At 65.1% G+C, this 50,890-nt stretch carries 47 protein-coding genes and 1 riboswitch (1 of these 48 only partly in view); of the genes, 22 read left to right on the top strand and 25 right to left on the bottom strand.

The window, feature by feature from the left end; genetic code table 11:
• The first annotated feature begins 405 nt into the window (after window positions 1-405).
• A complete protein-coding gene (locus B6V72_RS16560) occupies window positions 406-1,635 on the top strand; it encodes an ROK family transcriptional regulator (protein ID WP_088736052.1) in 1,230 nt (409 codons plus the stop codon).
• A 218-nt stretch (window positions 1,636-1,853) separates the two neighbouring features.
• Window positions 1,854-2,948 carry an HPP family protein gene (locus tag B6V72_RS16555; protein ID WP_088736051.1) on the top strand — a complete coding sequence of 365 codons (1,095 nt, stop codon included), beginning with the start codon at window positions 1,854-1,856 and terminating at the stop codon, window positions 2,946-2,948.
• 67 nt (window positions 2,949-3,015) lie between these two features.
• Here the strand turns inward: B6V72_RS16555 and B6V72_RS16550 are convergent, their stop codons facing one another.
• On the bottom strand, window positions 3,016-3,390 hold the full coding sequence (locus B6V72_RS16550) for a group 1 truncated hemoglobin (RefSeq protein WP_088723054.1): 375 nt from the start codon (window positions 3,388-3,390) through the stop codon (window positions 3,016-3,018).
• 66 nt (window positions 3,391-3,456) lie between these two features.
• A complete protein-coding gene (locus B6V72_RS16545; RefSeq protein WP_088736050.1) occupies window positions 3,457-4,902 on the bottom strand; it encodes an FAD-binding oxidoreductase in 1,446 nt (481 codons plus the stop codon).
• A gap of 221 nt (window positions 4,903-5,123) precedes the next feature.
• Between B6V72_RS16545 and B6V72_RS16540 the strand changes: the two genes are divergently transcribed.
• On the top strand, window positions 5,124-5,813 hold the full coding sequence (locus tag B6V72_RS16540; RefSeq protein ID WP_088723052.1) for a helix-turn-helix domain-containing protein: 690 nt from the start codon (window positions 5,124-5,126) through the stop codon (window positions 5,811-5,813).
• A 200-nt stretch (window positions 5,814-6,013) separates the two neighbouring features.
• Window positions 6,014-6,529 carry a plastocyanin/azurin family copper-binding protein gene (locus B6V72_RS16535; protein WP_077701104.1) on the top strand — a complete coding sequence of 172 codons (516 nt, stop codon included), beginning with the start codon at window positions 6,014-6,016 and terminating at the stop codon, window positions 6,527-6,529.
• Between the two features lie 88 nt (window positions 6,530-6,617).
• On the opposite strand, the gene queF is transcribed toward B6V72_RS16535, so the two are convergent.
• Genes queF through queC form a run of 4 tightly spaced genes read right to left on the bottom strand, consistent with a single transcriptional unit; the run spans window position 6,618 to window position 8,860 of the window.
• Window positions 6,618-7,082, bottom strand: a complete 465-nt coding sequence (gene queF, locus B6V72_RS16530) for a preQ(1) synthase (protein WP_075777284.1) — start codon at window positions 7,080-7,082, stop codon at window positions 6,618-6,620.
• 16 nt (window positions 7,083-7,098) lie between these two features.
• Window positions 7,099-7,809 (bottom strand): 7-carboxy-7-deazaguanine synthase QueE, encoded by a 711-nt coding sequence (gene queE / locus B6V72_RS16525; protein WP_088720572.1) that lies wholly within the window; start codon window positions 7,807-7,809, stop codon window positions 7,099-7,101.
• A complete protein-coding gene (gene queD / locus B6V72_RS16520; protein WP_075777282.1) occupies window positions 7,806-8,159 on the bottom strand; it encodes a 6-carboxytetrahydropterin synthase QueD in 354 nt (117 codons plus the stop codon). The genes queE and queD overlap by 4 nt, the downstream gene beginning before the upstream one ends.
• On the bottom strand, window positions 8,159-8,860 hold the full coding sequence (gene queC / locus B6V72_RS16515; protein WP_088736049.1) for a 7-cyano-7-deazaguanine synthase QueC: 702 nt from the start codon (window positions 8,858-8,860) through the stop codon (window positions 8,159-8,161). Before queC ends, queD begins: the two co-directional genes overlap by 1 nt.
• Window positions 8,861-9,267: 407 nt before the next feature.
• Between queC and B6V72_RS16510 the strand changes: the two genes are divergently transcribed.
• The 8 genes from B6V72_RS16510 to B6V72_RS16475 all read left to right on the top strand — a co-directional run bounded on the left by B6V72_RS16510 (window position 9,268) and on the right by B6V72_RS16475 (window position 15,977).
• A complete protein-coding gene (locus B6V72_RS16510) occupies window positions 9,268-9,744 on the top strand; it encodes a GNAT family N-acetyltransferase (protein ID WP_240497746.1) in 477 nt (158 codons plus the stop codon).
• Window positions 9,745-10,057: 313 nt separating this feature from the next.
• A complete protein-coding gene (gene bioB, locus B6V72_RS16505) occupies window positions 10,058-11,005 on the top strand; it encodes a biotin synthase BioB (protein ID WP_088736047.1) in 948 nt (315 codons plus the stop codon).
• Complete coding sequence (locus B6V72_RS16500) at window positions 11,002-12,135, top strand: 8-amino-7-oxononanoate synthase (protein WP_088736046.1); 1,134 nt, start codon at window positions 11,002-11,004, stop codon at window positions 12,133-12,135. Before bioB ends, B6V72_RS16500 begins: the two co-directional genes overlap by 4 nt.
• Window positions 12,132-12,749 carry a dethiobiotin synthase gene (gene bioD / locus B6V72_RS16495; RefSeq protein WP_088736045.1) on the top strand — a complete coding sequence of 206 codons (618 nt, stop codon included), beginning with the start codon at window positions 12,132-12,134 and terminating at the stop codon, window positions 12,747-12,749. Before B6V72_RS16500 ends, bioD begins: the two co-directional genes overlap by 4 nt.
• The gene (gene bioA, locus B6V72_RS16490; RefSeq protein WP_088736044.1) at window positions 12,749-14,017 is read left to right on the top strand and encodes an adenosylmethionine--8-amino-7-oxononanoate transaminase; all 1,269 of its coding nucleotides are present in this window, start codon (window positions 12,749-12,751) and stop codon (window positions 14,015-14,017) included. Before bioD ends, bioA begins: the two co-directional genes overlap by 1 nt.
• The gene (locus B6V72_RS16485) at window positions 14,017-14,613 is read left to right on the top strand and encodes a pimeloyl-ACP methyl esterase BioG family protein (RefSeq protein ID WP_088736043.1); all 597 of its coding nucleotides are present in this window, start codon (window positions 14,017-14,019) and stop codon (window positions 14,611-14,613) included. Before bioA ends, B6V72_RS16485 begins: the two co-directional genes overlap by 1 nt.
• Window positions 14,610-15,338 (top strand): methyltransferase domain-containing protein, encoded by a 729-nt coding sequence (locus B6V72_RS16480; RefSeq protein ID WP_088736042.1) that lies wholly within the window; start codon window positions 14,610-14,612, stop codon window positions 15,336-15,338. Before B6V72_RS16485 ends, B6V72_RS16480 begins: the two co-directional genes overlap by 4 nt.
• A 36-nt stretch (window positions 15,339-15,374) precedes the next feature.
• Window positions 15,375-15,977: a GntR family transcriptional regulator gene (locus B6V72_RS16475; RefSeq protein WP_088723040.1), complete on the top strand. Its 603-nt coding sequence runs from the start codon at window positions 15,375-15,377 to the stop codon at window positions 15,975-15,977.
• A gap of 48 nt (window positions 15,978-16,025) precedes the next feature.
• Here the strand turns inward: B6V72_RS16475 and B6V72_RS16470 are convergent, their stop codons facing one another.
• The 7 genes from B6V72_RS16470 to B6V72_RS16440 all read right to left on the bottom strand — a co-directional run bounded on the left by B6V72_RS16470 (window position 16,026) and on the right by B6V72_RS16440 (window position 23,965).
• Complete coding sequence (locus B6V72_RS16470; RefSeq protein ID WP_088736041.1) at window positions 16,026-16,994, bottom strand: HesA/MoeB/ThiF family protein; 969 nt, start codon at window positions 16,992-16,994, stop codon at window positions 16,026-16,028.
• Window positions 16,991-17,584 carry a thiamine phosphate synthase gene (locus tag B6V72_RS16465; RefSeq protein WP_088736040.1) on the bottom strand — a complete coding sequence of 198 codons (594 nt, stop codon included), beginning with the start codon at window positions 17,582-17,584 and terminating at the stop codon, window positions 16,991-16,993. The genes B6V72_RS16470 and B6V72_RS16465 overlap by 4 nt, the downstream gene beginning before the upstream one ends.
• On the bottom strand, window positions 17,584-18,351 hold the full coding sequence (locus tag B6V72_RS16460) for a thiazole synthase (RefSeq protein ID WP_088736039.1): 768 nt from the start codon (window positions 18,349-18,351) through the stop codon (window positions 17,584-17,586). The genes B6V72_RS16465 and B6V72_RS16460 overlap by 1 nt, the downstream gene beginning before the upstream one ends.
• A gap of 1 nt (window position 18,352) precedes the next feature.
• A complete protein-coding gene (gene thiS / locus B6V72_RS16455) occupies window positions 18,353-18,550 on the bottom strand; it encodes a sulfur carrier protein ThiS (protein WP_088736038.1) in 198 nt (65 codons plus the stop codon).
• Window positions 18,519-19,487 (bottom strand): FAD-dependent oxidoreductase, encoded by a 969-nt coding sequence (locus B6V72_RS16450; RefSeq protein WP_088736037.1) that lies wholly within the window; start codon window positions 19,485-19,487, stop codon window positions 18,519-18,521. Before B6V72_RS16450 ends, thiS begins: the two co-directional genes overlap by 32 nt.
• Window positions 19,484-21,280: a phosphomethylpyrimidine synthase ThiC gene (gene thiC / locus B6V72_RS16445; protein WP_088736036.1), complete on the bottom strand. Its 1,797-nt coding sequence runs from the start codon at window positions 21,278-21,280 to the stop codon at window positions 19,484-19,486. Before thiC ends, B6V72_RS16450 begins: the two co-directional genes overlap by 4 nt.
• Window positions 21,281-21,394: 114 nt before the next feature.
• Window positions 21,395-21,515: riboswitch (TPP riboswitch) on the bottom strand.
• Between the two features lie 83 nt (window positions 21,516-21,598).
• The gene (locus tag B6V72_RS16440) at window positions 21,599-23,965 is read right to left on the bottom strand and encodes a S8 family peptidase (RefSeq protein ID WP_168173065.1); all 2,367 of its coding nucleotides are present in this window, start codon (window positions 23,963-23,965) and stop codon (window positions 21,599-21,601) included.
• 433 nt (window positions 23,966-24,398) lie between these two features.
• Here B6V72_RS16440 and B6V72_RS16435 point away from each other — a divergent pair, with 433 nt between their 5' ends.
• From B6V72_RS16435 to B6V72_RS16420, 4 genes are all read left to right on the top strand, one after another.
• Entirely contained in the window at window positions 24,399-25,046 is a 648-nt protein-coding gene (locus B6V72_RS16435; RefSeq protein WP_088736034.1) for a 5-formyltetrahydrofolate cyclo-ligase, read from the top strand.
• A 177-nt stretch (window positions 25,047-25,223) separates the two neighbouring features.
• On the top strand, window positions 25,224-25,649 hold the full coding sequence (locus B6V72_RS16430; protein WP_157771545.1) for a BLUF domain-containing protein: 426 nt from the start codon (window positions 25,224-25,226) through the stop codon (window positions 25,647-25,649).
• A 334-nt stretch (window positions 25,650-25,983) separates the two neighbouring features.
• Complete coding sequence (gene yghU, locus B6V72_RS16425) at window positions 25,984-26,847, top strand: glutathione-dependent disulfide-bond oxidoreductase (RefSeq protein ID WP_088736033.1); 864 nt, start codon at window positions 25,984-25,986, stop codon at window positions 26,845-26,847.
• Between the two features lie 241 nt (window positions 26,848-27,088).
• The gene (locus tag B6V72_RS16420; RefSeq protein WP_240497745.1) at window positions 27,089-27,643 is read left to right on the top strand and encodes an exopolysaccharide biosynthesis protein; all 555 of its coding nucleotides are present in this window, start codon (window positions 27,089-27,091) and stop codon (window positions 27,641-27,643) included.
• Window positions 27,644-27,705: 62 nt separating this feature from the next.
• Here the strand turns inward: B6V72_RS16420 and B6V72_RS16415 are convergent, their stop codons facing one another.
• The 3 genes from B6V72_RS16415 to B6V72_RS16405 all read right to left on the bottom strand — a co-directional run bounded on the left by B6V72_RS16415 (window position 27,706) and on the right by B6V72_RS16405 (window position 32,719).
• Window positions 27,706-28,644 carry a cation diffusion facilitator family transporter gene (locus B6V72_RS16415; RefSeq protein ID WP_088736031.1) on the bottom strand — a complete coding sequence of 313 codons (939 nt, stop codon included), beginning with the start codon at window positions 28,642-28,644 and terminating at the stop codon, window positions 27,706-27,708.
• A 287-nt stretch (window positions 28,645-28,931) separates the two neighbouring features.
• Window positions 28,932-31,298: a Tex family protein gene (locus tag B6V72_RS16410; RefSeq protein WP_088736030.1), complete on the bottom strand. Its 2,367-nt coding sequence runs from the start codon at window positions 31,296-31,298 to the stop codon at window positions 28,932-28,934.
• Between the two features lie 200 nt (window positions 31,299-31,498).
• A complete protein-coding gene (locus tag B6V72_RS16405; RefSeq protein WP_088736029.1) occupies window positions 31,499-32,719 on the bottom strand; it encodes a M20 family metallo-hydrolase in 1,221 nt (406 codons plus the stop codon).
• 96 nt (window positions 32,720-32,815) lie between these two features.
• Between B6V72_RS16405 and B6V72_RS16400 the strand changes: the two genes are divergently transcribed.
• A complete protein-coding gene (locus tag B6V72_RS16400; protein ID WP_088736028.1) occupies window positions 32,816-33,571 on the top strand; it encodes an FCD domain-containing protein in 756 nt (251 codons plus the stop codon).
• A gap of 190 nt (window positions 33,572-33,761) precedes the next feature.
• On the opposite strand, the gene B6V72_RS16395 is transcribed toward B6V72_RS16400, so the two are convergent.
• Window positions 33,762-34,523 (bottom strand): DUF1028 domain-containing protein, encoded by a 762-nt coding sequence (locus B6V72_RS16395; protein ID WP_276206177.1) that lies wholly within the window; start codon window positions 34,521-34,523, stop codon window positions 33,762-33,764.
• 47 nt (window positions 34,524-34,570) lie between these two features.
• Between B6V72_RS16395 and B6V72_RS16390 the strand changes: the two genes are divergently transcribed.
• The 4 genes from B6V72_RS16390 (at window position 34,571) to B6V72_RS16375 (ending at window position 40,037) form a co-directional block, all read left to right on the top strand.
• A complete protein-coding gene (locus B6V72_RS16390) occupies window positions 34,571-36,160 on the top strand; it encodes an ABC transporter substrate-binding protein (RefSeq protein WP_088736026.1) in 1,590 nt (529 codons plus the stop codon).
• Window positions 36,161-36,238: 78 nt separating this feature from the next.
• On the top strand, window positions 36,239-37,186 hold the full coding sequence (locus tag B6V72_RS16385; RefSeq protein WP_075777258.1) for an ABC transporter permease: 948 nt from the start codon (window positions 36,239-36,241) through the stop codon (window positions 37,184-37,186).
• Window positions 37,183-39,069, top strand: a complete 1,887-nt coding sequence (locus tag B6V72_RS16380; protein WP_088736025.1) for a dipeptide/oligopeptide/nickel ABC transporter permease/ATP-binding protein — start codon at window positions 37,183-37,185, stop codon at window positions 39,067-39,069. Before B6V72_RS16385 ends, B6V72_RS16380 begins: the two co-directional genes overlap by 4 nt.
• Complete coding sequence (locus tag B6V72_RS16375; RefSeq protein ID WP_088736024.1) at window positions 39,066-40,037, top strand: oligopeptide/dipeptide ABC transporter ATP-binding protein; 972 nt, start codon at window positions 39,066-39,068, stop codon at window positions 40,035-40,037. Before B6V72_RS16380 ends, B6V72_RS16375 begins: the two co-directional genes overlap by 4 nt.
• 2 nt (window positions 40,038-40,039) lie before the next feature.
• On the opposite strand, the gene B6V72_RS16370 is transcribed toward B6V72_RS16375, so the two are convergent.
• The 4 genes from B6V72_RS16370 to B6V72_RS16355 form a co-directional block, all read right to left on the bottom strand.
• Window positions 40,040-41,128: a cellulase family glycosylhydrolase gene (locus B6V72_RS16370; protein WP_088736023.1), complete on the bottom strand. Its 1,089-nt coding sequence runs from the start codon at window positions 41,126-41,128 to the stop codon at window positions 40,040-40,042.
• Between the two features lie 75 nt (window positions 41,129-41,203).
• Window positions 41,204-42,490 carry an extracellular solute-binding protein gene (locus B6V72_RS16365; protein ID WP_088736022.1) on the bottom strand — a complete coding sequence of 429 codons (1,287 nt, stop codon included), beginning with the start codon at window positions 42,488-42,490 and terminating at the stop codon, window positions 41,204-41,206.
• A 37-nt stretch (window positions 42,491-42,527) separates the two neighbouring features.
• Window positions 42,528-43,367, bottom strand: coding sequence for a carbohydrate ABC transporter permease (locus tag B6V72_RS16360; protein ID WP_088736021.1), 840 nt, complete (start codon window positions 43,365-43,367; stop codon window positions 42,528-42,530).
• Window positions 43,364-44,467, bottom strand: coding sequence for a sugar ABC transporter permease (locus B6V72_RS16355; RefSeq protein ID WP_088736020.1), 1,104 nt, complete (start codon window positions 44,465-44,467; stop codon window positions 43,364-43,366). Before B6V72_RS16355 ends, B6V72_RS16360 begins: the two co-directional genes overlap by 4 nt.
• A gap of 152 nt (window positions 44,468-44,619) precedes the next feature.
• On the opposite strand from B6V72_RS16355, the gene B6V72_RS16350 reads away from it, so the two are divergent.
• Window positions 44,620-45,621 (top strand): LacI family DNA-binding transcriptional regulator, encoded by a 1,002-nt coding sequence (locus B6V72_RS16350; RefSeq protein WP_168173064.1) that lies wholly within the window; start codon window positions 44,620-44,622, stop codon window positions 45,619-45,621.
• Window positions 45,622-45,763: 142 nt separating this feature from the next.
• Here B6V72_RS16350 and B6V72_RS19535 read toward each other — a convergent pair whose 3' ends face one another.
• The 4 genes in view from B6V72_RS19535 to B6V72_RS16330 are tightly spaced (at most 45 nt apart) and all read right to left on the bottom strand, a layout consistent with a single transcriptional unit that may run on beyond the window.
• Window positions 45,764-46,114 carry a formate dehydrogenase subunit delta gene (locus tag B6V72_RS19535; RefSeq protein WP_346394480.1) on the bottom strand — a complete coding sequence of 117 codons (351 nt, stop codon included), beginning with the start codon at window positions 46,112-46,114 and terminating at the stop codon, window positions 45,764-45,766.
• Between the two features lie 45 nt (window positions 46,115-46,159).
• Complete coding sequence (gene fdhF / locus B6V72_RS16340; protein WP_088736018.1) at window positions 46,160-49,054, bottom strand: formate dehydrogenase subunit alpha; 2,895 nt, start codon at window positions 49,052-49,054, stop codon at window positions 46,160-46,162.
• On the bottom strand, window positions 49,051-50,559 hold the full coding sequence (locus B6V72_RS16335) for a formate dehydrogenase beta subunit (RefSeq protein ID WP_088736017.1): 1,509 nt from the start codon (window positions 50,557-50,559) through the stop codon (window positions 49,051-49,053). The genes fdhF and B6V72_RS16335 overlap by 4 nt, the downstream gene beginning before the upstream one ends.
• Window positions 50,556-50,890 carry the 3' portion of a formate dehydrogenase subunit gamma gene (locus tag B6V72_RS16330; RefSeq protein ID WP_088736016.1) on the bottom strand. 142 nt of this gene lie beyond the right edge of the window, so 335 of the gene's 477 nt are visible here — the last part of the coding sequence; the start codon falls outside the window, past its right edge; the stop codon is at window positions 50,556-50,558. The genes B6V72_RS16335 and B6V72_RS16330 overlap by 4 nt, the downstream gene beginning before the upstream one ends.

Genomic DNA, 50,890 nt, shown 5'->3' with positions numbered 1-50,890 from the left:
TGATCAGGCAGGCGGTCGTCTCCGCCCAGGCCCCGGTCGCCATCAGACCAAGCGCCGTCGCTCCCAGAATCGCGGTTGTCTTCTTCATGTCAGGTCTCCTCCCTTGCTGAGATGCATTCAGTGCATCCATTGAAACTTCATGGAAAAGTTTTCTCGCGTCCGATCGGGATGCGCGTCGCACCCGCATTCACGATGCCGCGGCACCGCCGGCGAAGCCTCCTCCCTTCCCCGAAGTCACCAAGAGCTAGCGCCCGGAGCTCCCATCTGTCAATAAAAACTTCCGGATGAATTTTTATTTAGGTCAAATTTTCGATGTCGCTTGCGCCCCTCCGGGCCGCCGCGTAGCATCCGATCACCCACGAACCACGCAGGACTAAGCCGCGTGACCTTCCCCGCCGGTGAGAGATGACGACAGCACGCCCCGACAAAACCCTGAATGCCGTGCCGCTCATGGGCACCAACCAACTCACGGTAAGAGATCTTAACGAGCGTCTCGTGCTCCATCTGATCCGCCGCCACGGCACGCTGACGAAAGCCGAGGCGACCCGCGCGACCGGGCTGTCCGCCAACGCGGTCTCAGAGATATTCAAGGCGCTCGAGCAGGACGACCTGTTGCTGCGCGGCGATCCGGTGCGGGGCCGCGTGGGCCAGCCCTCCGTGCCGATGCGCCTCAACCCAGAAGCGAAACACTATCTCGGCCTGAAGATCGGCCGAAGCAGCTTCGACATGGTCGTGGTCGACTTTACCGGCGCCGTCTTGGCCCGCCGCTCGGCGCGCCACGGCTTCCCGACCCGGACGGCGTTGGTCTCCTTCATCAAGGACAATCTCCGCCCGCTGCTGCGCTCGGCAAAACTGAAGCGCGAGGACGTGGATGCCAGCGGAATCGCGATCCCCTCCGAGCTGTGGCACTGGGCCGAGGACTTCGACGCGCCGACCGACGAGCTGGAGAAATGGCGCAGTTTCGACGCCCGCACCGAGCTCGCATCGCTGCTTCCCGGGCCGATCTCCGTCGAGAATGACGGCACCGCGGCCTGCCGTGGAGAGCTGGTTTTCGGACCGCCCACCGACAAGCAGGACTACGTCTATTTCTTCGTCGGCACCTTCATCGGGGGCGGCGTCGTTCTCAATGGCAGCGTGTTTTCCGGGCGGTCGGGAAACTCCGGCGGCTTCGGGCCGCTGCGAATTCCCGACGAGCCCGGCGGCCACCGCCTGATCGACCATGCCTCGCTCTCTGTGCTCGAGCGCCTTCTGGCGGAACGGCAGACCGACCCCGAACGGATTCAGGACGACCGTGCCGACTGGTCGCCTCTCGAGCCTGCGCTCTCGCTCTGGATCACGCGCGCGGCGAGAAGCCTCGCCCATGCGATCGTCTCCGCCCAGGCTGTGATCGATTTCGAAGCCGTCATCATCGACGGCGCGTTTCCGCAAGATATCCGCGACAGGCTGGTGGCGGAGGTCGACCGGCATTTCTCGCGCCTCGATCTGCAAGGAGTCTATCACCCAGAAATCCACGCAGGGCATTTCGGCTCGGTCATCCGCGCCATGGGCGCCGCGGCTTACGCAATTTCCACCGAATTCATGATCGACCAGAATACCTTGCTCCGGAAAGCGCCTCCCGGGCAGTTGGCGCGGTAAACCCCCATCGCATGACGCGGTCACCCGCGAGCCGGCACGAGCGGCCCCGGGCAAACATTGTTTGCCGCCGCAGACGCCACGCGGAACCGGCATCCCGAATTCTGCGTGGCGCGCGGATCAGCGTCCTTTTCCGCGGGCGCGCCCGTTCCCTTCCCGTCCATTTCTGACGCATACAAACGCGATTCGACTGATTTTCGGCCAGCTGGAAGGGCTTTCCCATGCGGGCATGGCATCATCTCGCTCCGGCGCTGCCGGCATTCCACGGGCGCGAACAGATCCGGGCGGGCCTCGGGGCGCTGCTCGGCATCAGCCTCTGCGCCCTCGTGGTGAGCCTCGGCGCACGGTTTGGGCTTTCCTCGCTCTATCTCGTGGCGCCTCTCGGGGCGACGGCGGTGCTGGTGTTCGGCGTTCCGAACTCGCCCCTTGCGCAGCCGTGGTCGGCGATCGTCGGCAACGTCACCTCGGCCTTGGTCGCGCTGCTCGTGGTCCGCAGCCTGCCCGGCTCATGGTCGGTGGGGATTGCCGTCGGCGCCGCGATCACCGCTATGATGTTCGTGCGCGCGCTGCACCCGCCGGGCGGTGCCGTCGCCTTGCTGACCGCGCTCGATCCGACACATGCGCTCGAGATCGGACCGCTCTTTGCGTTGGTGCCAGTCGGACTGACGACCGCCACGCTGGTCCTTGCCGCGATCGTCTATAACCGGGCCAGCGGGCGGGTCTACCCGTTCCGCCAGCCCGAGACGGAGCCGGCGGCGGATGCGCCGCCGCGGCTGGGACTATCGAGCGCGCAGCTGGGCGAACTGCTCGACCGGTTCAATCAGACGGCCAATCTCGGGGTGGCGGATCTCGGGCGGCTGCTGGCCGCCGCAGAGGCCGAGGCGGCGCAGCACCGCTTCGACGGCACGACCTGCGCCGACATCATGACCACCGATCTCATCACGGTGCGCCCTGACACACCGCTGCCGGAGGCCGCGCGCCTGTTTCGCGCCCATGCCATCAAGAGCCTTCCTGTCATCGACGCCGAGACCCGGCTCTGCGGCCTCGTGCTTCAGGCGGATCTTCTCGACGAAGTCGCCGCTCGGCCACGCGCCCTGCCGCGGCGGGACCGGCCCCGCACCGTCTCGGAGGTGATGCGTTCGCCCGACCGCGCGGTCGCCCATGACCTGCCCGTCGGCACCCTTCTCAACCGTCTCGCGGCGCAGGGAACCGAGGTCGTGCCGGTGACGCGGGAGGGCCGTCTCGCAGGTATCCTAACCCGCTCCGATATCATCCGTCTGCTGCTGGACGGGGCCGACGACCGCGCGGCGGCGTAGGCGCGCTTCAAAAGGCAGCGCGCGATCGCGCGGGAGCGGCGGAGATCCCCCCGCCCGTCCGACACGTTCATTGGTTCGTAATATCGCCCTTGAGCGAATAGCCGATCATCAGCACGTCCTTGCGGGTCATCTCGTCGACCTCATGCGCCGCAAGGACCGACATGATGTCGTCGATCGCGGCCATGTATTCGCTCGTGCTGATATTCATGCCGCGATGCGCCGTCACCATGTCGCGTCCGCTATATGGCTCGGGGCCGCCGCTGCCCGCGCCGAAGAACGCACAGAGTTGCGCCTTGGCGTCGTTCAGGTCGTCCGGCCTTTCGCGGTATGGCAGGAAACGGGCGCTGATTGCGGGGTTTACCATATGCGCCTCGAGGACATCGTCGACGAGCGCCTTGATCCCGGGCTTTCCACCGAGCCGTTCGTAGAGAGTCTGTTCCATCGTTCTAGCTCCTTGCTGTCTGGAGGCCGTGGCCCCGGGGCGCATTCGCGTCCGGGGAGCGACGGCTCATTGCGCGGCCTGCCGCACCTGCTGCGGCTGGATGTTGTGATTGACTCGGAAGAGGTTCGTCGGGTCGTAGCGCGCCTTGATCTCCTGCAACCGGTTCAGGTTTCCGCCATAGGCCTCGGCGAGGCGACCCGCGTCATCCGCGGGCAGGAAGTTCACGTAGACGCTCGGCGCCGCATCCGCCGCCGTGGCGTCGAACAGGTCGCGCGCCCAGCCGATGCAGTCCGCATCCTTCGCCGGGTCGTCCCAGCGGGTGTGGACGTTCATGGTGAAGTGGCTGTCGCGCTGCGGATAGGCGGTCGCGTCGGAGGGGACGCGGGCCATTGCGCCGCCGACATGGGCGATGAAGATCTCGCATTGCGGATCGGGAAGCTCCTCAACCGCGCCGAGTATCGCCTCGATCGTGCCGCGGCCGAGCTTCAGGAAGTCCCGGCTCTTCCAGTAATTGCGCGCGCCGGGCGTCAGCAGCGGATCGAAGGCCGCCTGCCATCCGGTAAAGGGATGCGGGCCGATCACGTCGACGATGGGCGTGCCGAGGGCGCGCAGCTCCCGCATCGCCTCTTCGCCCTTGGCCATATCACCCACGTAACAGGCCGCGAAGATCAGCACCTCGCGCCCGTGCCAGTCCTCCGGCAGGAACGGCAGCGGCGGCGCCTTGCGCAGGACCGACCAGACCGTCAGCTCGTCCGGCGCCTTGTCGCATATCTCCTGGAACTTCGGCAGCAGAGTGGCGGCCGCCGCGAAGGGATGAATCACGAGCCCGGACAGAACCTCGGTGCCGATGGCGTGACCCTGGAATTCGAAGGAGGACACCACCCCGAAATTCCCGCCCCCGCCGCACAGCGCCCAGAAGAGGTCCGGATGCTCCGTCTTCGAGGCCCGGATGCAGCGCCCGTCGGCGAGCACCACATCAGCCGACAACAAATTGTCCACGGTCATCCCGTATTTCCGGGTGATCCAGCCGAAGCCACCGCCAAGCGTCAGCCCCGCGATCCCGGTGGTCGAATTCACGCCGACGGGCACGGCAAGCCCATGCACCTGCGACTCGCGATCGACGTCGCCCAGCGTCGCGCCCGGCTCGGCCCGGACGGTCCCGGCTTCGGGATCGACGTGAACCGAGCGCATGCCCGACAGGTCCAGCATCAGCGATCCCTCTTCGACCGCGAGACCGGCGATCTGGTGGCCGCCGGACCGCACGGCCATCCGAAGTCCCTTTTCCTTGGCAAAGGCGACCGCGCTCTGGATGTCGCTGGCCCCCATCGCGTGCACGACCAACCCCGGCTTGCGGTCGATCATCCCGTTCCAGATCGACCGCGCGGCGTCATAGCCTGCGTCTCCCTCGATCAGGGTTTCGCCGCGCAAGGCGGCGGCAAGGGCCTCCCGGTCCGCGCCGGTGATTTTCTTGCGCGTGCCGTCCAGCCCGTTCATTTCAATGATATCCGACATGTCTTCCTCCCTCTGAGACCATGGCGCACGGCGACGCGCTCTACCCCTTGCGCGTCTGCCGCGTTTCGCTTGCTTGCGGTTCTGAAAGGATGAGCGCGCGGCGAGCCTCAAACCAGTGGCGAAACTGGACCGGCCTGCCCGAGCGGAGAGCATGGGCACGAAGCCGACTAAAGGAATCGCAATTCGTGCTATGCTGGAAATAGCCATGGAGGAGATCTCCGATGTCCAACGCCAGCTACTTCCAGTTTTGCCCCGTCGCGATGGCGGCCGAAATCCTTTGCACGCGATGGACGATCGTCCTCGTGCGCGAGCTCGTGGCGGGATCGACGCGCTTCAACGATATCAGGCGCGGCGTTCCGCGGATGTCGCGCACCCTGCTCGCACAGCGCCTGCGGGAACTGGAAGCGGCCGGGATCGTCGAACGGCATCCTGTCGAAGGCTCTCAGGCTGTCGACTATCTCCTGACCGACGCAGGAAAGGACCTTCTGCCGGTTGTCGAGGCCTTCGGGATCTGGGGGCAGAAATGGGTGGAATCCGAGCCGTCTCTGGAACGGCTCGACGTGTCTTTGCTGATGTGGGACATGCGCCGCAATCTCGATCCGGCGCCGCTTCCGCCGGGGCGAACCGTCCTCAATTTCCGGTTCCCCGAGCTCGCGGCGTCGAAATCCTCATGGTGGCTGATCGTGGAGGCGAGCGGCGATGTCGATCTGTGTCAGGTCGATCCGGGCTTCGACGTGGATCTTTTCGTCACGACGGATCTGCGCACGATGACAGAGATCTGGATGGGCCTCACCACCGTGTCGAAAGCCGCCCGGAAACTCGATCTCGACGGGTCTCGAGACGTTGTGGCCTCGATGCAGAGCTGGCTGGGCCTCAGCCCCTTCGCGACCGAGCGAAAACTGGCCTCCTGAGCCGCGTCGCCCTGCGCGGGCATGCCCAGGGCGCGCGGCGCACCCTCGCCTGAGGGAAGCCCTCTTCACAGCGTTCCTCCGTTTTCGGCCCGGCCGTCACAGTGGCGTGAGACGTGATCTGGGTCAAAACGGACCCTCCGCCAAACACGTTATCCCTCTTCTCGAAGGTCGAAACCTCAACACCGAGAAGGGAATAGAAGATGAAACTCACAAGACGCACCACCCTCGCACTCGCCCTCGCCGCTTTGCCGACGCTGACGATCACGCCCGCAATGGCCGCCGATCCCGCCACCGTGCAGGTCTCGCTCTGGGACAAGGGCGACAACGCGATGGACGATCTGGGACAATTGCCGCCCATGGGCTTCAACATGGCTGGCGCCGGCGAGCGGGTCTCGAAGGCGACGATGGGCGTCACCGCGACACCGGCGGTCGTGCCTGCGGGCAAGGTTACCTTCGAGGTCAAGAACGACTCTAAGGGCACCGTGCACGAGATGATCGTGGCCCCGGTCAAGAGCGCGACCGAGGAACTGCCCTATAACAAGGACGAAATGCGGGTCGACGAAGAGAAGGCCGGCCATCTCGGCGAGGTCTCCGAGCTCGATCCCGGTCAGAGCGGTTCGCTCACGGTGACGCTGAAACCGGGCGAATACATCCTCTACTGCAACATCCCCGGCCACTACGTCATGGGGATGTGGACGCTGGTCCGTGTAGAATAACTTCGACAGGTCCGGCGAGCGTCATGCAAAGGCACGGCCCCGGGGCGAGGCTCTAAGAATAAACCCCGAGGCCGGGACGCGGCGAAGGTCAGCCGCGCCCGCGATAGGGCGGAACACCCTGATCGGGAATCCAGACTCCCTCGGGCATTGCCCCGGTTTGCCAGAATACGTCGATCGGGATACCGCCGCGCGGATACCAGTAGCCACCGATGCGCAGCCATTGCGGCTCGAGGAAATCCGCCAGCCGCCGCGCGATGGAGATCGTGCAATCCTCGTGGAACGCGCCGTGATTTCGGAACGACGTCAGATAGAGCTTCAGCGATTTCGACTCCACCAGCCACTGTCCGGGCACGTAGTCGATCACCAGATGCGCGAAGTCGGGCTGCCCCGTCATCGGGCAGAGCGAGGTGAACTCCGGCGCCGTGAAGCGGACGTTGTAGCTGATATCGGCCTGCGGGTTGCTCACCCGTTCGAGCTCGGCCTCCTCGGGGCTTGCCGGGATGCGGGTCGCGCCGCCGAGTTGCTTGAGATCGCTGTAGATCGAGTTGGTCATTTGGGTCTCCGATGGATCAGACGCCGCGCTTGTTGCCCCAGATCAGGACATGCAGCTGCGGCAAAATACGGGGGGCGAACCAGCGGTCCGCCATGGCGGTTTCCGTCAGCCAACCCAGCCGGTCGGCAAGCGCCTGCGGATCGACCGGGACGTCCGGATCGACCTCGGGATTGCCCGGCTGAAGATAGAGCGGCAGATCGGGGTGACGGGCATGGGCGTCCTTGGCCCAATCATAATCCGCACGGTCGAAGATCACGATCTTCATTACGGTGCTGCCGGCAGAGCGTCCGGCCGACACGCAATCGGCGAAGACGTCCCAATCGACCTGCTCCCCGCTCGAGGGCGGCTTCGGCGACAGCACCAGCGTATCCAGATCGCCGAGCCACGGCCGCGTGACAGAGCCCTGCGTCTCGCAGGCGAAGCGGTAGCCGGCGGCTCGCCCAAGCGCGATCAGCGGTCCGAAATCCTGAATGGCCGGGTTCCCGCCGCTGAGCGAGATCGTCAGCGGGCGGTCGCCCGACAGGCGGCGCAGCTCTGCCCAGACTTCCTCGGAACTCATCGGAGCCCATGTATGGCGATAGGCGCTCTCGACCGCGTGGAGGCTGTCGCACCACGAACAGCGGTAGTCGCAGCCGCCCGCGCGCACGAAGAGTGTGGGCGCGCCAATCAGCGCGCCTTCGCCCTGAATGGTCGGGCCGAAAATCTCGGCGATGCGCAGCGTCGTCATGGACGGTATTCCGCCCAGGTCTTGGGCGTCTCGCTGACCAGCGCCGCGCTGGTCTCGGGCCAGCGCGCCTTGCACCAGTCGTAGAAATGCTTGGCCATGTTCTCGGCGGTCGAAGGCACCTCCATCACATCGTTGAGATGCCGATGATCGAAACTCTCGTCGATATAGGTCTTGAGCGGTTTCAGATCGTGATAGTCGCGCACGAACCCGTTCGCATCGAGCGTCGCGGCAGCCAGCTCGACGACGACGATATAATTATGCCCATGCAGCCGCGCGCATTGGTGATCGTCGGGCAAATGGGCAAGCTGGTGCGAGGCGGAGAAGTGGAATTCCTTGCGGATGCGAAACATCAGCGCGCCTCCTTGTCGGCGACGGCCTTGGCCCAGAAATCGGGATCGGCATAGACGGTCGGGTCTTCGACGCCCGCCAGATGGAACGCCTCTCGCCGCTCGACACAGGTGCCGCAGCGCCCGCAATGCACCTCGCCTCCCTTGTAGCAAGACCAAGTCTCGGCAAAGGGCGTGCCGTGTCTGGCGCCCTCCGCCACGATGTCGGCCTTGGAGCGATGCACGAAAGGCGTATCCAGCCGCACATCGGCATAACCGTCGAGCGCCATGCGCTGCATCGCATCGAAAGCCTCGGTGAAGGCAGGCCGGCAATCGGGGTAGATGAAGTGATCGCCTCCATGGACCGCGGTCGCCACCGCTTCGTCGCCATTCGCCGCGGCTACGCCGAAGCCGATTGCCAGCATGATCGCGTTGCGGTTCGGGACGACGGTGATGCGCATCGTCTCTTCGGCGTAATGCCCGTCGGGCACGTCGATATCGTCGGTCAGCGCCGATCCGGTCAGCGCGGCCCCGATTGGGCGCATGTCGATAAGGTGATGCGGCACGCCCAGACGGCGCGCGGCGGCGGCGGCGTAATCAAGCTCCTTGCGGTGCCGTTGGCCGTAATCGAAGGAAACGAGCCGTGTGAGATTGCCCTCAGCGGCGACGATATGAGCGAGCGAAACGGAGTCGAGTCCGCCCGAGCAGATGACGAGAGTCTTCATTTTTGAACCCTTGTTTTGATGACCGGGTAGGCTGCGACCGGTTGAGCGGGCATCTAAAGGAAGGACCTCTCCGCCGCAAGGGCGCGCGCGTTGGTCCGTCAGATGGAAATCCGGGCGCACAAAGAGGGCAGCGCCCCGCAAACCGGGCAAATTGGAACCGGCGCTTTACCCCAATTTTTCTTGGCTTCGAGCGATGCGGAGGCGATAGGCGTTCCTCCTGAATCCGGGCGAAGATCGCATCCCAGTCTCGACGCCTCGAGATCACGCAGGATCAACTTCTGGCGCGCGCTCGCAAGAGGGCACGCAATCGCTTCCGTCGTTCAAAAGGAGGCGGTAGCGTCATCTTCATGCGCGCTCGAACAGACATATTCCCTGACTGGGTTCCCCGAATTGAGACGGATCGGCTCTTGCTGAGGGCTCCTGTCGAAGAGGATTTCCCGGTCTATTGCGATTTCTTCGGCGACGCGGAGGCCTCCCGCTTCTATGGCGGGCCGCTGTCGCCCGCTGCGGCTTGGGCGAGACTGACGGCGGATGTCGGCCACTGGGTGCTTCGGGGGCACGGTGTCTGGGCGATCGACCTCGTCGAAGAACGGCGATGTGTCGGAACATGCGGCATCGTTCACGCCAACGGCTGGCCCCGCCACGAGCTGACATGGTGGATCGCGCGCGATGCCCGGCGCCGCGGGATCGCCGCCGAGGCGTCGCGAGGGGTGATCACATGGGCGTTGGATAATGGCTGGGACGCGGTGGAAACGCATATGCGAGACGAGAACGAAGCCGCTCAGCGCCTGACCGAAAAGCTCGGTGGCGAACAGGTCGCCAGAGAGAGATTCCCCGACGGTATCGAGAGAAGCGTGTATCGGTTTCCCCGGCCCCGCGCTTGAAGCCCGGGCTCCGTTGACCACCCGACCGCGCGGCGAGGGGCCGCTTTTTTCCGAGCGACAGAAAAAAGGCGCCGCGCACCAGAGGCCGCGAGGTGGTGCCCATCCGCACATCGCGGCACCGCCGGCCTGATTATAGATAATAGTTAGCGTTTGCGCCTCCCTGCACCTCGACCGGGCAGCGGCTTCATTGATTTTTATTTTATTTCATACTCTTAGACGACCCCCAAAGCGCGCCGACAATAGATTTCTTTGCAAATTGAGATATGCCGCGCCGCGTCATCTTCTGACGACCACAGTCAAAACATGGGTCGTCATGAAAGATCGCGCACATAAAATCTATAATCTTCCGCTGATGGACTTGCTGTCCCGCGCCCATGGCGTGCACAGGGCGAATTTCGATCCGAACAGGATCCAATGCGCCAAGCTGCTTTCGATCAAGACCGGAGGCTGCCCCGAGGATTGCGCCTATTGCGCACAGTCGGCGCGCAACGGCTCCGAGCTCAGCGCATCGAAATTGATGGAAGTGGAGAGGGTCCTTGCAGAAGCGCGCAAGGCCAAGGCGGCAGGCGCCACGCGCTACTGCATGGGGGCGGCGTGGCGCTCGCCAAAGCCACGCGACATGCCCGCGGTCATCGCCATGGTCGAGGGGGTCAAGGCGATGGGGCTGGAGACCTGCATGACCCTCGGGATGCTGGACGACGAACAGGTGGTACAGCTCAGGCAGGCGGGGCTCGATTACTACAACCACAACATCGACACCTCCGAGGAGTTCTATGCCTCCATCGTCTCGACCCGCAGCTTCGCCGACAGGATCGAGACGCTCGAGCGCGTGCGGCAGGCCGGGATCAGTGTCTGCTCGGGCGGCATTCTGGGCATGGGCGAGACGGCGGAAGATCGCATCAGCATGATCCAGACCCTCGCCGATCTGCCGGAGCCGCCGAAATCCATCCCGATCAACCTGCTGATCCCGATGCCCGGCACCCCGATGGCCGACACGCCGCCGCTCGATCCGTTCGAGCTCGTGCGGGCCATCGCCACGACGCGGATACTCGCGCCGAGCTCCTATGTCCGTCTCTCTGCGGGGCGCAGCGCGATGTCCGATGAGCTGCAGGCGATGTGCTTCTTCGCGGGGGCGAACTCGATCTTCGTGGGCGACACGTTGTTGACGGCTGACAACCCCGAGGACAGCAAGGACGCGTTGCTCTTCGCCCGTCTCGGACTGGTGCCCGAGGCGTTGCCAGAAACTGCGGATCAGCCATGAGCGCCTATCCTCGTCACGCCTCTCGCCTCGCGCAGCTCGAGGCGAGAGGGCGGCTTCGGGAGCTGATCCCCGGCAAAGGTCTCGATTTCGCGTCGAACGACTATCTGGGACTGCGCGACTCCGCGGAACTCGCCCAAAGCATCACGGACGCGCTGGCACGAGGGATTCCGGTGGGCTCGGGCGGCTCGCGGCTGCTGCGGGGCAATGACGCGGAATTCGAGCGGCTCGAAACCGAAGCCGCCGCGTTCTTCGGGGCGGACGCCTCTCTCTACATGGGCGGTGGCTTTCAGGCCAATCAGGCGATCCTCACCTGTCTGCCGATGAGCGGCGATCTGGTGCTGCACGATGCGCTGGTCCACGCCAGCATGCACGAGGGCATGCGGCTCGGCGCGGCGGACCTGCGCAGCTTTCGCCACAACGACGCCCAGGACGCCGCCGCCCAGATCCGGAGCTGGCGTGAGCATGGCGGCAAAGGCCGGGTCTGGCTGGCCCTGGAGACGCTCTACTCGATGGATGGCGACTTCGCGCCGCTGGCGGATTTCGTCGCGATCGCCCGGGACCATGACGCCACCCTGATCCTCGACGAAGCCCATGCGACGGGTCTCTACGGCGTCGACGGCCGAGGGCTCGCCCCGACGGGCTGCGACGTGCCCATGATCGTGATCCACACCTGCGGCAAGGCGCTCGGCGCGAGCGGGGCGCTGATCTGCGCCGACAGCGTGGTAATCCGAACCCTGATCAACCGGGCGCGGCCCTTCATTTATGCCACGGCGCCCTCGCCGCTGATGGCGGCGGCCGTCCGGCACTCGCTGCATCTGCTGCAAACCCAGCCGCGATGGGGAAACCATGCCGCAGCGCTCCGCCAGCACGCCCATCGTGCGGCGGAAAGCATCGGCCTGCAACATCACGGCAGCCAGATCATACCGCTGATCGTCGGCGAAGATCATGCCGCTATCCGTCTCGCGCAGGGGCTGCAGGCGGCGGGGCTCGACCTGCGGGCCGTGCGCCCGCCGACGGTCCCCAAAGGCACGGCACGGCTGCGCATCTCGCTGACGGGCGGGTTGCGGCCTCGCGACATCGACACCCTGTTCGGCACCCTGTCCACCCTTGCACCGGAGCTTACCCCATGACCTCACCCATCGTCGTCACCGGCACCGATACCGGCATCGGCAAGACCGTCTTCAGCGCGGCGCTGACATTGGCGCTTCAGGCGAGCTATTGGAAGCCTGTGCAGGCCGGGCTGGACGAGGAAACCGACAGCGAAACCGTCGCGCGGCTCACGGGGCGGCCCACCCTGCCGGAGGCATGGCGTCTGCGCACCCCGGCCTCTCCCCATCTCGCGGCGAGGCTGGACCGGGTTGAGATCGGTTCTCTGGAGCTGCCCGAGGTGAAAGGCCCGCTCGTCATCGAAGGCGCGGGCGGTGCGCTGGTGCCCTTGAACGGCAACCGTCTCTATGCCGACCAGATGGCGGACTGGCGCGCGCCCGTGATCGTCGTCGCGCGGACCACGCTCGGCACGATCAATCACAGCCTGCTGACAATCGAAGCCCTGCGCGCCCGGGGCGTGCCGCTCGTCGGTATCGCCTTCGTCGGCGACGAGGTGGCCGACAGTCAGGACACCATCTGCCGCATCGCCGAGCTGCCGTCGCTGGGCCGCCTACCCGTCATGTCCGATCTGACGACACAAGGATTGCGCGATGCGGCCCGGCGGCTCGATCTCGATCGCATCCGGGGAACACTGTGATGAAGGATATGGCTTTCGAACAGGCGCATGTCTGGCACCCCTATACCGAGCGCGCCCGCCCGCAGCGCCTGCACAGGATCGTTGCGGCGGAGGGAATCTGGCTGACCCGCGACGACGGGGGACGGATGATCGACGCCATGTCCTCGTGGTGGGCCGCGGCCTTTGGCCATGCGCCGGCGCCCCTCGTTCAGGCGCTGAAGGATCAGGCCGAGGTTCTCCCGCATGTGATGTTCGCAGGCCTCACCCATCAGCCCGTGATCGATCTCACCAGACAGCTCGTCGCGACGATGCCCGCCGGGCTCGATCAGATCTTCTATTCCGACAGCGGGTCGGTCGCGGTCGAAGTGGCGGTGAAAATGGCCGCCCAGTCGCAGGTGAACCGAGGCCATCCCCACCGTACGGATCTCGCGACCGCGCGGGGCGGCTATCATGGCGACACGTGGAAGGCGATGAGCCTGAGCGATCCCGAGACCGGCATGCACGCCCAGTTCGGACGCGCCCTCTCGGCGCAGCACTTCGTATCGCGCCCGCCGATCTCCTTCGACGCGCAGTGGAGCGAGGATCCCGTGCGCAACGGGCTGGCAGAAGTGGAGACGCTGTTCCGCACCCACGGCGACCGCATCGCGGCCTTCATCATCGAACCCGTCGTTCAGGGAGCCGGCGGAATGCATTTCCATCACCCCGGTTACCTGCGCGGATTGCGCGCCCTGTGCGACCACTTCGGCATCCACCTGATCTTCGACGAGATCGCCACCGGGTTCAGCCGCACGGGGGCCGATTTCGCGATGGAGACGGCAGGCGTCACCCCCGACATCCTCTGCCTCGGCAAGGCGCTCACCGGCGGCATGATGACCCTCGCCGCCACGATCACGACCAAGGAGCTGGCCGCGACTGTCGGCGCCCTGATGCACGGCCCGACCTTCATGGCCAATCCGCTGGCCTGCGCCGTTGCCTCGGCGGCCATGGATCTGTGGAAAGGCCGCGACTGGTCGGCCCGAGCCCGCGCCATCGAGACACAGCTCGCCACCGAACTGGCCCCAGCCCGAGCCATGACGGGCGTTCGCGACCTGCGCACGCTCGGCGCGATCGGCGTCATCGAGATGGAGGCCCCGCTGCCCGTCGGTCGCGTGCACCGGTTCTGCATGGAAAGCGGTGTCTGGCTGCGTCCCTTGGGACGGCTCCTCTACGCCATGCCGCCCCTGAGCATCGAACCTGACGAGCTGAGCCGCGTCACCCATGCCATGCTCACCATTGCGAAGGGGCTTTGATGCGGGCGCGTTGGATCAGGCAGCGGGGGCATCCGCATCTGGTGATGTTCTATTCCGGTTGGGCCACGGAGACCGCCGCGATCGAACTTCTGGCAGGCGACAGTGACCTGTTGATCCTGAGCGATTACCGTAACGAAACCTTCGATCCCGCATGGATAGGGAGGCATGACCGGATCACGCTCGTCGCCTATTCGATGGGCGTGGCAGTGGCGGCGCGGCATCTGGGTGGTCTGCGCCCCGAGCGTGCCATCGCGATCTGCGGCGCGACCGACCCACGCCGCACCATCGGCGCGGACATTTATGACGGCACCCTCGCCGGCCTTGACCGCCAGAGCCTTGCCCGCTTCGCGCGCCGCGCGGGGCTGCCGCGGCCGCAGGCGCCCGACCTTGCCGCATTGGGCGACGAGCTGCGCGCGCTCAGGGCTCGGCCCCCGGCGCCGGTCGGCGCGTTCGACCGGATCATCGCGGCGCGCAAGGATCGCATCTTCCCCGCCGACGCGATGACCGCTGCCTGGCCAGGCCAGCCGATCGACTGGGTCGACACGGGCCATTTCCCGTTCGCCCACTGGCGGAACTGGCAGGAGATCATCGAATGAAAGAGCGTATCGCCGCAGCCTTCGCGCGCCATTTGGCAAGCTATGACGGGGCAGCCTCGGTTCAGGCCCGGATCGCGGCACGGTTGAGCGAACGCCTGACCCCGATGATGCAACGCGGGGCGCGGGTTATCGAGCTTGGCCATGGCACCGGCCTTCTGACGCGCCACCTTCTGCAGCTGGAGCCACGGGAGATCTGGCTCAACGACCTCGCAGCGCCGCTGCCCGATCTGCAATGGCCAGAGCGGACCCGCGTCCACGCCCTCGGGGGGGATGCGACCGAAATCGATTTGCCGGATCGCCTTGATCTGGTCGCCTCGACGTCGATGCTGCAATGGCTGGCCGCGCCGCGTGAACTCCTTCGCAAGGCGTCCGACACCCTCGTCCCCGGCGGGCTTCTCGCCGTCACCAGTTTCGGTCCCGGGAATTTCCCGGAACTCGCACGGCTGGGGCTTGCCGCGGGTGCCCCCTCCTATCGTGACGCGGACGGACTGTGCCACGACATGCCCCGGCACATGGAGGTGATCGCCGCGTGGGACGAGACCATCCGTCTGGATTTCCCCGATGCGCGGGCACTGTTCGGGCATCTTCGCGCGACCGGGGTCAACGGGCTGATGGGCGGGAAACTGTCGGCGCCGCGCCTGCGTCACCTGATGAAGCGGATGGACCGAGACGGCCCTCTGACTTTGACCTACCATCCGTCCTGCTGTATTGCCCGCATGCCCTGACCTTCGGCCCACACGCCCCCTTGAAAGTCCGAGACCATTCCTGCCGCGCCCACCCCCGACCTGATCGCCGACGAACTGGCCCGCCGCATCATTCGCGGCGAATTGATCGCGGGCGAACGTCTCCGGCAGGATTATGTCGCCGCAGAGTTCAACGTGAGCCATGTGCCGGTCCGCGAAGCCCTGCTCAAACTGTCCGCGCGCGGGCTGGTGGTGTCCCGGCCCAACAAGGGGGTTCACGTCGCGCCGCTGGATCCACTGGCGCAGCGCGAGCTGAAACTCATGCGGCTGGCGCTCGAACCGCTCACACTTCTGCACTCGGTGCCCAACCTCACGCCCGCACAGGTGCAACAGGCAGACGAGCTACGTCAGGCTTGCGATCAGGCTTCCAACATCTACGACTGGGAAGAGCAGAATCGCGCGTTCCACATCAAGATCTACGAGGCCTGCGAGATGCCGCGCCTGCTGGAATCGGTCGAGAACATGCAGAACCTCGCGGCCCGCTACATCCTCGTTCATTACCGCGCTCGCTGGCGCCCCCGCATCGACAAGGATCACCACGGCATCATGAGCGCGATCCGGCGTCAGGACGCCAAGTCCGCCGCCGCAATTCTGACGCGCCATCTGCAGCGGCTGAACTGAACCGGCCGCGCCGCACGCGGCCTCGACGCGGGAACCTCCGGCGCTGCATCACCCATCCGCCTTGGCGGCAAGCAAGGCGAGCGCCTCGAAACCGCGTTCTTGAAGATCGCGCGCGGCCCGCCACGCCCGCAGGCCCGAGGCGCAGCACAGAACGACCCGCTGACCGGAGGTGGGCTCCAGCGCCGTCAGTTCCGAACCGGGCAGCCTGACGGCCCCGGCGGAAATCGGCGAGCGCGCTTCGTCTTCACCGCGCAGGTCGACCACAAGATCGCCTTCACACAGCATGTCGGCCGACACAAACCGCAGCGGCCTTTCCGGCTCGGGCGTGCCGAGAAAGCTGAACCCGCCGAAGTAAAGCTCCGCCAGATCGGCGGTGAGCATCCGGCCCAAGGCGGGCGGGTCGGCCCCGAGGAGCACGCGCAGCGCGATCTGCGCCTGCAGCGAGCCGATCACACCAACCACCGGGCCCAGCACGCCCGCCGTGGCGCAGCTCGCGCCGGAGGCGGGAAGGTCCGGGAAGACCGCGCGCAGCGAGGGTGCCTCACCGCAAAAGCCGCCGACATAGCCGGTCTGGCCCAGCACGCTCGCGGAGATCAGCGGGGTCTGCGCCCTCAGGCAAGCATCGGAAAGGATGTAGGACACCGCGAAACTGTCGGCGGCATCGATCACCAGATTTGCCTCCGCCGCGATCTTCTCTGCCCTTCGCGGCCCGAGCGCGGTAGCGCGCGCCTCGACCGCGATCTGCGGGTTGAGGGCGCGCAGCGCGTCGCGCGCGGCTTCGACCTTGGGGCGTCCGAGATCGGCCATCCGATAGAGCGGCTGGCGGTGCAGGTTGCTTTCCTCGACCCGATCGGGATCGAAGATCGTCAGCCGTCCCACGCCCGCCCCGGCGAGATATTGCAGCACCGGACAGCCCAAGCCCCCGGCCCCGATGACGGCAACATGCGCGGCAGCCAGCTTCGCCTGCCCCATTGCGCCGATCTCGGGCAGGATCATCTGGCGGGCATAGCGGCTCATGGTGCGCAGACCTTCAGCCACGCGCGCACCCGCGCCTCCGGGTCGGGCGCCTGCTGGATATCGGTGACGACTGCAAGGCTGTCGGCCCCAGCCGCAAGCACACCGCGCGCGCGCTCTGGCGTCAGCCCCCCAATCGCGACCAGCGGCACGGCCCCTGCATGGGCCTTCCAGCGGGTCACGCGCTCTAGCCCCTGCGGCGCCCATTTCATTTTCTTCAGCTTCGTCGGATAGACCGGTCCGAGCGCCACATAGGCCGGGTCCTGCCCGAGCGCCCGGTCCAGCTCCGCCTCGTCATGGGTCGACAGGCCGAAGCGTATCCCGGCGCGGCGCAGCGCAGGGAAATCGGCCGTATCCATGTCCTCTTGCCCCAGATGGACGAAGCTGCAGCCCAGGTCGAGCGCCTCTTGCCAATAGTCGTTCACAACAAGCTGCGCGCCGTGGCGGGCGCAGACATCCCGCGCCCGCGCAATCTGGCGGCGGGTCTCGGCGGGCGGGACGTCCTTGAGCCGCAGCTGCACCAGCCGGACGCCCTGCGGCACCAGACGCTCCAGCTGCGCGACATTCGAGGCGATCAGGTAGAACCGCTCCATCACATCAACTCCGCCAGCCCCAGAACCGGGGTCGAGGGCACGGCCATGTCGCGCCGCTCCATCGGATCGGCAAGATGCCCCGCACGACCCGCCTGCACCGCGAGCGCCATCGCGCGTGCCATGCCGACCGGGTCGCCGGCTTTCGCCACAGCGGTGTTCAAGAGCACCCCGTCCATCCCCAGCTCCATTGCCTGCGCCGCATCCGAGGGCCGCCCGACCCCCGCATCGACGATCAGCGGCACGGTCGGGAAATGCGCCCGCATCGCGCGCAGCGCATCGGGATTGCGCAGCCCTTGCCCCGAGCCGATCGGCGCGCCCCATGGCATCAGCACCTCGCAGCCGGCTTCCAGCAGCCGCTCTCCGACGATCAGGTCATCGGTGGTGTAGGGAAAGACCTTGAAGCCATCGCGCGCAAGGGTCCCCGCCGCCTCGACGAGCGCGAAGACATCGGGTTGCAGCGTGTCGGCATGGCCGATCACCTCCAGCTTGATCCAATCGGTGCCGAATACCTCGCGCGCCATCCGCGCGGTGGTGACGGCCTCCTGCGCGGAATGGCAGCCCGCGGTGTTGGGCAGCACCCGCATCCCGGTCTCGCGCAGCATGTCCAAGAACTGCGTGCCCGCGCCGTCCGTGGCCTCGCGGCGCAGGCTTACGGTGATGACCTCGCAGCCGCTGGCGCGGATCGCCTCGCACAGGATCGCGGGCGAGGGATATTGCGCCGTGCCCAGAAGCAGCGCCGAGGTGAGTTCGGTGTCATAGAGTTTCATCTCAGCCCCCCTGCATCGGTGCGAGCACTTCGAGCCGGTCGCCTTCGGTGAGCCGCGTCGCCGCGCGGTTGGCCTGGGGCACGAACTGTCCGTTCAGCGCGGTGGCGATGGCGGGATTGGCAAAGCCCAGCTCTGCCAGCGCGGCTGCGAGGTCCTGCGCGGCAATCTCATGCGGTTTCGCGTTGACGATGAGCTGCATCGGAGCCCTCCGGAAAGAAATGTTGCGTGACACGGGCCGCCATCGCAGGCGCAAGCAGGAAGCCGTGGCGATAAAGCCCGTTGAGATGAAGCGTCCCGCCGTGCCTCTCGAGGCGGGGCAGGTTGTCGGGATAGGCCGGGCGCAGCCCTGCCCCGGTCTCGATCACGCTCGCCTCGGCAAAGCCGGGATGCAGCGTGAAAGCGGCGCTGAGCATTTCGGTCAGCGAGCGCAGCGTGATCGGGCGCGTCGCGGCGCTTTCGATCATCGTCGCGCCGATCATGTAGACGCCCTGCCCGCGCGGCACGAGATAGAGCGGGATGCGCGGGTGCAGCAGGCGCAAGGTGCGGGTGATCTCGACCTCCGGGCAGTGCAGGATCGCCATCTCGCCGCGCACCGGGCGCAGGTCGGGCAGGTCGGCGGCAAAGCCGGTGCAATCGAGATCCACCTGCGCGGGGGCCGGGGTTCCCAACATGATCTCGACCCCAGACTCACGCGCGGCCCGCGCCAGATCGCGCAGCGCGCGGCGCGGGTCGAGATGCGCCTCCTCCGCGAAATACAGCCCGCGTGCGAACCGCCCCGCGAGGGACGGCTCCATCTCGGTGATCGCCGCCTGATCGAGCGTGCGATGGCCCGAGGTGCGGCAGGCGAAGCGCGTCAGTTCCGCACTGTCGCGCGGCGGGGCGAGGACCAGCGTGCCGCGCCGCGTGACCGGCGTGATCTCGGCCCACCAGTCTGCCGCGCGCGCGCCCAGCGTGACCACTGCCTCCTCGGCGCTTTCGGCTTCGCACCACGGTGCCAGCATCCCGCCCGCATAGCGCGACACACTGCCCGCCCCGATCTCCTCTGCCGCCTCGAAGACCCGCACCGCAGCCCCGGCGCGCGCCAGTTCGAGCGCCGAGGACAGCCCCGCGAGGCCGCCGCCTGCGATGGTGATCATTCGCCCGACCCCTTGAGGGGCACATAAAGCTCCCCGCCTTCGCGGAACTTGGCGGCCATGCTCTCCATCCCCTCTTTCTGCGCCTCGGCGCAGATGTCGTGCGAAATCCGCATCGAGCAGAATTTCGGCCCGCACATGGAGCAGAAATGCGCGACCTTGTGGGCCTCTTTCGGCATCGTCTCGTCGTGGAATTCACGCGCCGTATCGGGGTCGAGCGAGAGGTTGAACTGGTCTTCCCAGCGGAACTCGAAACGCGCGCGGCTCAGCGCATCGTCGCGCCGCTGCGCGCCGGGCAGCCCCTTGGCCAGATCGGCGGCATGGGCGGCGATCTTGTAGGTGATCACGCCGGTCTTCACGTCGTCGCGGTCGGGCAGGCCCAGATGTTCCTTCGGCGTGACGTAGCACAGCATGGCGCAGCCGAACCAACCGATCATCGCCGCCCCGATCCCCGAGGTGATGTGGTCGTAACCCGGCGCGATATCCGTGGTCAGCGGACCGAGCGTGTAGAACGGCGCTTCGTGGCAGCACTCCAGCTGCTTGTCCATGTTCTCCTTGATCTTGTGCATGGCCACATGACCGGGCCCCTCGATCATCACCTGACAGTCCTTCGCCCAGGCGATCTTCGTCAGTTCGCCCAGCGTCTCCAGCTCGGCAAATTGCGCAGCGTCATTGGCATCCGCGATCGAGCCCGGCCGCAGCCCGTCGCCGAGGCTGAACGAGACGTCGTAGCGGCGGCAGATGTCGCAGATCTCTTCGAAATGCTCGTAGAGGAAGCTCTCCTTGTGGTGATGCAGGCACCATTTCGCCATGATCGAGCCGCCCCGGCTGACGATCCCGGTCACGCGCTCCACCGTCATTGGCACCATGTGCAGACGCACCCCTGCATGGATCGTGAAGTAGTCGACGCCCTGCTCAGCCTGTTCGATCAGCGTGTCGCGGAAGACCTCCCATGTCAGGTCCTCGGCGATCCCGTTCACCTTCTCCAGCGCCTGATAGATCGGCACGGTCCCGATCGGCACGGGGCTGTTGCGGATGATCCATTCGCGGGTGTTGTGGATGTTGCGCCCGGTCGAGAGGTCCATCACCGTGTCGGCGCCCCAGCGGATCGCCCAGACCAGCTTGTCGACCTCTTCCTCCATCGAGGAGGTGACGGCGGAAGTGCCCATATTGGCGTTGATCTTCACGAGGAAATTGCGCCCGATGATCATCGGTTCGGATTCCGGGTGGTTGATATTGGCCGGAATGATCGCGCGACCCGCTGCGATCTCGTCGCGCACGAAATCCGGCGTCACGTAATCGGGCAGGTTCGCGCCCCAGTCCTGCCCGTCGCGCGGTCCTACGGCCTCGCGCAGCTGGTTCTCGCGGATCGCGACGAACTCCATCTCGGGCGTGATGATGCCTGCGCGGGCATAGGCCAGCTGCGTTACCGCGCGGTCGCCCTTGGCCCGCATCGGTTGCCGCCTGACCGGGAATTCCGGCGTCAGCCGCGCCCCTTGGGCAAAGCCGTTATCCTCGGGTCGGACATCGCGCCCGGTATATCTCTCGACATCGCCGCGCGCCTCGATCCATGCCCGACGCAGCGGTGCGAGACCGGCATTGATATCGGTCGTGACCTCGGGGTCGGTGTAAGGGCCCGAACTGTCATAGACCGGCAGCGGTGCTTCCCCGGCAGTGGGGTGCACGGCGATCTCGCGCATCGGCACGCGCAGACCTTCATGCAAAGCGCCCTCGACGTAGATCTTGCGCGACGCCGGCAGCGGACCGGTGGTGATCTTGGGGTTGGGAATGTTCATCGTTTCGGTGCTCCTCAAGCATTCGATCTCAAAGGACACCAATTGAGAGACGCTTGGGAAACCAAAGGCCGAACGGCCTTTTGTCATGGCTCGCAACGAGAGAAAGACTCTTCCCGGTCTGCTCGCCTAGCTTCCTACGCCAGTATCAACTGGGTCAGGTTCAAAGGGTCGCGTCACCGGGTTTTCACCCTGTCAGCCTCTCAGTCCCCTAAGCGGGACTCCCCTGCGTGATCCCGTTGTAGGAGCGAAGTGCGAACCTGGCAAGGCGCGTCCGCGTGACATCCGGCGGTCGTGATCGGCGCGCCCGGCGTCAGCGGTTCAAAAGCGCGCCGTCCATCCCAGCGAAACCCCCATCGCGGAACGCTTCCCGGGTTCGTAGACAAGCCCCGCGCCGAGACGACCGATCCCCGCCGTGCGCGAATAGCCGAACTGAAGGTCGGGCTGAGGTGCTGCGCTTTCGATATTCACCGAGGAGGTCGTCATCACCACCTTGTCGGAGCGCGCGTTTCCGACGGCGGCCCCGACGGCGGTCGGCACGCTCATCGTCATCTTGCCCGAGGCAAGCGAGATCGGCGTCGAAATCCCGACGGAGACACGATCATCGCCGGACAGAAACCCTGTCTTGCTCAGGCCCACGGCATAGGCGTTCGAGTGCAGCCCGCTGCCGGAGCGAAGCAAACCGTCTCCGGAGAAGTTCGAACTGCCATTGGCCGCGGTGAACGCGAGAGAGGTGCCGTCACCGAGGGCGACGTTCATGCCGAGCTGAACGAAGCGGGTATCGCTGGACAGGCCGCCACCGAACGCGCCGCCCACCGAGGTTCCCAGGAAGCCGCCGTCTTCATGCAGGCTGCCGACGGTCATCGAGAGCTTGCCAACGCCAAACCGGGCACTGAGCGAGCCGGCGATGTAATGCGAGGTGATATCTCCAGCCCCGCCGCCTGCCTGCGAAATCGACGCCGACAGCCCGTCGCCGAGGCCGATTTCGTAATGCAGCGCGGATGTGGCATCGAAAGATTTCAGGTATGGCGCGGCCATCGCGGCGCTGTCGACCCAGCCTGTTCCGGCAATCGCGGAACCGTCGCCGCGCGACAGTGACAAGGTGCCGGTGCCCGCGTTCAGATTGATCGCATCCGTCCGTCCCATCGCGAAGGCTTCCGTCGCGGCTCGGGCGGCGCTGGCATCCGCGTAATCCGCCACGAAGCTGCTGGTCGGCACATGATAGCCCCGATCAAAGGCATCGGTGACGATCATTCGCTGGTTGGAGAGCGTCGCGCGCAGCGCCCCGGCCACGCCGCGGCTTGCGTTGATCGCGCTTTGGGCGGCGGGCACGGAGGGGCCGTCGAGAGAGCTGGTCGTCTCGACCTTCAGCGTCCCGGCAGGTGCCTGTGCCTGCCGCAGATTGAGCTCTCCCCAGCCATAAACCGGGTCGATTCCGACCGCGCCGAGATCGGTCGCGCTGGTCTCGAGGATCTGCACGATTTGCTGACCTGTCAGCTCGGGGAATTCGCTCTTGAGCACCGCGACCGCGCCGGTGACATAGGGCGTCGCCATGGAAGTCCCGCTCATGTAGGCGTAATCGCCGCCGAGATCGCTCGGATAGGTCGAGAGGATGTTCACGCCCGGCGCCGCGAGGCAGTAATTCATCGCCTCGCCGCAGCGGTTGGAAAAGCTCGCGATCTGATGGTTGCTGTCGACGGCCACGACGCCGAGGATCGAGCCGTCCATTTCCGGGAAGTATTCCGGCAGGCCGGCCATCACGCTGGGATTGGCGCCGCCGTCGTTACCCGCAGCGAACACGCTGACCATGCCCGCTTTCGCGGCTGCATCGAGCGCGTCGATCGTGGCCGACCCGAGCTGCAGACGGATCTGGTCGGCGCTCGAAAACTGGTCGATCGTAAGCGTCTTGTCCGTGCTGTCCACATAGGACCAGCTGTTGTTCATCGAGGCGGCCCCGGCCTTGACCGACCGCGTGATCGCATCCGCATAGCTGCCCGCGCGAACCGAGCCTCCGACGCCTTTCAGGATCATCAAGTTGGACCCCCAGGCGATCCCCTCGATCCCCTGCCCGTTCTGCACACCGGCGATGATCCCGGCCACGTGCGTGCCGTGCCCGTCCGTGTCGGTGACATCGGAACTGTTGTCGAAATAGCTGTAGGAGAGGGCACCATCGATATTGTCGGCGAGATCGGGATGGGTCACATCCGCCCCGGTGTCGTAGACCGACACGAGTGTGCCGAACCCGTAGGCCCCTTCAGCATAACGATACGCCGCCTCGGTCTGAGCGAGACCGCCGCTCGCGTAATATTCCTTGGTCTCGAAGCTGCTGACGCCGCCGCCGGTCCCAAGACGCGGCGCAATGCCCGGCGATGGTGGCTGTGTGTCGCTCGCGCCTGAAGAACCCGAGGAACCGCCTCCGCCCGCCCCCGCAGCCGCGGCCAGCCCCACCGCACCGAGACCCAAGAGAAGCAGCATGCTGTTGGAGCCGGTCACCGTAGTGGAATTCGCGGCGATTCCCTGCGAAGAGATGTCGGCCGCGCCGGGCGCCGCGGGACGGTCCTGCACCAGCCCGTAGGAGACCGTCGCACGGCCCGCCAGCCGGATGCGCTCGCTGAGGTCCCGCGCATGGGCCGCGGTCACGACAAGCGACGTCAAAGCCGTCGCCGCCAGCAAATATCCGCCTTTCATCAAAAGCCCTTTCGCTGAAAATTCAGCCCGTTGAGAGGATATTCCGGTCATCTTTGCCGGCATGGGAGCTGCGTTCCTGTACGTCCCCACGCGCGTCGACAGCGCCTGTTTCCGGTGCCAATCCAACACGTCGGGATTTGTTGACGGCGATCTATCGCGCCACCGAGAACTCGTAAGGGGGGGCACTTTGAGGCGAACGAGGTGCCGACGATCCTTCGCCGAATGTCCCGATATCGCTTTCGCGAACGCCTTATGACCGAAATCGCGAAAGGGTGCCTGTCGGAAAAACGCCGAACACGAATAATTGAAGCCCGTCGCCAGTGGTCAGCAGGTCTGAACGGTGCCCTTCCGGCGCGGTCGCCGCGAGGCGTGCTTGAAAATCCGGCGCGCGGGTCCGACTATCGAGGGCGCAGCACGCAGGGATGGCTTGACGATGGAAGAGGACAGCGCCGGAGGCAGCCCCGCCTGCTTCGCCCATCTGCTGGTCGACGGACACCCCGTCGATCCCGAGACCGCCCGCGACGTGGCGCGGTTCAGACGGGCCGAGCGCGCGCGGCTGCTCAAGTTACGCACCCTGTGCGCGGACGATCGAGAGCGCGCGACCGCCTGCCTGATCGAAGGTCTCGACCGGATCGTCGCCCCCCGAGCGGGCCGGACCGTCGCCGTCTACTGGCCGATCAGGGGCGAGCCGGACCTGCGACCGTGGATGTGCAGGGTCCACGAGGCAGGGGCGCAGATCCTGTTGCCCGTCGTCACCGCGAAAGATGCGCCGCTGGAATTCCACACTTGGAGCCCGGACTGCCGGATGGCGCGCGGCATCTGGAACATCCTCGTGCCGGCTTCTGGCGAACCCAGACGCCCGGACGTTGTGATCGCGCCGCTCGTGGGTGTCGACGAGACCCTTCACCGCCTCGGCAACGGCGGCGGCTATTACGACCGGACGCTGGCACGGATCGAGACGCCGCCGCGGACCATCGGCGTTGGGTTTGCGGGCTGCCAACTGCCCACGATCTATCCGATGCCCTGGGACGTGCCGATGGACGAGGCGCTCTTGTCGGACGGGACGCACCTGAAGAGGTAGCGCGCTGAAGTATCTGCCTGTCAGGTGCACCCCCCCTCAACGTTCACCGATCGCCACGATCGGCAGCCCGCGACATTCAGTGCGTTCAGCGGGGACGTGCGCAGCCATGGCGCTTGACAGCGTCGGCGCGCGCGAGCATTCGGTCTAAAAAAATGAAAATGCCGGAGGGTTTGCATCTTGCAGTTGACCAGACTTGTCTATTCATCCAGGCACCGCGATCTGCAGCCTGAAACCGTCGACGATATCCTCGAGAAATCCCGCATCAATAATTTGCGTGATGGCATCACGGGCGCCCTGATCGTCAGTGATCGCAGTTTCATGCAACTTCTCGAGGGTGAGCGGGACGCGGTCGCAAAATGTCTGCTCCGCCTGCTGGGCGATCCTCGGCACGACGATATCCGTATCTTATGTGCAGGGGACGCGGAACATCGCCTTTTCGCGGAATGGAGCATGCACCTGATCCAGACGTCCGGGATAAAACGGGAGATCCTGAGCCGCTACGAAATCGACGGCAGCTTCGCACCGGAAAAGATGACACAAGCGGCCATTGAGGATCTCTGCAAGGTTCTCTCGAAAGACGACTGGGAAGAAATCGCCGCCTAGCAGGAAACGACCTCGCCGATCGTTCCGAAGATACCAGCCTTCGTTGAGGCGTCCGCCCTGCATCTCCAAAGGTTCGTCACGCCCCAGTGGGCGACATCCGCAGACCGGGGCCACCGCCCCGAGGAAGGTCATAGCGCCCGGATCACACGGATCTTCCCGGCTCTTTCCTTGGACAGCGCCAAAGTCCCGCTATGTCTACGAGGACTCTTCGAGGCGATGCGAAGGCGGAGAGACAGAAACGGGGCGCCGGTCGGAAGATCGTCGTGCCGATGGAATTGCGGCGTCCGGCTGTGCATTGCCGAGCCTGACGCACCAACAAGACGGAGATTTCAAGGTGAGTGATAGCGACGATTACGTGCCTCCCCGGGTATGGACTTGGTCTCAGGAAAGCGGCGGACGTTTCGCCAGCATCAACCGCCCCATTGCGGGGCCGACCCATGACAAGTCGCTGCCCGTGGGCGAGCATCCCTTCCAGCTCTATTCCCTCGCGACCCCCAACGGTCAGAAGGTGACGATCATGTTCGAGGAGCTTCTCGAACTTGGTCACGAGGACGCGGAATACGACGCCTGGCTGATTGATATCAGCAAGGGTGACCAGTTCAGCTCCGGCTTCGTCGAGATCAACCCGAACTCCAAGATCCCGGCCCTGATGGACCGCTCCGGTCCCGAGCCGATCCGGGTCTTCGAATCCGGTGCGATCCTGACCTATCTGGCCGAGAAATTCGGGGCGTTCCTGCCGACAGAGCCGGCCAAGCGCGCCGAGTGCCTGTCCTGGCTGTTCTGGCAGATGGGCAGCGGGCCCTATCTGGGCGGCGGTTTCGGGCATTTCTACGCCTATGCGCCGACCAAGATGGAATACCCGATCAACCGCTTCGCGATGGAGGTCAAACGCCAGCTCGACGTTCTCGACCGCCGCCTCGCCGAAACTGCCTATCTGGGGGGCGACGAGTACACCATCGCCGATATCGCGGTCTTCCCGTGGTATGGCGGGCTGGTGAAGGGATGGCTCTATGACGCGGCGGAGTTCCTGTCGGTGCATGAATACAAGAACGTGCTGCGTTGGGCCGACACGATTTTCGAGCGTCCTGCGGTGAAGCGGGGCCGGATGGTCAACCGCACGAACGGCGATCCGGCGGAACAACTCCACGAACGCCATTCCGCGCGCGACTTCGAGACGAAGACCCAAGACAAGGTCTGAGCGACCGACCCGTTTTGGATGATTTGGCCCCGGCGCAACTATCGCGCCGGGGCCTTTGGATGAAGCGATATGAACGCGATCGCGACGAAACCGACCGGCACGAGGCCTGTCTTCGGGAACACGCGGCCTCCGGACCTGTTGTTTCTGAATGAGCAAGAAGATCGAACCATCGGGAAGCCACGCGGACAGGTCCGCGGCGACCTCGAATGACGCTCAAGCGGGGCCCGAAGCTGTCCCGACAATGATCGAGCGGCTGCAGCGGCTCACCGAGGGGCAAGAAGCCATTACGCTCGGCGAACTGACCAGGGAAATCGGCTCGCAGGGCCATGCGCCGCTGCTGATGATCGCCGCGATCTTCATGATCCTGCCGGTCGGCATGATCCCCGGCATTGGCGGTGCGCTCGGGACTCTGGTCGCGCTTATCGGGTTCTACACGCTCCTCGGTCGAAACGGCATCTGGTTGCCGGGCTTCTTGGCCAAACGCGAGATCCCGGCGGACCGCGTTCGCAAGGCGGCCGAAAGACTGCGTCCGGCCGCTGACTGGCTGCGCAGGCATATGCATCGCAGATGGGAGTCCCTCGCCCGCGGCAACGTCTCGATCTCCGCGATCGCGGTGATCCTCATCGTGACCGGGGGATCCTTGCTTATCCTCGGGGCCATCCCGGTAACGGTTCCCTTGGTCGGGCTTCCGATCGCGGCGTTTTCGCTTGGGATTCTGGCGCGTGACGGGGTGATCGTGGCCGTCGGTTACGCATTGCTCCTGATCGCTGGCGGCGCCGTCTGGCTGATGCTCTGAGCCGCAATCGCACCACCAGTTCGGGCCAAGGATCGCTTGATCCGACCTCCCCCCACCTCCGCCTACACCACGTCCTCGGGCGCAAGGCGACAGGCCTTGGTGGGGTCTGTCTCGACTTGCAAGGTAGCGTGTCCGATCCCGTGATGTTCGTGCAGCTCATCGGCCGCGTTCAGCAGGAAAGCGTCATCGGGCCGACCCTCCGGCATCACCAGGTGGCAGGTAAGGGCCGTGTCCGTCGTGCTCAGCGCCCAGACGTGCAGATCGTGCAGGCTGGCGACGCCGGGCAGGTTCTCCAGCCGGGCCCGCACGTCCTCCAGATCGATCCCCGGAGGCACGGTATCCATCGCCAGCTTCACGCTGTCGCGCAGCAGGCCCCATGTGCCCACGAGGATCACCGCGGCGATCACCAAGCTGAAAACCGGGTCCAGCCATTGCCAGCCGAACCACATGATCAGCAGCGCCGCGACGATCACACCTGCGGTGACGGCGGCGTCGGCGGCCATGTGCAGGAAGGCGCCCTTGATGTTGAGGTCGCTGTTGCGGCCGCGCATGAACAGAAGGGCGGTGCCGGTGTTGACGATCAGCCCCACCACGGCGACCCAGAGGATGGTGTGGCTGCCCACGGGCTGCGGGTCGAGCAGGCGGCGAACGGCCTCCCAGACGATGGCGCCGACCGCGACCAGAAGGATGACCGCATTCGCCAGGGAGGCGAGGATCGGCGCGCGTTTGTAGCCATAGGTCTTGCGTCCCGAGGGCGGCTTGCGCTCCAGCCAGGTCGCGAACCAGGCGATGGCGAGGCCGAACACGTCCGACAGGTTATGCCCGGCATCGGCCAGCAGCGCGAGCGAGCCCGAGATCAGACCGAAGGCGGCCTCGAGACAGACGTAGAGCGTATTCAGTGCAATGCCGATGGCAAACGCCTTGCCGAATGTCGCCGGCGCATGAGAATGCCCCGGTCCGCCATGTCCATGGTCGTGGCTGTGACTGTGGTCGTGTGCCATGTCGGCGCGTGTTCCGGCGTTGCTGCTGAGCTCGTGGAAGCAACGACGGAAGGGGCCGAAGGTTCCTTGGCCTGGGTCCGGCCCCGTGGCGCATCGGGCGCGGAGCCATGGCAAAGGTTCGCATAGCCTGGTGGAGACGGCGAGCGAAGCCTCGCGATGACGCCACTTTGCGAAAGGCGTGCTGCAGGCGGAGGCTCCGTGGTCATTTCGTCCCGCGGAGCCTTCCGCGAGCATAGCATAGACCCGCGAGACAGCCGCGCCTCACGCCCTGCCCCGCCTGCCCGGATTCAGCGCCGGTTCATCGCATCGCGCAGCGCCGCGCCGAAGGCACCATTGCCGCTGTTTTTTGCTGGCGCCTTGCCTTGCCCCTTGCCGGCCCCTTTGCCACGGGGGCCTTGCGGGCCGGGTTTACCCCGATCCTGCCCCTTGTCTTGCCGCGCCGGGCCGTTGCCCCGCGCAGGAGCGCCGCCCTCGGATTGCTTGCGCATCGACAGGCCGATCCGTTTGCGCGGGATGTCGACCTCGGTCACGCGCACGCGCACCACGTCGCCCGCCTTCACCACCTCATGGGGATCCTTCACGAAACGATCTGCGAGCTGGCTGACATGCACCAGACCGTCCTGATGCACGCCGATATCCACGAAAGCGCCAAAGGCGGCCACGTTGGTGACGGTTCCCTCGAGGCTCATCCCCGGCTTGAGGTCTTTGATATCCTCGACCCCGTCGGTGAATTGCGCGGTCTTGAAGGTGGGGCGCGGATCGCGACCGGGTTTTTCCAGTTCCGCGAAGATATCGCGAATGGTGGGCAGGCCGAACTCGTCGGTCACGAACTGCTCTGCACGCAGGCCTTTCAACGCCGTCGGCTGGCCCATGATCTCGCGGATGTCGCGGCCGCAGCTTTGCACGATCTTGCGCGCGACCGCGTAGGCTTCGGGGTGGACGGACGAGGCATCGAGCGGCTCTTCGCCATCGCGGATACGCAGGAAGCCCGCGCATTGCTCGAAGGCTTTGGGGCCGAGCCCTGCCACCTCCATCAGCGCGCGGCGCGAGGGGAAGGCGCCATGCGCGTCGCGATGCGCGACGATGGCCTGAGCCAGCGCGGGACCAAGCCCCGCCACCTGCGCCAGAAGCGGCGCGGAGGCCATGTTCAGGTCCACTCCCACCGCGTTCACCGCATCCTCGACGACCGCCTCCAGCGCCTGCGACAGGCGGCGCTGATCCACGTCGTGCTGATATTGCCCGACGCCGATGCTCTGCGGTTCGATCTTCACCAGTTCCGCCAGCGGGTCCTGCAGGCGCCGCGCGATCGAGACCGCGCCGCGCAAGCTGACATCCAGATCGGGGAATTCGCGCGCGGCCAGTTCCGAAGCCGAATAGACCGACGCCCCGGCTTCCGAGACCACCACTTTCGTCGGTGCGCGCACACCCGGCGGCAGCAGCTTCAGGGTATCCGCGACCATCCGTTCGGTCTCGCGGCTGGCGGTGCCGTTGCCGATCGCGATCAGCTCGATCCCGTGGCGCTTGACCATGTCGATGATCTTCGCCTCGGCGCCGCGCAGGTCCATCTTCGGCTGGAACGGGTAGAGCGTCGCGGTCTCCAGAAGCTTGCCGGTCGCATCAACCACCGCCGCCTTCACCCCGGTGCGGATGCCCGGATCGAGGCCGAGCGTCGCGCGCGGACCGGCCGGGGCAGCCAGAAGCAGATCGTGCAGGTTGCGCGCGAAGACTTTGATCGCCTCGTCATGGGCGCGCTGACGCAGCTCACCCAGCAGATCCACATAGAGCGAAACCGAGAATTTCACCCGCCAGGCCCACCGCGCCACGTCGCGCAGCCACAGATCGCCCGGGCGTCCGGCCTGCGTGTCGAGGGTCGCTGCGATCTTGCCGATCGCGCGGTCTTCACCGGTCTCCGGATCGGGCGCGATCTCCATCGTCACGATCTCTTCCTTCGCGGCGCGCAGGATGGCAAGTGCCCGGTGGCCGGGAATGTCGGCCCATTTCTCGCGATGGTCGAAATAATCCGAGAACTTCGCGCCCGCCTCTTCCTTGCCCGGCACGACGCGCGCGGCGATGAAGGCCTCGGCGCGCATGAAATCGCGCAAATTGCCAAGCAGCTCGGCGTTTTCCGACAGTTCCTCGGTCAGGATGTCGCGCGCGCCGGTCAGGGCGTCCTTCACCGTCGGCACCGCCTCGGTCACGTATTCTTCCGCCAGCACTTCAGGCGCGGCGTTCCGGTCTTCCTGAATGGCGCGCAACAGCGGCTCCAACCCGTTCTCGCGCGCGATCATCGCCTTGGTGCGGCGCTTGGGCTTGAAGGGCAGGTAGATATCCTCGAGCGCCGCCTTGCTTTCGGCCCGCGCGATCGAGCGCGCCAGATCGTCGGTCAGCTTGCCCTGCTCGCGGATCGAGTTGAGGATCGTCTCGCGCCGCGCCTCCATCTCGCGCAGGTAACCCAGCCGCTCCGAGAGCGTTCGCAGCTGCGTATCGTCGAGCCCGCCCGTGACCTCCTTGCGGTAGCGAGCCACGAAGGGCACGGTCGCCCCGCCATCGAGAAGCCCGATCGCCGCGGTCACCTGCGCGGGCTGCGCCGCGATATCCGTGGCAATGGTCTGCGCGATGCGGGCTTGGACGGGGGCGGAATCGGTGTGGGCCAAGGCTGTCTCCTGAAAGTCGGGCCGCCAGCAATACCCGCCTCCTCGAGCGGGGAAAAGGGGCAAGGCCGGGGGCGGGCCGGATTGCGCTGGTCTGTTGACGGACGGATCGGTTCGATATTGGTGTTTGCAGGGAGATTGGCTGCGCCTCTTGTCGCGAAAGCTTTTCATCCGACGCAGTTAGCGTGGTTCGGGACTCCGTTTCAGGCCTTGAGACGAAAATCGGACAGGAAAGCGGCGAGCGCGGAGACCGCCTGCCCCATATCGCCGGCGCTCGCATATTCGGCCGGGTTATGGCTGATCCCGCCCTTGCAGCGCAAAAACAGCATCGCGATCGGGCAGAGATCGGCCATGGCGGAAGCGTCATGCGTGGCCCCCGAGGGCAGCTCCGGCGCGGCCTCTCCGGTCACGTTGCGCACAGCTGCGGCGAGCCCCTCTCGCAGCGCTGCATCGCAGGCTTGGGCGGGCTGCGCATAGGTCTTCTCGATCTCGATCTGCGTCGCCGTCGCCTTCGCGATCTGCGCGCAGAGCGGGCCAAGCGCCGCGCCCATTGCGGCACGGGCCGGGTCTTCGGCGGCGCGGATCTCGATGGTCAGATCGACCCGCGCGGGAATCGCGTTGACCACGTTGGGCGAGACATCGAGCTGCCCGACCGTCGCCCGGATACCGTGATCGCGCGCCATATCGTGCACGCCGCGCACCAGATCCGAGGCTGCCAGCAGCGCGTCGTGGCGCATCTCCATCGGCACGGTGCCCGCATGTCCCGCCTCGCCGGTGATCGTGACACGATGCCGCTCGATCCCGGAAATCGCGGTGACGACGCCGAGCGGCTTGTCTTCGCCCTCAAGCACCGGGCCCTGTTCGATATGCAACTCCACATAGCCCGCGACACTGACCGGATCGCGCGCCAGCGCCGCAGTGCCCTCCGGGTCTCCGCCAAAAGCCTCGAGCGCTGCGCCGAGGCTTACGCCCGTCTTGTCCACCATCGCGAAAACGGACGGGTCGAGCGTGCCGGCCAAGGCGCGCGGTCCGATCAGCGCGGTCGGGAAACGCACGCCTTCCTCATCAGCGAAGGCCAGCACTTCCACGGAAAACGGCAGAGCGCGATCGCCAATCGCCTCGAGCGCCAGGCATCCCAGCGCCACCCCCATGATCCCGTCGAACGCACCACCGGCACGCACGCTGTCCTGATGAGAGCCGATCAGCAGCGTGGGTGCCCCCTCAGGCCCTTCCCTCCGCCCGATCAGCGTGCCCGCCGCATCGAGCGTGACCTTGCAGCGCGCTTTCTGCATCCAATCCGTGATGATCTCCAGCGCCGCCTCGTGCTCGGGACCGAAAGGCAGCCGGGTCACGCCGGGACCGGGCTCGGAAACTTTCGCGATCGTCTCCAGCCGCTCTTGCGCTACTGCACCCCAATCCTGCATGGCACCACCTCTATTTATCATGATAAATAGTTGTCTACTCTTTTGATGTGAATTGGTCTAGGAGAAACGCCAGTGTGTTTCCCCAACAGAGATCCGATGCCCCGCAAGCCCGCCACCGAACCGAGACGCTCTCGCCCCGCCCGCGTCGCCGATCAGATCAAGGACTGGGTTGTCGCGCAGCGCCTGAAGAAGGGAGATCGCCTGCCTGGCGAGACGGAGATGATCGAACGGTTCGGCATGGCCAAGGGCACGATCCGCGAAGCGATGCGACTGCTGGAGGCCCAGGGACTGGTGACCACGCGCACCGGGCCGGGCGGCGGTTCCTTCGTGGGGGAAGTCAGCGAAGAACGCGCCAGAGCGCTTCTCGGCAACTACTTCTATTTCAAGGATCTCACCGTCGCGGATATCTACCAGATCCGCCGTGCGCTGGAGCCCGAGGTGGCGGCGAGTCTTGCCGGCAGGCTGTCCCCCGACGATCTGGCCGAGCTGGAAGCGCTGGTCGCGCGCTACGCCGTCCCTGCATCCACGCCCGAGGAAGAACGCGAGCAGCATGTGCAATCTCTGCAGTTCCACGCAGCGCTGGCGCGGCATTCAGACAATCCGCTCCTGTCCTTCCTGATCCGCTTCATGGCGCAGATCCTGTCGGACCTGACGGTCTACAAAAAGCTATACGCCCCGCCCAATCGCGAGCTTTGGGAGAGCGGGCGCAACCACCAGATCGCCCTGATCGGCGCCCTGCGCGAGGGCCGCGCCGAGGACGCCCGCAAGATCATGGCCGATCACATGGCCACCGCCCAGCGCTTCATGGAGGCGCAGGAGGCGGAGGTGATGAAACGGTTCATCGCCGAGTGACGCGGGTTTTCGCGCCGAGCGCCGAGCGCCGCGCCCGAGCCTCGGGTGGCCGCTTTGTAACGCGTGTCGCTTAGTGACTTTTTTCGCAAACCCTAAATGCGTTGATGCCTGCGCCGAGGCCGCCAATGCGCCCTTCCGGGGGGAGGGTTGGGCGCGGCTTGGGGCCGGTCGCCCCGCGCCAAGTTCCGACCTATTCCGTCCCGGTCTCGGGCAGCGGGAGGGGTTCGGGCTCAACCAGATCGGGGGCACGATAAGGGTCGTCGAGGGTCGGCACGACACGCGTCCAGCCGTGATAGGGCTCGGCCCGGGCGGCGGCGAGCAGGTCGGCCAGATCTTCGAGCGGTTTGGCGGAGCGGTCGATGCGCAGCGTCAGCGGCGTGACTGCACGCGAGGCAACCAGCAACGCTGCCGAGAGCAAGCCGCGACTGTCGCCCCCTGCCCGCGCGCCCGCGACGAGGGCCGCCATCAGCCGGTCGGGCATCGCGCCCTTCGTTGACAGGTAGGTATCGCGCACCGCGGCGATTACCGACCAATCGGCGAGCATATTGCCCGAGACCACCACGCCCCGCCCTTCCAGCGCGCCACAGATCGGAACGGACATTTCCCCGGTAAAATGGCCCGTGTTCCCGTGCAGATCGATCGCGGCCAGTTGGCGGTGGGCGCGTCCGGTATCCGGGTCCGTCACCTGGGCCACGGCGTCGCCGGCGGACATCCCTGTCTTCATCTTCTCCAGCACATCCTCGCCCCAGAGTGTCGATGGCGCGGTACCTTGGCTTGCCGACAATCCCGATTCGGCCCCGCCGCGCAGCACCCAGCCGCCGACGCACAGGCTGCCCGTCATGGCCGCCCCGCCAAAGGTGCCTGTTTTTTCGTCATATGCCAGAATTGATACCGTCACGGCGGAACTCCATTGATCTGCGCTCTTGCATTTATCATGATAATTTGCCCTCATGCAATCATCACCAATAAAAATCAGCCATGCTGAACAGGAGAGGTAACATGACGAAACTCACCCTTACGCGGCGCGGTCTTCTGATCTCGGGCGTGGCGACGGGCGTCCTGATGGGAACCGGTCTGCCCTCGATGGCGGCGACCCCGCCAGGCGTTCTGGTCGTAGGCCAGATCGCGGAACCCAAGGCGCTCGATCCGGCGGCGGTCACCGCTGTGAACGACTTCCGCATCCTGATGAATCTCTATGACGGGCTGGTGCGCTACAAATCCGGCACGCTCGAAGTCGAACCGGCCCTCGCCGAGAGCTGGGACATCTCCGACGATGGCAAGACCTACACGTTCCATCTGCGTCAGGGCGTGAAATTCCATGACGGCTCGGATTTCGACGCCGAGGCGGTGAAGTTCAACTTCGAGCGGATGCTCGACGAGAACCACCCCTATTACCACACCGGCCCCTTCCCGCTCGCTTTCTTCTTCTCGAGCGTGGACACGATCGACGCGAAAGACCCCCAAACCGTGGTGTTCACGCTGAAAGAGCCCTATGCGCCCTTCCTGTCGAACCTCGCCTATCCGACGGGGCTGATCGTCTCGCCGACGGCGGTGAAGAAATTCGACAAGGATTTCGGCCGCAACCCGGTCGGCACCGGACCCTTCACCTTCAAGGAATGGCGCCCCAACGAGGCCGTCGTGGTCGAGGGCAACCCCGACTACTGGGACACGCCCACCTCGCTCAAGGCGGTCATCTTCCGCCCGATCACGGATGCCAATACCCGCGTGGCCGAGATGCTGGCGGGCGGGATCGACCTGATGGTCGAGGTGCCGCCCGTGGCGCTCAAGGAGTTCCAGAACGACAAGTATCACCTTGTCGAGCAGGCGGGGCCGCATCTGTGGTTCCTGATCCTCGATTGCGCCAAGGGGCCATTCAAGGACAAGAAGGCCCGTCAGGCCGCGAACTACGCGATCAACAAGGAAGCGATCGTCAACGACGTGCTCGAAGGCACGGCGACGGTCGCCAACGGCCCGACGCCCGCCGCCTTCGCCTGGGCGCATGACGACAGCCTCGACCCCTATCCCTACGATCCGGAGAAAGCCAAGGCGCTTCTGAAAGAGGCTGGCGTGGCCGAGGGCACGGAAGTGACCTTCTACGTCACCGATGGCGGCTCGGGGATGCTCGACCCGGTGGCGATGGGCACCGCGATCCAGGCCGACCTGAAAGCGGTTGGGCTGAACGCAAAGATCGAGACCTTCGAGTGGAACACCTTCCTAGGCAAGGTGAACCCGGGGCTCGACTCGAACGGGCAACATGTCGACATGGCCGAGATGGCATGGATGACGAACGACCCCGACACCCTGCCCTATCTTGCGCTGCGCACCGATGCCTGGCCCGACAAGGGAGGGTTCAACTCGGGCTATTACTCGAACCCCGAGGTCGACAAGCTGCTCGAAGAGGCGCGCACCGCGACCGATCAGTCCAAGCGCGCCGAGCTCTACAAGAAGATGCAGCAGATCGTGCATGACGACGCGCCTTGGGTCTTCGTAGCGAACTGGAAGCAGAACGCGGTGACCAACGACAAAGTGTCGGACTTCACGCTGCAGCCCTCGTTCTTCCTGCTCCTCAAGGACGTGAAGAAGGCCTGATCTTTCCGGGGTGCGCGGGCCACGACAGGCCCGCGCACCCCTTTTTCCATCCTTTGCGCGTCACCCAAAGGGAGACCAATGGGCAGCTATATCCTCAAACGGCTCTTGCTGGCGGTGCCGGTGATCCTCGGGATCACGGTGATCGTTTTCCTGATCATGGCGATGATCCCGGGCGACCCGGCCACCGCGATCCTTGGAAGCTATGCCACCCCCGAGAACGTGGCGCGGCTGAACCGCGATCTGGGCCTCGATCAGCCCTTGGTGGCGCGCTATTTCATCTGGCTGGGGAACATGCTTCACGGCGATTTCGGGCAGAGCTTCTCGCTCAACCGTCCCGTCATCGACGAGGTGCTGGAGCGGTTCAACAACACGCTGATCCTTGCGGGCACCTCCTTCGTTCTATGCACGGTTTTCGGCATTCTCGCAGGCGTAATTTCGGCCGCGCGTCAGTATGGGTTCGCAGACAAGGCAATCACCTTCGTGGTGCTTCTGGGCATCTCGATCCCGTCCTTCTTCCTCGGAATGATGATGATCCTGATCTTCGCGGTGGACCTGCAATGGCTGCCGGTCTCGGGGATGTATGCGATCTATGGCGGCGGCGACCTGCCCGACCTGATCCATCATCTCACGATGCCCGCGCTGGCACTTGCGGTAGTGGCGACCGGCGTGGTGGCGCGGCTGTCGCGCTCGGCCATGCTGGAGGTGCTGCGGCAGGATTTCATCCGCACCGCGCGCGCCAAGGGTGTGAAAGAGGGCCGCGTGATCTGGGGCCATGCGCTCCGTGCGGCGATGGTCTCGATCATTCCGGTGCTGGGCATTCAGGCGGGCTTCGTGCTGTCGGGCGCGGTCTATATCGAGATCGTCTTCCAGTGGCCCGGCATTGGGCGGATGCTGGTCGATGCGATCTTGCAGCGTGACATCCTGCTCGTCCAAGGCGGCGTCGTCTTCGTCGCCAGCTGCTATGTCATTTTCAACATCATCGTCGATGTCGCCCAGAGCCTTCTCGACCCGAGGATCAAGACATGAGCGCGTTCTTCAAACTTCTCGCGCGCAACCGTCTGGCGCTGGGGGGGCTGATCGTGATGGGACTGGTGGTTCTGATGGCGCTGATCACGCCGCTGCTGCCGCTCGCCGATCCGGATGCGACGAACACCGCGAACCGCTTCCTGCCGCCGTTTTCCGAGGGCGCGTTTCTGGGCACGGATGCATTGGGGCGCGATCTGCTCTCTCGGCTTCTCTGGGGCACGCGGCTGTCGCTGGCCGTGGGCTTTGCCGCCGCGCTTTTCGCGGCCGTCGCGGGCGCTGCGGTCGGCATCATCGCGGGCTTCTATGGCGGGCGGACCGACAACATCATCATGCGCGCCGTCGATATGCTGATGGCGTTCCCGTATATCCTGCTGGCGCTGGCGATCGTGGCCGCTCTCGGCCCCGGCCTCGTGAATGCGTTGATCGCGGTGGCGGTGGTCAATATCCCCTTCTTTGCGCGCAACATCCGCGGCATCACCGTGGGCCTCGCACATAAGGAATTCGTCGATGCGGCGAAGCTCGCGGGCATGTCCAATGCGCGCATCATCACCTCGGAGATTCTGCCCAACGTGGTGCCCGTCATCGTGATCGCGATGTCCACAACGATCGGCTGGATGATCCTCGAGACCGCCGGCCTGAGCTTCCTCGGCCTCGGCTCGCAGCCGCCGCAGGCCGATCTCGGGAGCATGCTGGGCGAGGCGCGCTCGGCACTGATTACCAACCCGCATACCTCGGTCATTCCCGGCCTCATGATCCTGATCATCGTGATGAGCATCAACCTGCTGGGCGACGGCGTGCGCGACGCGCTCGACCCGCGGCTGAAATCGGGCGCGCTGAGCCGTCCGATGGCCGCGACCCGCGTTGAACGCAAGGACCGTCCTGCGCCCGAACAGCCGACCGACGGCATCCTGAGCCTTGAGGACCTGCACACCCAGTTCCACGTGAAGGACCGCATCTACAAGGCTGTCTCGGGCGTCTCGCTTTCGGTCAAACCTGGCGAATGTCTCGGGGTGATCGGCGAGAGCGGCTCGGGGAAATCGGTGACGGCACTGTCGATCATGGGGCTCGTGGCGTCACCGCCCGGCGTCATCACCGGGGGCGCTGCACGCCTTGAAGGCCGCGACATGATCGGCGCGCGCTATGGCGATCTGCGAAGTCTACGCGGTCGCCGCGTCGCCTATATCTTCCAGGACCCGCTGGCGACGCTCCACCCGCTCTACAAAGTTGGCGATCAACTGGTGGAAGCGATCTCGTGCCATCACCCGATCTCGAAATCCGAAGGGCGCGAAAAGGCGATCGAACTCCTGAAATCCGTGCGCATCCCCAATGCGGAGAGCCGCGTGGACAGCTACCCGCATGAGATGTCGGGCGGCATGCGTCAGCGCGTCGGCATCGCGATGGCGCTGGCCAACGACCCGGACGTGATCATCGCGGACGAGCCCACCACCGCGCTCGACGTGACGGTGCAGGCGCAGATCCTTTCGCTGCTCGACGATCTGCGGCGGGAACGCGGGCTCGCGATCATCTTCATTACTCATGATTTCGGCGTGGTGGCCCAGCTGTGCGACCGCGTGGCGGTGATGTATGCGGGCCGGATCGTCGAGGAAGGACCGACGATGGAGATCCTGCGCGCGCCCGCCCACCCCTACACGTCGCGCCTGATCGCCTGCGTGCCTGAACTGGGCGAGGGCAAACGCAAGCTCGAGGCGATCCCTGGCCTGCCGCCTTCGGTTGACAATCTGCCGGCAGGCTGTGCCTTTGCGGATCGCTGTCTGAAGGCGCAACCAGCCTGCAAAGAAGGCGAGATACCGCTCGAGGGGACCGGATCGCGCACCGTGCGCTGCCTCTATCCCGAGCCCAGTTTCGCGGAGGAGACCGCATGAGCATCGCCCTGCAGATCACGGACCTGTCGAAGACCTTCCCCGTCGGCAAGAAGCTGTTCGGCGGCACGAAAGGAGCCGTGAAAGCGGTCCACCCGATGACGCTGAGCGTGCAGACTGGCGAGACGCTCGGCATCGTGGGCGAGTCCGGCTGCGGCAAGTCCACGCTGGCGCGGATGTTGGTGGGCCTCCTGCCGCCGACCACCGGCACGATCGAAATCGAGGGCTCGGCCCTCGACAACGCGGACCCGGCCGAATTCGGCAAGCGCATCCAATATGTATTTCAGGACCCAATCAGCAGCCTCAACCCGCGCAAGACGATCCGGCAGATCATGGATGCGCCGCTGAAGCTGTTGCACGGAATGGACCGCGCCGCGCGCGAGAAACGTATTCTCGAGATTTTCGACAGCGTGAACCTGCGCGCCGATTTCCTCGATCGGTATCCGCATGAATTCTCCGGCGGTCAGGCGCAGCGCATCGGCATCGCACGCGCGCTTGCAGCGCAGGCCCGTATCCTGATCCTCGATGAACCCGTCTCCGCGCTCGATGTCTCGGTGCAGGCGCAGGTGCTGAACCTGCTGGCCGATCTGAAACGCGAATTCGGACTGACCTACCTGTTCATCAGCCACGATCTGGCAGTGGTCGAGGCGGTCAGCGACCGGATCGCGGTTCTCTATTTTGGCTCGGTGGTCGAGGAAGGCAGGGCCGAGGAGATTTTCGCCCATCCGCGCCACCCCTACACGAAGCTGCTGGCGGAAAGTGCGCCCGTAGTCGGTCGCGCGTTATCGGACCCGGAGCAGGGCCAAGCGGAACTGCCGAACCCGCTCAATCCGCCGAAGGGCTGCGCCTTCGCAAAACGCTGTCCTTATGCGAGCGAGCAATGCCTCGGCGCTCCCCCGCCCCTGACCGAAATGGGCGCCGATCAGAGGGTCGCCTGCTATCACCCCCTGCCGCCACCCGGGCACCTCTGACATTACCCTGATCGGGTGGCGGCGTTGATTTCCAGAATTTCCGCAGGCGAGTAGGGCTGTCCAGTCTGGTCCACGAGGTCGTGGAACCAAGCGCCGTCCTCGCCGATCTTGGTCGCGCCTGACACACCGTCGGGCCAAGGCAGCCAGGTTTGACTGCGCCCGCGCACGAAGCCCCATTGCAGCGCTCCGACGCCGGTTTCGCGAAACAGCGGGATCTGCTCGGCGATCGTGCTGTCGAGGCTGCGTGCCATCCATTCAGTGCAGATCAAGGGCCGCTTCAGCGCGCTGAGCGCCGCGATCGTCGCCTCCATTCTCGCGCGCGGCACATAGGCGTGGAAGGTCACGACATCGGAGAGCGCGAGCGCGGTTCGGTCAATCTCCGTCGCGTAGGATGTGCCCTCTCCAGGCACCGACCACGCGGCCACGGTAAGCGGCTGGCTCGGGGCGCACTCCCGCGCCCAGGCGAAGCAATCACGCATCAGCGACAGGCTCGCTTCCTCAAGCCTTTCTGGGTAGCTCTCATAGCGACCGGAGCGAAAAATCATCCGGTTTCCCGGCTCGTTATAGAGATCCCACAAGATGACGCGGGAATCTGCGCGGAACCGCATGACGATCGCGCGCAGATAGGTTTCCAGCTCGGGCCGACGGGACGGATCCTCGACGATCGCTCTGCCGGGGCTACCCACGGCGCGACTGTTATGGACGGCGGGCACGGGGTCGGGCTGTGGCCCGGGCGTGGCCGGCTCGCCAGAGAATTCGCAATCGTCGAACGGGCAGAGGATGACGCCAAGACCGTGCGAAGCCGCGATGGCCAGAAAGCGGTCCACCCGGTCGAGCAGCCCGGTCCCCTCGGCCTGCCAGACGACGAAGGGCAGGTTGACGCGCACGACGTTGAACCCGATCTCGCGCGCCCAGCCCAGTTCGCGTTCGATGACCTCGGGGGCGAAATCCGCGCCGCGCCAGAACTCGACGAAGTTGACCGCGACGCTCGGCAGGTAGTTGAAGCCACAAAGCCATCCGATCTCGCGGCGCCATGCCCAGGCGCGTTCAACGCTCCACCGGTCTGCCTGCTCAAGCCTGTCGTCTTTCATCATATCCTCATGGGGCTGGGAGGTCCGGAGGCGTGCCGGTCGGACGCCTCCGGGGGTGACTGCGAACGCAGCCGGTTACTGGTCGAGGATGTCCTGCACCTCGTTCTGCGCTTCGGCGAGGGCCTTCTTCGGGTCCTTTCCGGTCAGCCAGATCGATTGCAGGTTGCGGTTCAGCGCGTCCTGAATCTTGCTGTATTCCGGCGACGCCGGCGTATCGCGCGCGATCTTCTCGGTGCCCACGTATTCGGCACGGTGCGGCAGATCGCGATAGGCCTTACTCTCGAGCACCGACTTACGCACCGCCATGTGGCCCGTGCGCGCCCAATCCGCGTCGTGATTGTAGATGAAGGCTGCGACCTTCAGCGCGGCCTTGTATTTCTCGGGGTTCCGATCCTTCAGCGTCGAGGGGATCGCCCAGGTGTGGTTGTCAGCCCAGGTGGCGGGCTGGTCGAAGAGCTGCGGGAAATCGGAGACGTAGTAGTCCTTCAGCCCGGTATCGGGGTTCTCCGCCTGCTTCGTATATTCGTTGACCACCCAAGTGCCGTTGACCAGCACCGCCGCATTGCCATTGAGGAATTCCTGCTGGCTGTCGGCATAGTTCAGCTTGGGGTTGGCATAGCCGCCATCGAAGAGCTGGGTGATCGCCTTGACCGCGTTGAGGGCCTCGGGCGTATCGATCGTCGCAGTATCGCCGTCGAAAATGTTCGAGCCCTGCTGCCAGATCAGAGACAGGACCAGCCGCACACCGATCGGGAATTGCGAGAAATCGGCGGCGAGATAGTCCTTGCCGGTCGCTTCCTTCACCTTCCTGGCTTGGGCGAGCAGTTCCTCGGGGCTGTGGGGAAGGATCGGCTTGCCGTCCTTCACGAGGCCCGCCTTCTTCATGATGTCCATGTTCACGTGCCAGAGATTGGCGTGGAAATCCATCGGCACGGCGACGATCTTGCCGTCATATGTCACGGCCTTTTTCGCCCCCTCGGTCCAGTCGGACGTGTCGATGCCCGCGGCTTCGAGGTCCGGCCCGATATCGGCCAGAGCGCCCAGCGAGGCGAATTCGGGGATCGAGGAGCGGTGAATGACGAAGATATCGGGCGGATCGCCCGCCGCGAACATCGCCTTCACGTGGTCGTAGTAATTTCCCCAATCGGTCGGCAGGGTCTTCACCGTCACATCGGGAATTTCCTGGCTCGCCGCATTGATGATCGACTGGATGATGCAGGCTTCGCCGACGCTGGTATGCGTGTCGGTTCCCGCATCCTCGCAGGCGCCGAAGAACCGCGCGAGATTGACGGTGACGGGCTCGGCCGCAGCCGGGCTTGCCAGCCCCGCCGCAAGCGCCAGGCCCAGAGCAAGATGTTTCATGATTTCCTCCCGTTTGAATGGGGCAAGCGCGCCCCGGTTATCCCTTGCTTCCGCCTACGGTCATCGCTTGCACGACGTAGCGCTGGAAGATCAGGAAAAGGACGACGACCGGAAGCGAGGCGATCACACCCGAGGCCATCACGCGGCCCAGCCCTTCCGATTGCGCGAAGTTCGATTGCAGGCTCGCAAGGCCCAGCGTGATGGTGAACATCTCCTTGTGGCTCGCCGAAACCAGCGGCCAGAGATAGTCGTTCCACGCGTAGAGAAACGTCAGGATCGCGAGCGTCATCATCGCGGGCCGCGCGAGGGGCAGCATCACGAACCAGAAGATTTGGAACGGCCCTACCCCGTCGATGCGCGCAGCATCCTCGATATCCTTCGGCGCGGCCTTGAAGAACTGCATCATCAGAAAGACGCCGATGGGCACTGCCACCCGCGGCAGGATCAGCGCGCCATAGCTGTTGTGCCAACCGAAATTGGCAAACATCGTATAGAGCGGAATGAAGATCGCCTGTTCCGGCACCATCAGACCGAGCAGGATGAAGATGGTGATGGCCGTCTTGAACCGAAATTGGAGCCGTGCGAGCGCATAACCTGCAGTCGTCGAGACGGCGAGCACCGCGAAGGTCATGCCCCCCGCCACGACGATCGAATTGAGAAACCAACGCGGCGTATCCCCGAAGGAAAAGAGCTTCGCGTAATTGTCCCACGTGAAGGGGATCGGAAGCATCCCCAGCCAGGTCGAAGCGGTGGTTCGCGCCAGAACCTCGTTCGGCTGGAACGAGAGCGATACCATCCAGAGCGTCGGCACGAGCCAGATAAAGGCGGGAACGGCGAGCGCTATGCAAAGCCAGTAATAGCTACGTTTCGACGTCATTCGCTTTTCTCCCGACCGATGAGGAACTGGATCACGGCGAAGACGCTCATGATCGCGAAGAGAAAGACCGCCATGGCCGAGGCGCGCCCGATCTCGCTGTCGCGGAAAGCCGACTGGTAGATGTAGCGCACCAGCACCTGCGTGCGGTCATCCGGGCCGCCCTGCGTCATCAGGTGCGACTGCCCGAAGACCTGGAAATGCAGGATGATCTGCAAGACGACGACGAGCGTGATGGTCCGTTTGAGGTTCGGCAGGGTGATGAACCAGAACGATTTCCATCCTCGCGCATTGTCGAGGGCCGCCGCCTCGTAGATTTCGCGGTTGATGTCCTGCATCCCGGCGAGGAACAGGATCATGGCGATGCCGAGCGACCACCAGATCGTCGTGACCACGATCGCCAGCATCGCGAAATGCGGATCCGTGAGCCAGCTGACCGGAGACCCGCCGAATACCTGGATCACGTTGTCGATCAGCCCCTGCGTAGGTGAGAACATGATCTGCCAGATCAGGGTTACGACCGTCACCGAGAGAACCTGGCTCAGGAAGAACAAGGTGCGGAACACGGCCATCATCCGGGTCTCGCGATTGAGCGCTGCCGCCAGCAGAAGCGCCGCAATCGTGGTGCCGGGGGCTGCGAGCGCCACGAACAGCACCGTGTTGCCAACGGTCGGCCAGAACCTGCGATCGAACCAGCGACCGCCTTCACCGGGCGTGAAGCCGAGGAGGAGAAAGATGAGTAGCGCCGCGATCGCGATCGGGATCGCGCTGCGGCCACTCAAACGACCCGCCCGGTGAAGTCCAAACACACCGGCCAGAACGGCAAGCGCGAGAAGCTGAATGAGGGGGTGCGAGACCGGCCCCCAGGTGATGTTTCGTCCCCACAGCATGTGAACGTAATTGTGCAGCCCGACCCATTTCGCCGCCGCGGGGTTCATCGCCACCGCGAGGAGGTTCCAGTCATGCAGGCTGATCCAGACGCCTTTGAAGAAAGGGTAGACGAGAAAGGCGCAATAGGTGGCGAGAAATGGGGCCAGAAGCGCCCATGCCGCCTGCTGCTGCGAGAGCGTCCTTTTGCGTTTCCCGATCGTTTGCCGTGCCATGCGCCTCCTCCCAAAGCTCGCATTAGCCCTTGTGCTAATAATATTAGCAATGTCAGATAGAGACCGTCGCCTGTCAACAAATTTTCCTCGGACCCTGGATTTCCCCGATGCAAGAGCCTGAAAAGAAAAAGCAAAAAAAAGCGAAAGTGACGATGAAAGACGTGGCTCTCGCAGCCGGGGTATCGCAATCGACGGTATCGTTCGTGCTGAACGGGCAGGAAGACATGCGGATCGGCAAGGAGACTCGGGATCGGGTTCTCAAGGCCGCCGAGACATTGGATTACCGATACCGTTCTGCCGGGCGCCCGCCGTCGCGCAGCCGCCCGACGACTTACGGCTTCATGATCGACGAAATCGCGACGAGCCCCTTCGCGTCCATCTCCATCGAGGCGTTCCAGGAGCAGGCCTGGTCCGACGGCGCGCTTGTCGAGATCGCAATGACCGGTGGCGATCCGGGCTACGAGCAGCAGGTCCTGCAGAAATGGCAACGCGACGGGATCGACGGGGTGGTCTATGCCTCGATCCTGACGCGCGAGGTGTCACCACATCTCGCGCTTCGCAAGCATCGCGCTGTGCTGCTCAATTGCCATGACAAGGAAGGCCTGTTCCGCGCGGTGGTGCCTGCGGAGCGGCGCGGCGGCCACGCCGCGACCATGGCCCTGATCGGCGAGGGCTATCGACGGATCGCCTTCATCGCGGGTGAAGCCTGGATGGAGGCGTCCGAGCAGCGTCAGGAGGGTTTCATCCGCGCGATGCGCGAAAGCGGTCTGGAGCCTGAACCTGAGTTGATCCGACAGGGGAATTTCATGCCGAGCGGCGGCTACCGCGAAACCCGCGAGCTGCTCTCCCTCGATGCGCCCCCCGAGGCGATTTTCTGCGCCAACGACCTGACCGCGCTCGGGTGTTACGAAGCGCTGAAGGAACACGGCGTGCGCGTCGGAGCGGATATCGCCGTGGTCGGCTACGACGACCAGGAGATTGCGCAGCACCTCTCGCCCGCGCTCTCGACGGTGCTTCTTCCGCATGGCGAGATGGGACGATGGTGCGCCCGGCAGCTGCGGGCGAAATCGACCCTGCTTCCGCCCGTCGAGCGCATGGCCTGTCCTTTCGTTGCGCGGCAGTCGCATTTGAGAGCGCCACTTACGACCGATTAAAGCCTCGCTTCGGCTGGCATCACGCTTCCATGGAGCCTTCACTCCGGTCTGACCCTCTCGGACGGAGCCAAATCAAAGGTGTTTCCGGCGTCCGCCGAGCCGGTGCAGGCCGGCTTTCGACGAAGACGCCATTCATGACCTTTCAGACCAGTGGAACCGCTTTCAAGACGATGTCGTCCAGCCCCTCTCCGCTGGCGGCTGCATAGTCCCGCAACTGCGCGCGCATGCGCGGCTCCCAGAAGTCGGTGATGTGCGCGGCAACTTTGGCGGGGGCATCGTCGCCCGGCTGGGTCTTGAAGAAGGTGGCGATCTGGTTCGCCATGCGGATCATCTTGTCAGGCGACATTTGCAGCCTCTTCATTGATACGATTTGGATGGGAATAAAGGCCAGCCACCGGCCGCGGGTGAACGCGGCAAGTGTGATCCCAGCCCGCTCGACAGAGAGCTGGGAGCTGATTGCAACCGCGCCGTGGCCCGCCTGGATCAGCGCCACTTTGCGCGGGCGCCCGGCCCGGCGCCCCGGCATGCGTCCACATACTCATTCCGCCGCGGGCAGGATGCGGCGCGAGCGTTCGGCCTGTGCCGCGTAATCCTCCTGCCAGTCCGTCGGCCCGTTCGAGGGCGAGACCTGCACCGCCGTTACCTTGTATTCCGGGCAGTTGGTGGCCCAGTCGGAATAGTCGGTGGTGATGACGTTGGCCTGCGTATCGGGGTGGTGGAAGGTGGTGTAGACAACGCCAGGGCTGACGCGATCAGTCACCTTTGCCTTCAACGTCGTCTCGCCCGACCGCGAGGCCAGCTTTACCCAGTCACCATCGTTCAGGCCACGGTTCTCGGCATCATGCGGGTGGATCTCCAGCACGTCGCCGTCATGCCACACCACGTTGTCGGTGCGCCGGGTCTGGGCCCCCACATTGTATTGCGACAGGATGCGCCCGGTGGTCAGCAGCAGCGGGAAGCGTGGGCCGGTCTTCTCGTCTGTGGCCACGTATTCGGTGACGATGAAACGCCCCTTACCCCGCACGAAGCCGTCGACATGCATCAACGGTGTGCCCTCCGGGTGGTCTTCGTTGCAGGGCCATTGGATGGAGCCCTTTTCCTCCAGAAGGGCGTAGTCCACACCCGCAAAAGAGGGCGTCGTCGCAGCGATCTCGTCCATGATCTGGCTGGGATGGGTATAAGACCACCCTGCCCCCATGGCATTCGCCAAGAGTTGCGTGACTTCCCAGTCAGCGTAGCCATTCTTGGGTGCCATGACCCGACGCACGCGATTGATGCGGCGTTCGGCGTTGGTGAAGGTTCCGTCCTTCTCGAGGAAGGTCGATCCCGGCAGGAAGACATGGGCGTAATTCGCCGTCTCGTTCAGGAAGAGGTCATGCACGATAACGCAGTCCATAGCCGCCAACCCGGCCGCCACATGTTTGGTGTCGGGGTCGGATTGCAGGATGTCCTCGCCCTGACAATAGAGCCCCTTGAAGCTGCCCTCGACTGCCGCATCCAGCATGTTGGGGATGCGCAGGCCGGGCTCCGGGTCGATCTGAACGCCCCAGGTGGTTTCGAAAATCTCGCGCACCTCGGGCAGTTTCACGTGGCGATAGCCCGGCAGCTCGTGCGGGAAGGACCCCATGTCGCACGAGCCCTGCACGTTGTTCTGCCCGCGCAGCGGATTCACGCCCACACCGGGACGGCCGATATTGCCGGTCAGCATTGCGAGGTTGGCAATCCCCATAACGGTGGTCGAGCCCTGCGAATGCTCGGTCACGCCCAGCCCGTAATAGATCGCGCCGTTGCCGCCACGGGCAAAGGTGCGGGCCGCAGCACGCAGTTCCTCGGCGGGAACGCCGGTCAGAAGCTGGGTCGCCTCGGGGCTGTGTCGGGCCTCCGAGACGAACTCGGCATAGACCTGGAATTCGTCCCAGTCACACCGTTCGCGGATGAACGCCTCGTCCATCAGGCCTTCGGTGACGATCACGTGTGCCAGGGCGGTGACGACGGCGACGTTGGTGCCCGGCGTCAGGGCCAGATGATGAGAGGCCTCGATATGCGCCGATTTCACAAGGTCGATGCGGCGTGGGTCGATCACGATCAGCTTGGCCCCGGCGCGCAGGCGCTTTTTCAGGCGGCTGGCGAAGACCGGATGGCCATCGGTCGGGTTCGCGCCGATGACGATCACCACATCGGTTTGCTCGACGCTGTCGAAATCCTGTGTGCCAGCGCTGGTGCCAAAGGTCTGGCCCAGCCCGTAGCCGGTCGGCGAATGGCAGACGCGGGCGCAGGTGTCGGTGTTGTTGTTGCCAAACACCGCGCGGGTCAGTTTCTGCACGAGGAAGGTTTCCTCGTTGGTGCAGCGGCTGGAGGTGATCACTCCGATGGACTTCTTGCCATAGGTGTCCTGCAACGCGCGCAGGCGGTTCGCGGCAAAGGTCAGCGCCTCGTCCCAGCTGACTTCGCGCCACGGCTCGTCGATGGTGTCGCGGATCATCGGGTTGAGGATGCGGTCGCGGTGGTTGGCATAGCCATAGGCAAAGCGGCCTTTGACGCAGCTGTGCCCGCGATTGGCCTTGCCGTGCTTGTAGGGGACCATCCGAACGAGATCGTCGCCCTGCATTTCCGCCTTGAACGAGCAGCCCACGCCGCAATAGGCGCAGGTGGTCACGACGGACCGATCCGGCGTGCCCATCTCGATGATGGATTTTTCCTGCAAGGTCGCGGTCGGGCAGGCCTGCACGCAGGCTCCGCAGGACACGCAATCCGACGACAGGAAGTCATCGCCGGCGCCACCCGCCGACACGCGGCTGTCAAACCCGCGCCCCGCGATGGTCAGAGCAAAGGTGCCCTGCACCTCTTCGCAGGCGCGGACGCAGCGGCTGCAGACGATGCACTTGGACGGATCGTAGCTGAAATAGGGGTTGGAGTCGTCCTTGGGCAGCCATTCGGGATTGGCCTCGCCGCTGGTGTTGCGGGCGGAGAAGTGATTGGCCAAGCCGCCGTTTTCCGGCGCCTTGTAGCGCACGTCGCGCAGCCCGACAGCGCCCGCCATGTCCTGCAACTCGCAGTCGCCATTGGCCGAGCAGGTCAGGCAGTCCAGCGGATGGTCGGAGATATAAAGCTCCATCACACCCTTGCGGATCTTGCGCACCTTGGTCGAGTTGGTGTCCACCACCATGCCCGGCGCGACCGGCGTCGTGCAGGACGCCGGGGTGCCCCGGCGGCCTTCGATTTCCACAGCGCAAAGGCGGCAGGATCCGAACGCCTCAAGATTGTCCGAAGCACAGAGTTTGGGGATTTGGATGCCGATTTCGGCAGCGGCGCGCAGCACCGACGTGCCCTCGGGCACCGTGACCTCGAACCCGTCGATGGTCAGGGTGACCGGCTTGCCCTTCCTGGCGGGTGTGCCCATGTCGCGGTCGACTGGAATGATGAAATCCTTCATTCGGCGGCCTCCTTCAGGCGAGCGAAATCGTCGGGGAAATGGGTGACGGCGGACATGACCGGAAACGGCGTAAAGCCTCCCAGCGCGCAGAGCGAACCGTCCTTCATCGTCTCGCACAGGTCGGCCAGCAGCGGCAGCGCGTCGGCGTCGCCCTGTGCGATGCGGTCGATGGTTTCGACACCGCGCACCGCGCCGATCCGGCAGGGGGTGCATTTGCCACAGCTTTCGATGGCGCAGAACTCCATCGCGAAGCGCGCCATGCCCAGCATGTCGGTGGTGTCGTCAAAGACGGTCAGGCCCGCATGGCCGATCAACCCGCCCGCCGCGTCGAACTCCTCGTAGCCCAGCAGTGTGTCGAACTTGCTGAGCGGCATGTAGGCCCCCAGCGGCCCGCCAACCTGCACCGCCTTGACCGGACGGCCCGACAGAGTGCCGCCCCCGAGATCGTTGACCACCTCTCCGAGGCTGATGCCAAAGGCGGTTTCGAACAGCCCACCGCGCGCCACGTTGCCTGCGATCTGCAGCGTCACGGTCCCACGCGACCGGCCAAGGCCGAAATCGGCGTAAGCCTGCGCGCCCTTTTCGAAGATTACCGGCACCGTAGCGAGGCTGATGACGTTGTTAACCACGGTCGGGCGTCCAAGGAACCCCTCGAGCGCGGGCAGCGGCGGCTTGGCACGGACCACGCCGCGCTTACCTTCGAGCGAGTTGAGCAATGACGTTTCCTCGCCGCAGACATAGGCGCCCGCGCCTTTGCGGATTTCCATGTCGAAGGCGCGGCCAGAGCCCAGAACGTCAGGGCCCAGCAGCCCCTCGGCCCGGGCGACCTCCACCGCACGGGTCATCACGGCAATCGCGTCAGGATATTCCGAGCGCAGGTAGACGTAGCCCTTGGTGGCACCGACGCCGATCCCGGCGATGGTCATGCCCTCGATCAGGGTAAAGGGGTCGCCTTCCATCAGCATGCGGTCGGCAAAGGTCGCGCTGTCGCCTTCGTCGGCGTTGCAGACGATGTATTTCTGCGGCGCGTCAGCATCGTGCACGGTCTGCCACTTGATGCCGGTCGGGAAGCCAGCGCCACCCCTTCCGCGCAGGCCGGACGTCTTGACTTCGTCAACGATCTCCTGCCCGGTCATCGCCAGCGCGCGGCGCAGCCCGGCAAGGCCACCATGCGCCCGATAATCGGCCAGCGACAGCGGATCGATCACGCCGACACGGGCAAAGGTGAGGCGGGTCTGGCGCTTCATCCAGTCAAGGTTTTCGACCGGGCCAAGCGCCTTGGCGCTGCTACCATCCAGAATACCCGCCACATCGGACGGCTCGGCAGGACCAAAACCGTGGCGCACGCCATCCACTTCGACCTCGACCAGCGGTTCCAGCCAGATCATCCCGCGTGAGCCGGTCCGCACGATCTGTGCCTCGGGGGCCGCAGCGCGCAGGGCGGAAACCACTTCCTCGGCCCCCAGTGCCTTGGCCGCGCTGTCCATCGGAACGTAAATTTTCATGCGTCCATCTCCGCCAGCAGCTTGTCCAGTTTCGCGGCATCGACGCGCCCCACCACCCGGTCATCCACCATCGCGGCGGGCGCACAGGCACACATCCCAAGGCAATAAACCGGCTCGATCGTCACCGCGCCATTGGCGGTGGTGTCGTGCCATTCGAGCCCCAGCTTGGCCAGCAGCGCATCGGCCACCGCCGCGCCGCCAACCGACCGGCAGGCCTCGGCGCGACAGATTTTCAGAACATGACGCCCGGCGGGCTTTTCGCGGAAGTCATGGTAAAAAGTAATCACGCCATGCAATTCGGCGCGGGTGACGTTCAGGGCATCACAGATCG

This window comes from Thioclava sp. F34-6, assembly GCF_002213235.1.
In the GTDB taxonomy this organism is placed as follows: Bacteria; Pseudomonadota; Alphaproteobacteria; order Rhodobacterales; family Rhodobacteraceae; genus Thioclava; species Thioclava nitratireducens.
Note: the sequence above shows the minus strand (reverse complement) of the source record. Positions and strands in the feature narration are given on the sequence as shown.

Bases quoted from the DNA above. Each gene is read 5' to 3' on its own strand.
- B6V72_RS16560 (WP_088736052.1), top strand. From the start codon at position 406: ATGACGACAGCACGCCCCGACAAAACCCTGAATGCCGTGCCGCTCATG.
- B6V72_RS16555 (WP_088736051.1), top strand. From the start codon at position 1,854: ATGCGGGCATGGCATCATCTCGCTCCGGCGCTGCCGGCATTCCACGGG.
- B6V72_RS16550 (WP_088723054.1), bottom strand. From the start codon at position 3,390: ATGGAACAGACTCTCTACGAACGGCTCGGTGGAAAGCCCGGGATCAAG.
- B6V72_RS16545 (WP_088736050.1), bottom strand. From the start codon at position 4,902: ATGTCGGATATCATTGAAATGAACGGGCTGGACGGCACGCGCAAGAAA.
- B6V72_RS16540 (WP_088723052.1), top strand. From the start codon at position 5,124: ATGTCCAACGCCAGCTACTTCCAGTTTTGCCCCGTCGCGATGGCGGCC.
- B6V72_RS16535 (WP_077701104.1), top strand. From the start codon at position 6,014: ATGAAACTCACAAGACGCACCACCCTCGCACTCGCCCTCGCCGCTTTG.
- queF (WP_075777284.1), bottom strand. From the start codon at position 7,082: ATGACCAACTCGATCTACAGCGATCTCAAGCAACTCGGCGGCGCGACC.
- queE (WP_088720572.1), bottom strand. From the start codon at position 7,809: ATGACGACGCTGCGCATCGCCGAGATTTTCGGCCCGACCATTCAGGGC.
- queD (WP_075777282.1), bottom strand. From the start codon at position 8,159: ATGTTTCGCATCCGCAAGGAATTCCACTTCTCCGCCTCGCACCAGCTT.
- queC (WP_088736049.1), bottom strand. From the start codon at position 8,860: ATGAAGACTCTCGTCATCTGCTCGGGCGGACTCGACTCCGTTTCGCTC.
- bioB (WP_088736047.1), top strand. From the start codon at position 10,058: ATGAAAGATCGCGCACATAAAATCTATAATCTTCCGCTGATGGACTTG.
- B6V72_RS16500 (WP_088736046.1), top strand. From the start codon at position 11,002: ATGAGCGCCTATCCTCGTCACGCCTCTCGCCTCGCGCAGCTCGAGGCG.
- bioD (WP_088736045.1), top strand. From the start codon at position 12,132: ATGACCTCACCCATCGTCGTCACCGGCACCGATACCGGCATCGGCAAG.
- bioA (WP_088736044.1), top strand. From the start codon at position 12,749: ATGAAGGATATGGCTTTCGAACAGGCGCATGTCTGGCACCCCTATACC.
- B6V72_RS16485 (WP_088736043.1), top strand. From the start codon at position 14,017: ATGCGGGCGCGTTGGATCAGGCAGCGGGGGCATCCGCATCTGGTGATG.
- B6V72_RS16480 (WP_088736042.1), top strand. From the start codon at position 14,610: ATGAAAGAGCGTATCGCCGCAGCCTTCGCGCGCCATTTGGCAAGCTAT.
- B6V72_RS16470 (WP_088736041.1), bottom strand. From the start codon at position 16,994: ATGAGCCGCTATGCCCGCCAGATGATCCTGCCCGAGATCGGCGCAATG.
- B6V72_RS16465 (WP_088736040.1), bottom strand. From the start codon at position 17,584: ATGGAGCGGTTCTACCTGATCGCCTCGAATGTCGCGCAGCTGGAGCGT.
- B6V72_RS16460 (WP_088736039.1), bottom strand. From the start codon at position 18,351: ATGAAACTCTATGACACCGAACTCACCTCGGCGCTGCTTCTGGGCACG.
- thiS (WP_088736038.1), bottom strand. From the start codon at position 18,550: ATGCAGCTCATCGTCAACGCGAAACCGCATGAGATTGCCGCGCAGGAC.
- B6V72_RS16450 (WP_088736037.1), bottom strand. From the start codon at position 19,487: ATGATCACCATCGCAGGCGGCGGCCTCGCGGGGCTGTCCTCGGCGCTC.
- thiC (WP_088736036.1), bottom strand. From the start codon at position 21,280: ATGAACATTCCCAACCCCAAGATCACCACCGGTCCGCTGCCGGCGTCG.
- B6V72_RS16440 (WP_168173065.1), bottom strand. From the start codon at position 23,965: ATGAAAGGCGGATATTTGCTGGCGGCGACGGCTTTGACGTCGCTTGTC.
- B6V72_RS16435 (WP_088736034.1), top strand. From the start codon at position 24,399: ATGGAAGAGGACAGCGCCGGAGGCAGCCCCGCCTGCTTCGCCCATCTG.
- B6V72_RS16420 (WP_240497745.1), top strand. From the start codon at position 27,089: ATGATCGAGCGGCTGCAGCGGCTCACCGAGGGGCAAGAAGCCATTACG.
- B6V72_RS16415 (WP_088736031.1), bottom strand. From the start codon at position 28,644: ATGGCACACGACCACAGTCACAGCCACGACCATGGACATGGCGGACCG.
- B6V72_RS16405 (WP_088736029.1), bottom strand. From the start codon at position 32,719: ATGCAGGATTGGGGTGCAGTAGCGCAAGAGCGGCTGGAGACGATCGCG.
- B6V72_RS16400 (WP_088736028.1), top strand. From the start codon at position 32,816: ATGCCCCGCAAGCCCGCCACCGAACCGAGACGCTCTCGCCCCGCCCGC.
- B6V72_RS16395 (WP_276206177.1), bottom strand. From the start codon at position 34,523: ATGAGGGCAAATTATCATGATAAATGCAAGAGCGCAGATCAATGGAGT.
- B6V72_RS16390 (WP_088736026.1), top strand. From the start codon at position 34,571: ATGACGAAACTCACCCTTACGCGGCGCGGTCTTCTGATCTCGGGCGTG.
- B6V72_RS16385 (WP_075777258.1), top strand. From the start codon at position 36,239: ATGGGCAGCTATATCCTCAAACGGCTCTTGCTGGCGGTGCCGGTGATC.
- B6V72_RS16380 (WP_088736025.1), top strand. From the start codon at position 37,183: ATGAGCGCGTTCTTCAAACTTCTCGCGCGCAACCGTCTGGCGCTGGGG.
- B6V72_RS16375 (WP_088736024.1), top strand. From the start codon at position 39,066: ATGAGCATCGCCCTGCAGATCACGGACCTGTCGAAGACCTTCCCCGTC.
- B6V72_RS16370 (WP_088736023.1), bottom strand. From the start codon at position 41,128: ATGAAAGACGACAGGCTTGAGCAGGCAGACCGGTGGAGCGTTGAACGC.
- B6V72_RS16365 (WP_088736022.1), bottom strand. From the start codon at position 42,490: ATGAAACATCTTGCTCTGGGCCTGGCGCTTGCGGCGGGGCTGGCAAGC.
- B6V72_RS16360 (WP_088736021.1), bottom strand. From the start codon at position 43,367: ATGACGTCGAAACGTAGCTATTACTGGCTTTGCATAGCGCTCGCCGTT.
- B6V72_RS16355 (WP_088736020.1), bottom strand. From the start codon at position 44,467: ATGGCACGGCAAACGATCGGGAAACGCAAAAGGACGCTCTCGCAGCAG.
- B6V72_RS16350 (WP_168173064.1), top strand. From the start codon at position 44,620: ATGAAAGACGTGGCTCTCGCAGCCGGGGTATCGCAATCGACGGTATCG.
- fdhF (WP_088736018.1), bottom strand. From the start codon at position 49,054: ATGAAGGATTTCATCATTCCAGTCGACCGCGACATGGGCACACCCGCC.
- B6V72_RS16335 (WP_088736017.1), bottom strand. From the start codon at position 50,559: ATGAAAATTTACGTTCCGATGGACAGCGCGGCCAAGGCACTGGGGGCC.